Source organism: Haloferax mucosum ATCC BAA-1512 (genome assembly GCF_000337815.1).
Classification (GTDB): domain Archaea; phylum Halobacteriota; class Halobacteria; order Halobacteriales; family Haloferacaceae; genus Haloferax; species Haloferax mucosum.
Window position 1 is genome coordinate 1 of sequence record NZ_AOLN01000004.1, and the last position, 57,157, is coordinate 57,157.

Sequence of the window (57,157 nt, forward strand, 5' to 3'; positions counted from 1 at the left end):
GGTTGAAGCATAGATATGCCATGGATTAAGGCAGAGGTCGATGCAGAGTTACAGACGAACCCTAGTTGGGTTGAAGCAAGACGTACACGCCGCTATCGCCGTACACCGGCGCGGTTACAGACGAACCCTAGTTGGGTTGAAGCGCCTGCCGGGTGTCTCGATGCTCTCCACCGCCGTGTTACAGACGAACCCTAGTTGGGGTGAAACTCAAAAAGCACGTGAGATGCTGTTACACTACTCGTGAGCTATCGCTATCATCCGAGACCACAACAGCCGTTCAGTAAAAACAACACTCGAAGAACCAATACCGGTCACTCAAAAGTCGCCGAACCGACCGAAACTGACGGCTGAAACCGTCAGTTAGCCAGCGGCGCCTGTACTTCGCGTTCCGCGTCGTCCGTATCTACGGTTCCCTCGGCGAAGACGACACCGTGGACACCCTCGCGTTCCTTCGCGCTCGCCGCGACGCGGACGAACGTCGCGTTGTCGCGCGCGGCGGCGAGCGTGTGGCCGCCGCAGTAGCTAATCCCAGAGCGGACGCCGCCGAGGAACTCCTCGACGAGCGGTTCGACCGGACCTTTGTAGGGCGTGAGCGCTTCGATTCCCTCGCCGGTTGCGACGTCACTTTCCTTGTCGTCGCGGTCGTCGGCGGCCTCGGTCGAGGCCATGCCGCGCGAGCGCTTGTACTGCTCGCCATCGACCTCGACGACGCGGCCGGGTGACTCGTCCGTCCCGGCGAAGAAACTACCCATCATCACGGTGTCAGCGCCGGCCATGAGCGCCTTTGCGGCGTCGCCGGAGGTTCGAATCCCACCGTCGGCCATGACGTGGATGCCGAGTTCGTGCGCCCGGTCTGCACACTCCGAGACGGCCGTCAGTTGCGGGTAGCCCGCGCCTGCGACCTCACGAGTCGTGCAGTGCGAACCCGGGCCGACACCGACTTTCACACAGCCCGCGCCAACTTCCCAGAGGTCTTCGACCGCTTCGGGAGTAACGACGTTGCCAGCGACGATTTCGGGGTCGTATTCGTCGCGGATGCGGGCAACGGCGTCCAGACAGCGCTCCATGTGTCCGTGAGCGATATCCATCACAATCGCGTCGGCACCGGCTTCGAGGAGCGCCTCGGTCCGGTCGAGGTAGTTCTCGTTGATGCCGACAGCGCCCGAGACGGTGCCACCCGATTCGGCGACTCGTCGGACCTGTGCGGCCTGTTCGTCCACGTCGAGGAAGCGGTGAACGACGCCGAGTCCGCCGAGGTCTGAAAGCGTCGCCGCGAGGTCCGCCTCGGTCACGGTGTCCATCGCCGCGCTGACGAGCGGCGTGTCGAGAGAAAGTCCCGGTGTCACGTTAGTCGAGAGGTCCACGTCGCTCCGGCTATCGACCGGTGAACGCTGTGGAACCAGCAATACGTCTCCATACGAGAGTCCTGTGCGAATCTCCATCGTAACCCTCCACAGCCGATGGGACGGACGGTAATAATCCCACTGAAAACGGGTCGTATCGCCGTGGAACGAAAGTATTACCCGTTGGCGTTCGTCCGTCTAATAACACACGGCGCCGCGCTGACTGCGAATCTCCAACCAATCGTAACCCCAACACATTCGCGTTTCGCGGCCCGTGTGGTGCAAACGCTTCGAGAGCGACTGCACCGCGCGCACTGATTACTCGCGTATCGAACCGGACAGTCACTTCGTAAGCGTTTTGCTACGGAACACTGGACACTATTTTGCCTTACCGGCCGCGCTATCGCAAGTCGGTAACGGTAGGTGGACTCAGAGGCATTCCCCACAGCATCGTCGCCCAATTGGTCCCTAACCCCCGCTTCGCTGACAGAAGTACTTTCCTTCACGCAGACCGTCAGATGGGCATGCAGACAGTTATTCTCGCCGCGGGTCGCGGAACCCGGATGCGCCCGCTCACCGACCGTCGAGCCAAGCCGATGCTTCCCGTCGCGGAGAAACCACTCGTGGCACACACCGCCGATGCCGCCATCGAAGCGGGTGCGACGAGTCTCACGCTCGTCGTCGGGTACGAAGCAGACGACGTGCGTTCGTACTTCGGTGACGAGCGCGGTGGCGTTCCGGTCGAGTTCGCCGTCCAGACGGAACAACGCGGGACAGCCGACGCGGTTCGCGCCGCCGCCGCGACCCTCGACGACGACGCTCCGTTCGTCGTCCTCAACGGCGACGCACTCTACGACGTGCCATCGTTGGCGGCGCTCTACGGAGACGGTGGGACTCCCGCAGTCGGGTCGTACAGCGTCACTAACCCGAGTTCGTACGGCGTGCTCGAAACGAGCGACGACGGCTACGTGACCGGCGTCGTCGAAAAGCCCGAGAATCCACCGTCGAGCCTCGTCAACGCCGGCGCGTACGTCTTCCCTGTCGAGGCGCACGGTTGGCTCGACGTCGCCGAGAGCGACCGCGGCGAACTCGAACTGACGGACGTGTTGACGACGGTCTGTGAGCAGTGCGACGTGCGCGGCGTCGCGTTCGACCGCTGGTTGGACGTCGGCCGACCGTGGGAACTCCTCGAAGCCAACGAGTGGAAACTGGCGGAGCTCGACGCCCGATTTGACAGTATACGCCGAATCGACGGCGACGTCTCGGAGCACGCCGAACTCCACGGAACGGTCGTCGTCGAGGCGGGCGCGGAGATTCGTTCGGGTGTCGTCGTCGAAGGACCTGTGCTCGTCCGTCGTGGAGCCACAATCGGCCCGAACGCCTACGTCCGAGGTCACACCCTCATCGGCGAGGGTGCGAAGGTCGGTCACGCGGTGGAAGTCAAAAACAGCGTGCTCATGGCGGGCGCGACAGTCGGCCACCTCTCGTACGTCGGCGACAGCATCCTCGGCCGCGACGTCAACTTCGGCGCGGGAACGAAAGTCGCCAACCTCCGCCACGACGGCGAAGCAGTCAGGCAGATGCTCAAAGGCAAACTCGTCTCGTCGGGCCGTCGAAAGTACGGCGTCGTCCTCGGTGACGGCGCGAAAACCGGCATCAACTCGTCGTTGAACGCCGGCGTCCGCCTCCCGACTGACGGAACAGTCAGACCCGGTGAGACGGTGCTCTACGACCGCATCGGCGAGAGCGAAGAAAAATAACGAAAGAGCGGCTGGTGACGACGAAATCGAGGGTGTAACACGAGTATCGTAGGCGATCCATTGGTAGGCGGCTGAAGTGTTCTAGGAAGCCAGTGGCGACACAGATTGACACTATTTCGACGCCGTGGCTGTTCGAATGTCGTATCATCACCAATTATTCGTGCAGAAACGAACCCACAACCAGTTTCGGGAATAAAACCACGGACAGTCATAATTCGAGCCGGTGTTTCGAATTTTGAACCAGAGCAGGCGTCGAGACGTGAAATAGCGGCATTTCACCCGGGAAACAACGCCCAATTGCCTCACCGTGAAATCTAAAATGCCCGTAGCACCAATCAAGCTGTATGTCGAACAGCAGCCGATTCGTCGTCGCTACCCACGTGCTGACAAATTTGGCGGTGCGGAGCGGCGAGCGGCTGTCTTCCGACCGTCTCGCATGGAGCGTCAACACCAATCCGGTGGTCATCCGACAGCTCCTGTGTTCGCTCCGAGAAGCGAATCTCGTCGATTCCAAGCGCGGTCCGACGGGCGGATTCACGCTCGCGCGTGACCCGTCGGAAATCACGCTCCACGACATCTACGAGGCGGTGGAAGACGGTGAGCCGTTCTGTTTCCACGCGAACGAACCGAACGACGAATGCACGGTCGGCGAGTACATCCAACCGGTCCTCGGTGACCTGCTCGCACCCGCGATTCAAGCGATGCTCGACGAACTCGACTCGATTACCATCGCCGACGTTCACGAGACAATCTTCGAGACGGCCGACACCGAAACACTGGAAGTCTGCGACTGACTGAGACGGTCGAAGTCGATTCTACGAATACTGCGCTCGTTAGGCGGTCGGCTCGGCAGTTTCCGGTTCTGTGGTCTGCCCGTCGGGTTCGAGCCACTCGTCGGCCCACTGTTCGATTTCGTCGAACACCGGGCAGAGCGAGACACCCTTGTCAGTGAGCGAGTAGTACGTTGCGACCGGCGCGTCTTCTTCCATCCGGCGGTTGACAAACCCCGTCTCTTGGAGGTCGTCGAGGACGCGAGAGAGCGTTCGTGAACTGGCACCGGTCGAGCGCTTCAGTTCGTTGAATCGCTTCTCGTCGCTTCGGAGGTCGTGAAGGACGATAAGACGCCACTGCGACCCAATTTGCTCGATCGAGTTGATTATCGGACACGGTGCGTCGTCGTTCGTGTCGCTGGCCATATCGACCTGTGGAAGCCCAACGGCTTTAGCGGTTCGGTGGAGAACCTGGTTTCGAAATGTTACCGGAATTGTCGGAAGTAGTCTGCGAACAGTTTGTGGACTGCGACTGTCGGGGCGTTCAAGCGAGGAGTCTCGAAAGAAGGAGAAACACGCGTTTGAGGTTCTTCGAGAGGCTCGTTTGGTTCTCCGAGTAGAAGATGACCTCCTCGTCGAGACCGTGAACGACGATACAGCGGCCGCGGTCGGAGAGGTCTTTCATTTCGATAGCTCGGATGGATTCGAACGGAATGACGAGATACCGGTACTCTTCGTCCTGAATGTCGGCGTTACAGTGGTCGCCGTAGATGTGGATGCTCTGCGATGTAACACCGACTTCGTATCCGATGTAGGTCATCCCGGAAATCTCGGCCCCGGCGCGGCCGCCCTTTACTTTCCCTTTGAGTTGTGAGGGTTCGAGGAGGATTCCGTCTACCATATAAACTCGTCTCGTCCGACCGCTCCTAAGTATTCTCGCTCAGTTATCTAAATTGATTTTCTCAGACAGCGTTGGGATGAGAGACGGCGAGTGTTACTGATCAACGCTGAGAGTGAAGTATCAACCGCAACATCGGGAGATAGCGTGTCAGTGCTGTCGGTCCAGTGACCTCGGCTCTCAGTCACCGCGACGGACGCACCCGGAGCCATCAGACTCGATAACGGAGTACGTGCTGGCGAGATAGTTGCGGATGTAATCGACCGTAGATGGGTCGTAGGTCCAAAAGCCGGAGAAGCCAGCACCGGGTTCGGGTTCCTCGGCGACGAGCGCGCACTTGTAGTCGGCGACACCGCTTCCGTCGTAGACGACGAACCACGAATTTCGAATCTCGTCGGACCGAGAGAGATGCAGTTGGAACTGGTCGGCGGCCGGAATGTCGCCTTCAGGGTAGATGTAGGCGTGGACCGACAGTTGGTCTCGACCGCCGAGGCGTCGGTACGTTTCGAGTTGTGGTTCGAGATTGTCCCCCAGTTGAAAGCCGGCGTGGAGTTCGCCAGCGCCGACGCGCCACGCTCTGTCTTCTATCTCCCGCGTCGCGCTGAGCATCTTTTCGCGGCCGTAGGAAGTAAACAATGTCTCGTCGAGGTGGTCGAGTATCGGTGCGTAGGAGTCGCGTTCGAATCCGGGGTGGACATCTTCGGGCTGTTTGAGGATATCATCGACCGAGACTGCTGTATGGAACGTATCGCCCGACCCGAGTACCGCGAAATTCGAAGGCCCTTCGTCGGCGTACGCCGGCACGACAGAGAGGTTCCGGTCCGCGAAGTGCGCGGCGAGTTGCTCGACGGTGTCGTCGTCCGGGTTGAACACGGTGAGTGTCTTCTCAGAAGCGGCGACGCCAGCGATTAATTCGCTGAGAGACATTACCGGTGGAAAGCAGGCCAGATGAGGTTATTATTCTTTTCATACTTCTACTGTTCGTGATAATAGAAACGAAGGTTCAAATAGAGTTGTCTTGCGCCGGGTCGTGTAGTTTGTAACGTGGCGACTACCACGGCACGTGGATTCCTAACTATGGGCGTTCGGGTCGTACGAACGGTATGATTTCCGACTGCGACCGAACCCAGCCGGACGCAGAGACAGTCGATGAGACAGTCACGAACGGTGGAGTCGATGCGTGGTTCGCCCGCGAGACACCCGGTATCGTCGCCGGTCTCGAAGCGTCGCACTTCATCGGTCCCGTCACCGCCACGACGGCGCGAGACCTCATCGCCGGTGGCAACGCAGAGGCGGCACTAAGCCTCGTTCTCAGGGAGGTAGACGATTCGTGGCGCGAGTGACCGACGTGAACGGAGAGACGGCGACTACATCATCTGTGACCGCTTGTCTCTACCGATCCGCCCAACGATGGGCGACTGCGACACTGTCTGTGACTCCTCGAACTTCGATGCCTCGGAACTAGCGGGCGCTCACGGCTCGCGCGACGACGTATCTCTACTGTACAGTTCGACGAGCGCGTCGAGCAGACTCGGGGACAGTTCGAATCGAACGTCAACGCTGTTTTGTTCGCGGTCGTACGCGAGGTGCTGTACGTCTATCGCCGCGAGAAGCGTCCGCATCGCATCGACGACGTAGTCACTCGACTCCGCTTCGACCCGCAAACTCTCGCCGACGTGAATCGACAAGCCGTCGATAATGGTCTCGTAACACGTCTTGCTCGGCGAATCGACGCGCTGTGTTCGCTCGATGAGACCGAGCGAAGAGAGCGATTCTAACCGTCGGTAAATCGTCGATTCGGAGACGCCGCAGTTCTCCGCGAGTTCCTCGGCGGTCATCGGGGCGTGGTTGCACGCGACGATAACGTCCCGAGAAACGTCGTCTCCCATCGCGTTCAACAGGTCGTCGTCCGACGACTCCGGCGGTATCTCGGTCTCCGATTGGTGTACTGTCTCTTCGGCCTCGTCCGTCAACGGCCCGTCCGGCTCGTCGGACGAGGAGAGGACGTCGTCCACGAGGTCACGTCGAGTCATGCTATAGTATCACATGTAGCCCAGGGATATGTAATAGGTGCCTACAGTCCAGATAGTTATATCGTATATCGAGACTGTCGGCGCGAGAGCGGCCGAGTTTCCGCCTCGGAAAGTCGATCGACTGCGGGGGATTAACGAGTGCGAAGTGAGCGGAATCCGTGCGAGTGCAGAAAAACGGGTCTCGACTCGCCCGGACCTTACCGGTCGCCCGCGCGCGTTACTCGACGGTGACGCACTTTGCGAGGTTCCGCGGCTTGTCGATCGGTCGTTCGAGGAGTTTCGCGGAGTGGTACGCCACGAGTTGCAGTTGTACGTTGGCGAGCGCGCCCGCGATGTCAGGGTGGGTGTCCGGAATCGAGAGCACGTGGTCTGCGAACTCCGTCACCTCGCCGGAGCGGTCGCTCGTGACGGCGACGACGGGGGCACCCCGGGCCTGCACCTCCTTGACGTTGCTCAGCGTCGCGTCGTCCTCGTGGCCGGTGAAGATAGCGAACACCGGCGAGAGGGGCGTGACGAGCGCGAGCGGGCCGTGTTTGAGTTCCGAGGCGGCGAACCCCTCGGCGTGTTCGTAGGAGATTTCCTTGAACTTCAGCGCGCCCTCCAGTGCGACCGGGTGGGCGACCCCGCGGCCGATGAAGAAGAACGCGTCGCTCCCCTCGTACTCGATTGCGATGTCGCGGGCGGTCGAGGTATCGAGCACCTCCTGTACGTCGCCCGGAAGCCGCGAGAGCGCGTCCATCAGGTCGCGCGCTTCGCCGGACTTCGCACCCGACATATCTTCGACGAGACGTTCGGTGAGAAGCGTGAGCGCCGTCACTTGCGAGGAGAACGTCTTCGTCGCCGCGACGCCGATTTCCGGGCCGGCGCGGATGAGCAACTCGTCGTCGCACTCACGGGTTATCGACGAGCCGACGACGTTGGTGACCGCGAGAGTTCTCGCACCTGCGGCGCGCGCCCGGCGCACTGCGTCGAGCGTGTCGGCCGTCTCGCCGGACTGGCTGACGGCGACGACGAGCGTGTCTTCTGTCACCGGCGGTTTGATGACGGAGTATTCGCCCGACATGAACGCGTAGGCGGGAATCCCACGCGAGTTGAGGAGCGAGGCCGCATACATCCCGGCGTGGTGTGAGGTTCCCATGGCGATGAGGTGAACCTGCTCGACGTCGGCGAAGTAGTCCGGGGAGAACTCTTCAAGTTCGACGCCGCCGGTGTGGGTGTTCAGTCGCCCCTGCGTGGTGCGGCGGAGCGCGCCGGGTTGCTCGTTTATCTCCTTGTACATGTAGTGTTCGTAGCCGCCTTTCGTCGCGGTCTCCGGGTCCCACTCGATGTACTCGACCGGCCGGTCAACCGGTCTCCCAGCGGAGTCGGTGATGTCGTAGCCGTCAGGCGTTGTGACGACGAAGTCGCCGTCGTGGAGGTAGACGACACGGTCTGTGTGTTGGATGAACGCCGGCACGTCGCTTGCGAGGTAGTACTCGCCGTCGCCGACGCCGAGAACGAGCGGCGACCCCGAGCGGGTTGCGAAAATCGCCTGCTCGTCTTCGATGATGGCCGCAAGCGCGTAGCTTCCGGAGAGACTGCCGACCGCGGCGCGGAAGGCTTCTTCCGGCGTCGCACCGTCTCTGAGATTCTCCTCGATGAGGTGTGGGACGACCTCGGTGTCGGTCTCGCTGCTGAAACTGTGGCCGCGCGCCTGTAACTCGCTTCGGAGCGACTGGAAGTTCGAGATGATACCGTTGTGAACGACGGCGACGTGCTCGGATTCGTCGGTGTGTGGGTGTGCGTTGCCGTCAGTGACGCCGCCGTGGGTCGCCCAGCGAGTGTGGCCGATACCGTAATCGCCATAAATCGGGTCCTGCTCGACGGCCGCGACGAGTTCCGAGACCTCGCCGACGCGCTTCGTCAGCGAGATACCCCTCCCGTTTTTGACCGCGATACCGGCGGAGTCGTAGCCGCGGTATTCGAGCCGTCGAAGCCCATCGACGAGCGAATCGACGGAGTCGTTCGCGCCGATACAAGCGGTGATACCGCACATCAGTGCGTCACCTCCACGCGCTCGCGGACGTCGCCGTGTAACACCGTGCCAGCGCCGACGACGGCTTCAGCGCCGACGCGACTGCCCGGCGTGAGTGTGACGTTCGCGCCGACTTCCGCGCGGTCGCCGACGATGCTTCCCAGACAGCGGTCCGTGTAGAGTCGCCCTTCGAGGATGACGTCCGCTTGCCCGCCCGGTGAGATGACGCCATCGCCGACGTACGCGCCGGGGCCGACGACAGAGTCGCGGAGGACGACGCCAGCACCGATGCGCGCGTCGGTCGAGAGGATCGACCGCTCGACGACGCTGTTCGCGCCGACGGTGACGTTGTTCTGCAGACACGACCCCGCGCTGACGACCGCGCCCGGTCCGATATCGCAATCCTCGCCGACGACGACCGGTTCCTCGACGAGCGCACGGTCGTGAATCCGCGCGGAGTCGGCGACGGTCGATGCGTGTCGGCGCGCGAGAAGCGACTCCGTGACGGAAAGCAGACCCCACGGGTGGGAGGGGTCGAGCCAGTTCCCGTTGACGAGGACGGACGTGACGGGACTGTCGAGGTAGTGAACCACGTCCGGCAGTCGCATCTCGCCGTCGTGGGGCGGAATGCGGCGGAGAGCGTCAAAGACCGTCGTGTCGAAGACGTAGACCCCCGCGTTGATGAGGTAGCCGTCGCTGTCGAGCGCGTGCTCGTCGATATCCGAGATTCGGCCGTCGTTTTCGACGACGACACCGTACTCTTCGGGCGTATCGGACTGCGCGACGGCGATGGTCGCAACCGAGTCGGTCAGCGAAAAGCGTTCGAGCACTTTCGAGACGATATCGGCGTCAACGACGTTGTCGCCGTTGCAGGCGACGAATGGACCGTGAACGTGGCCGGCGGCTTGTAAGAGGGCGTGTCCGCTCCCGAGACGGGAGTCCTGCTGGACGAAGTCGATATCCGCGTCGGGATACGTCGCAGAGAGGTGCGTCTGGATACGGTCGGCGCGGTGGCCGACGACGACGACCACACGCTCGATGCCGCACTCGAAAAGCGAGTCGAGGACGTACTCGACGACCGGGCGATTCGCAACCGGGAGCATGGGCTTCGGCTGGAACGTGGTCAGGGGCCGGAGTCGTCGGCCTTCACCGGCCGCGAGGACGACGGCCTCGGTGATGCGGTCGTTCATCGCCGTCCCCCCGAGGACCGGACGTGTTCGAAACGCGAACGTGAACGCGGGTGAGTCATAGGAGAGACAGGGGGAGCGATGGGGATTGTTATACGGCACGTTCCGGAATCCATGACCGAGTTAGGGAGACCAATGGTACCGACCCGCAATGTCTGAGGGGAGAGAAATCGGGAGTGGGGGCGGTTCGGCCGTACCTAATTGGTAGGAAGGAAGGCGAATCAGGCCTAAAGACGCTGGGTTACGACGTAATCAGAGTTTTGACGGTCAAGATATCGAGACAGACGAGCAAGCGGACAGACGGACAGGTGGGCAAGCTGACAGACGAGCAAGTTAGTAATCTGATAGACGGACAGACAAGCGATAGACAGGCAGACGAACGAACAAACAGGTGAACAAAAGGGAAGCCGAAAGAGCGACGGGAAGAAAAAAGACGGAAAAGAGGACGGAGAAGGGTTACAGCGACGAATAACGAAAATCCCGGGACTGGGAAGGAGAAACCAGAGCCGAGACTGGAACTCGTGGCGACGGCGGAAAAAACGAGCGCGGCGGTGGTTCGTTCGGCCGGACCGCGAGGCGGTTCAAGACCGAGTGAACGGAGATGCGACTTCGGCGGTATAAATTGAGGTTCGCTTCAGGGACGGGCGTGAGTCACACGTGGAGTTTGTCTTTGTACGACTCCATCGCGGTGATAGCCATGAGCGTCGCGGTGCTCAGGACGGCCCACCCCGCAGTGGGAACCTGTTCGAGACCCGGGATACCCAGAAGTCCGGCCGAGACAGTCGCGGCGACGCCAGCGGCGATAGCCAGATTCCGTTTCGGCGACGAAACGAAGTTCACCGACTCGTCGGCTTGCTCTTGTAGGGTCACGACGTCACCGTCTAGGTACTGGTCGAGTTGTTTTGCCGTGTCGAGAAGCGTGATGTCGCCGCGGTTCTTGTCGAAGTCAACGATACCGGATGAGTCCATCTTCGGAAGATGGCACTGGTACAGCCCGATATACACGCGCTTTCGTTGACTCGACGAGAGGGCTTTAATCTCGATGTCGTTTTCCTTGGCGGCGATGAACTCGGCCATGTCGCCGAGTTTCGCCTCGCCGTCGTTGGTCTTCAGGAATCTGAGCGCGTCGCGGCGTCGCTGGTTTTTCAAAATCTCGAAGACGACGTCCTTCGAGAGCGCCTCGGTTTCTGGTTGTTCGGAGGCTTCCTGTGCGCCACCGGTTAGTTCTGCGAGCTGTTCTTGCGGCGTTTGATCGACGGCTTCAGTGTCTGTCTGCAGTGAATCGGTAACCATTGTTCCTTCCTCCCCCCACATGTGGTCGCGGGTTTGCGACCTATCTGTGGCCGACCGAGGGATGACCACAGTGCGTCCGGTACAGACCACAATGTTGGATGCGCCCCACCAGGCGCGACCCAAGTCTAGAGGGTCAGCGAGATAATAGGTTAAACAGGGATATATACTTGTTTGACAATCCCACACACTGATTCGTCCGAGCGGTAGGTTGCAAATTCTGCGAGTAAATAGCCCGTAACAATCAACCCAAAAGATGAAATTCAATTCTTCCCGACAGAATTGTTGGGAGCTATAGTACGCCTCTAAAACCTGATTTCTCGCTTATTACCACACATTCAGAATGAAGTTATCAACAGAATTATTGTTTTGCTGCTAAACGAGTTGATATTTGAACATCATTATATGAGAATGTCTGTTGGAGATTCCCTCCGCCACTATACTGGTTCTGTAAGTGTCACTCAACAAGAGATTCGAACGCATCCGACGGGGCTCCGTTGCGTTCTTCGGAGAGGTACTGCGCGAGAACCAAAAGTAACAGCGCAGTGGAGACGAAGACCGCGACGAGACTCCACGAGAGAAGCGCAAATCCAGGAATACCGGCCCACACACCGAGAATTAATATCCAGCCAACGACCCCGAGGGCGGCGTAGTATCGACTCCACGGCTGGCCGGTCTCCGCTTGCATCCAGAAGAACCCGCGTTTGGCGACGTCGCCGACGAGTTCGACGGTCCGTTCTTCCTCGTCGTAGTTGACCAAGTCGGCCCCTTCGAGTTTCGGGAGGTGTGTCTGGTACAACGATATGTAGACGCGCTGTCTCTCTTCGTCTGTCACGTCCTCGACCGCGGTTTCGTTTTCTCTTGCGGCGACCATCGCGGCGAGTTCCTTCAACGAGAGTGCTTCGCCCGCACGGTGGAGGAAATAGAGGATTTGCCTCCGCCGGGAGTTGCTGAGGATGCGGAATAACTCGTCTTTTGATAGTGTTGTCATCGTGGTGTGCGGACGGCCACGCGCACGTCACGCGAGTAGACCTGCTCCGGTTACGGCGTAGTACACCACAGATGACCTTTGTTATCGTGACGTTTCCGAGAGGCTTCGGACCAATTTCTTACGGACATTAAGCTCACGTTCATCGGATATTCGAGACACCGCGGACGGTCAGCGGCCCGAATGAATCTCGATACTGATGAGGATTACCCGTCAGCACGGCGTAGGAAACGTCTCAAATGAAAACTGCGAAAAAAAGCAAAAATCGGCAGTAAGGAAGCCAAATAACCAGTATAGAGGTGGCTAACAATACCGGATGGCGGCGATACTTAGATTCGAGACTACATGTTCGAATTGACTGGCTTCCAGCGCGACCTGCTGTACGTGATCGCCGGTGCCGAACGGCCATCCGGACAAGAGGTAAAAGAGATGATCAGCGCAGACGTCGGAGAGGTGAATCACGGCCGATTGTACCCGAATCTCGACGCGCTCGTCGAACAAGGATACGTCAATAAAGGTCAACACGACCGCCGAACGAACTTCTACGAGATGTCCGAGAAGGGTCGAGAGTCCATTATCGAACGCCGAGAGTGGGAGAATCAACACGTCGATTTCCTCGGCTGAACCGAACGTAGCGGTTTCGCGCGGGAAGGAGAGAAACGTCTATTCGAGCAGACGGAGGGAGCGGGAGTGGCACGCCTGTCACGCAGTCCGAAAACAGGCGCGGACGCAAACAGTACGGCACGCACGAGACGGACGCGAACAATAGGACACAGGCGAGAGGACGAACAGCCGCGGCACACCGCAGTCTCATTACGTCGCGGACTGACTCAGCAGAATCACGTACACGGTACGCCGAACTCGAACCACCGCAAGATACGCACACGAGAGCAACGGCGGACGAACCGAGAGACGTCGAGACAGACGAGAAACACGAGTCGAGAGACCGAGAACGGCCGCGCGAGTAATCTGTCAGAGGAATCTCGCGTGCGACCCGGCGTGAGAACAGGATGATGCTCGACGAACCGTGGGAACGTTTCGCTTCGAGGAACCGGACATCGCCTCGGGTGGGCCGCACATCGACAGCCCGGACGGGAACCACGCGCTGGAGGCCGGTCCAAATCGACCCCAGACCGACCAGATATATCATATTTAAGTACAATCTGAACTACGAGAATATATCAGATATAATACCTTCTTCAGAGCCGTAGCTTAGTCGCGTTAATGCGGTCATAAGAATTTGCTTAATTCGACAATAATACGGCGAAGTACGCCGGTTTTAGCGTTTAATTCGACCCGCCAAAATGTATCAGAGAATCGGACGATAAGGGACCGATTAGTATCACGGATAGATATTCACAGATTCCTACTAATGTAATTACCGCAACATTTATGGAGTTAATCTGCAACCCCTGCAATATGGTAAGTGAACGGTCCACCGAGCAGGACCCCGAAAGCACGACTGACGACGCCGTCAACAGACGCAAATATCTCACTCTCTGTGGGTCAGTTGCGGGTGCAGGCGCGCTCACGAGTGTTGCCGGAGTCGGCTCGGCGACAGCACAGTCCAATGAACCAACTGCCGACGACGAGATGCACACGCTGGTCGTCGCAGGAACCGGTTCGGTCTCTTCGTTCGAGGTGACTGTGAGCGGAGAGATTTCACCACTCCATTCGAACGGCGCACTCAGTACGACCGGAGCGGTCGGTCCGGCCGCCGAGGGAACCGTCAACGACGGCTCCCGAAGCTACAACTTCGCCGGCGACATCACGAACTTCCAATCGACCGATTCCGTGTCGGTCTACGTTGACGGCGTCAGAGTCCCCGACGACTCGTTCTGAAACGATAGTTCAGCGACTCATTTTCTCGCAGATACGCCGGAAGCGACGGTGTCGAGGATGCGGTCCGAATCGAAGACGAGACTCGTAAGTAGCGTATCGAGGCGAGCGGCGAGAGGTGAGAGATACGCAGGAGGAGAGGGTAGAGAGAAGAGTGGAGACGAGCGGTCTTGTCAGCGACCTACGAGCGCATGTATCCGCTCAGCCACGAACTGGTAACATCGTCGAAAACGACGGTGGAACCGCCGTGCTCCTCGGCGAAGTCATCCGCATCGGAGCTTGACGAGAACGGTATCAGGTCTTTCCCCATGCCGCCGAGCACCTCGCTATCGACGACGTACGTCATCTCCGTGGCGTCGCCGAAGGTGTCCGCGTCGGTGTGCGTCGAAATGAAGGTATCTCCGTCTTCGGTCGTGAGTTCGTACTCGACCACCGAGTAGTCGGTGACGTAGATGGCTTCTGTCTCCCAGCCCATCTGTTCGTGTTCGAAGTAGTACGGGAAGAGACCCATGCTCAGCGTGTGAAACCACGCCGGATTGTCGTGGTCGTCCGGCGACTCGTCGCGGTAGAATATCTGGCCGTTGGGTCCGGCGTGAAGCCCGATTACCATCCCTCCTTGGTCGTCTTCCTTGCCGCCGGAGAGGTCGATAGGGTCGGGCTTGGACTCCGATTCGGAAGTCGTTCCGATGCATCCCGCGAGGGCGGCGAGCGCGCCGACCGAGAGTGCTTTCGTTGCTGTGCGGCGCGTGAGCAAATCGGTAGACTCGTCGCCGGAACGGGTATCGTCGTACATCGGTTCGTTCGTGCGACTGTCGGTTGCTACCGACTTAAACCGTGAGAAGCGCCTACCGCATGCGACAACCACACTAACAACGGTTTGAGAAGAACGGTGGAGTGGCGTTCAAGCGACGGCGCGCGCTCCCTCAACGAGCGAGCGAACGTCCTCGAAGAGTCGGTCGGCGTCGGCCGAGTCGCGCGCTTCGGCTGTGATACGGACGAGCGGTTCGGTGCCGCTCGCCCGGACGAGGAACCACCCGTCGTCGGTATCGACGCGGATACCGTCGATGGTGTCCACCTCGTCGTAGGTGGCGTGAATGTCGCGGGCGATACGGTCCATGGCCTGGTGTTTGTGCTCGAACGAGATGCTCGTTCGCCGAGTGGTGTACTCCGACTGACCGAGCGAGGCGACCTGCTCGGAGAGCGGGCCGTCACGTGCGACGAGTGCGGCGAGTTTGAGCGCCGCGTAATGCCCGTCGGGGGCGAGCGTCTCGTCGGGCCAAATCCACGCACCCGAGGGTTCGCCGCCGAAGACGTACCCGCGTTCGGCGACGGTCTCCGCGACATACACGTCGCCGACGGGCGTGTAGGTGACGCGCCCGCCGATGCGCTCGACGACATCCTGGACGAGAAGGCTCGTGTCGATGGGGACGGCAATCGCGTCACCGGATGAGACGACATCGCGCGCGAAGAGCGCGAGGAGAGCGTCACCCGAGACGTATGCGCCGGTCTCGTCAACGGCGACGAGTCTGTCGGCGTCGCCGTCGTGTGCGAGACCGACGTCCGCATCGAGCGCGGGGACGGTTCGTCTGAGTGCTGTGAGCGTTTCGGCGGTCGGCTCACTCTTCCGGGCAGGGAATCGGCCGTCCGGTTGGCCGTCAATCGTGTTGACCGTCGCCCCGAGTTCATAAAGCGCATCGACGGAGACGCGACCCGCTCCGTTTCCGAGGTCGAACGCGACGGAGACGTCGTCGAGAGAGTCAAACGACGAGGCGAGACAGTCGATATGACGCGCTGGCGCGTCGGGCCAGAGTCGTTCTTCGCCGAGGGTGTCCCAGTCGGCGAGCGGGATTTCGCCCCGGTTGAGTCGGTGAACGATATCGCGGGTCTGTGACCTGTCGAAGGCGCGGCCGCTCGGCGTCCAGAGCTTCAACCCGTTGTCCGAAGCGGGGTTGTGCGAGGCGGTGATTCCGATTCCGGCGTCTGCGCCCATCCATCCAACTGCGCGGGCGACAGTCGGTGTCGAGGTGACACCGAGGCGGACGACATCTGCACCGCACTCGCGGACGCCAGCACTGACTGCATCTGCGAGCACGTCGCCGCTGAGCCGGGCATCTTGGCCCACGACGACGGTTCGGGCGTCACACCCGACCGCGCGGCCGATTCGGAGGGCAAGTTCGGCGGTCACGGTTCGGCCAACCGGACCCCGGATTCCACTCGTTCCGAACATACCATGTGAAAGGCTAACAGAACGTTTTGGTATACATCGCCTACTGGTGGGAGAATTACGTCAGGCAGTTCCTACTGGATGACGGCGGTGGGGTCGGTCGATACCGCGCAGGCGGCGCTCACGGGTCAGTTCGGCATCGATGGATGAGTGTCGGCGCTACAGCACTCGCGTTACTGGAGGGGCTGAGCGGTGCCGACGGGGACTACTTCGAGCGAGCCGAGTGCATCAAGTGTAACCCGGTACCCGGCGTAAGAAAAAGAGAGAATTGCATCGTTCGAACAACCAAACACGGAATCGAGCGCGTCTGGATCTATCGTGTTGGCGAGCGGTGGGAGTTGCGTCGGTTGAACGTCCTCGATTGCCGCGATGCTGAGAACCACGTTAGTACTGAGTGGTTCTCGCGTGTCTCGGTCAATTCGATATGCCCCGGTCGCATCGTCGTACGTTACGCGTGAATTCTTCCAGCGTTTCGTCTGTGCCATCATGGTGCCTGACATCCTTCGTTCCGAGACGGTAGTTCTTAAATCCATGCTATTTGTGAACAGTTCGAGTTCGTGAATGTCACGGATTGCGACGGATTAGAAGTGTAGCACAAACTATACACAATCAACAATCATGAAAGACATAAGAAAGTGACATTGACTCACCGAGCGCGTAATTTACGGACCGTTTCGTGGGCCTCTATGGTCGAAGTTTCACGTTTATACAACGCGGAGCCGGGTTCCAGTAGTTCGCCACCGGGGACGAGACCGCCAACATCGACCGGGCCGAAACCGATGTCGCGTATCAGGTCTGCAACCGTCGTTTTCGCCTTCGGGTCGTCTCCGGCGAGGAAGATAGCGTACCGTTCTGACTCCGGGAGTTCGGGGTGGCCAAAGTCACGCAACGTCTCCCAGTGTATCGTGTTGAATGCCTTGACGACGCTCGCCTCGGGCAGTTGCGCCGCGACGAGTTCCGACGAGGTGTCCTCGTCGAGGTCGATGACGTGGAAGTTCTCCGTGTACGGATTCATCGCATCGACGACGATTTTCTCGGCGAAACGGTCGGCGTCGGGAAGCGACTCTCGTTTCCGGAAGGGAAGCGCGAGGAAAACGAGAGAGCCGAACTGCACCGCCTGCTCCTGTGTCTTCGGCGTGAGTCGCGGCCCGAGCGTCTCAGCGAGGTCTTGCATCGACTCGGGACCACGCGCATTCGCAATTGCGACTTCGTGGCCCGCCTCGACGAACAGTTGTGCCAGCGTCCCCCCGAGCCGACCAGAACCGAGTATCCCAATTTCCATAGACAAAGATGGATTTTTGACAAGTTGAATCTTTGCGTGCGTTCCACGGGTCGTACACGCTCTCGTACGCTGTTAGTTTTCTTCTGCCAGAATGGTATGTTTATGGTACCTTCTTCCGTCCGGTTAGGATAGTTGTTGGATATTAGACCGGAATGCGAATCGCCAAGAGTCGCCTACAACTCACTCGCCCAACCCATAACAAGTGCGACAAATATCGTAATGAACAGCATAACCACTCCAGACGCTCACGATATCGGAATCTTCAGCTTTTCAGCACAATCATAATTTAGTATACATATGGAGATACGACAGTCATGGACAGACGCAAGTTCCTCGGCGGCGTTGGGACGGGTATCGTGCTCGTCTCCGGCTGTCTGGGCATCGGCGGCGGAAGCACGCAACCGGACGACGCACAAAGCGATGGGAGCGAACGGGACGACGAGGATTCAGGTCGTGAAACCGCCGAACAGACGCCCGAAACGGCGACGCCGGAGCCGACCGCGGAGCCAACCGAGTCGGAACCGACCGCAACCCCCGAACCGACACCGGTGTCGCCCGAAGAACGAATCGACTTCGAGCGCGACGATGACGACCCCGAAGTTGTCGGCACGCTCCTGCTGAAAGGTGATATTCCGGGTGTCATCGTCTCGTCGGACTTCCAGAACGCCAAGTCGTGGCAGAACTACGCGACAGCCGATAGTGAAGCCGGAACCTACCGGATTGGAATGGCAGTCAAGACCCCCTACAGCATCGGCCGGATGCGCGTCGAAGCGCGGATGTACGACGAAGAAGACGACATCGTTGCCGAAGCAAACGACATCAGCAGTAACCTCGAAGCGGAGGACAACGCGCTTCTCCACCTCCAGTTCGAAGGCGACCTCGAACAGATGTACTACTACGAAGTCGATCTGATACGGCCGAAGAGCTAACTTCCGAAGTTTGCGCCGCAGGCGCGAGGGTCGTCAGGCTCCACCCGCGTACGCCTCGAACTCTTTTCCGCGAAGCGCGAAGTAGCCGAGACCGACGATGCCGACGAGTGACGCGACGGAGAACGCTATCGTCGGGTCCCTCGCGTAGAGCCACCCGCCGAGTGCCGCGCTTGGAATGACGATGGTGTTGCGAACGAGGTAGTACGCCCCGGTGACGCGCCCGCCGGCGTTTCGCTCCGCCGGGCCGACGATGAGCGCTTTGTGGGCCGGAAGGCCGGCGAACCGAAGCCCCGAGAAGGCAAAGAGCGCCACGAACAGCCACTGGTTCGGCGGGGCCAAGATGAGAAGCGCCGGAAAGAGCGCGTACACCGAAAAGCCGAGGCCGACGACGGGTTTGAGACCGGTCCGCTCAGCGAGTTTCGAGACGGGGAGTTTCGTCAAGAGGGCGATAACCATCTCGACGCCGAGTAAGATGCCGAAGAAGGCGTCGGGGCGGAGCGAGATACCGAACGCGGAGAACCCGAGGGTTCGGAAGTCGGTGACGACGAGGACGAAAAAGACGTACACCATGCCGTTTGCGAACCGGATGAGCGTGTCGGCGACGAGGAGCGGGCGGAGCGTCTCGGGAAGCGACCGGAGGTCCTCGCGGAGTTGTGCAAGCCCTTCGAACGACTTGCCAATCGAGTCCTCTTTGGCGTCGTAAAGGACGTGTTGTGCGACCGTGGCGACGATGCCGAACGCCGCCGCAATGACGAGCACGTACTGAAAGCCGGTGATGAAATTCGCCGTGGCCGCCAGTAGTGCGGCCGCGATGAGCGGCCCGAGAAGAAAGCCGATGCGTCGGAATATCTCCGTGCTTGCGAAACCCATCGCCAGCCGTTCGGGCGGAACACTCTGTTTGACGATTGCGAACGTTGCGCCCAGTCCGAACGACTTCCACGCCTGCGTGAGAAACAGTCCGACGAATATCCAAATCCATGGGTCGAGCGAGACGCCGGCAAGCGTCACCGCGCCGACCTCGGGTGCGACGAACCACAGGAGAAATCCAGCAGACGAAAGCGTTCCGAACAGCGTCAACGAGAGACGCGACCCGAGTCTATCGGATATGGACCCACCCGGGTAGGGATAGAGCGCGCCGATGAGGTTTCCCACACTGCCGTACAGGCCGACGACAGTCGCACCGGTCCCGAGCGCGCGGAGATACTCCGGGACGTACCGTCCAGTCATCTGAAAGGACAGACTGAACGCGAACATCGCCAAAGAGAGAACGAGTACGTCGCGTTCGAGACCGATGAACTGCCGGAACGAATCGAAAGTATCGACGGCGTCTCGACGGGTTTCCATCGAGTATTCGGTCTGCGTGTGTGATTAAGAAGGTATAGGCCCGTCGCAGGCGAGGCGAGTCAGTCGGTCGTCGGTGGGTCAACCCAAACGACGAGTCCGTCGTCGCTTCGGACGATACCGCGCGTTCGGTCGTCGCCAAAGGGAGCGTCATCGACGGTGTCGGGGTCAACGTCGGTCACGCGGTCTACTTCGTCAACCAGCCAACCGTAGACGGTCGCCTCCTCGTCCGCGGCGTCGAAAACGATGACCCGCGGCGCGTCGGGGTTCGAACCGACGCCGAGCAAGCGAGCGGTATCGACGAGCGTCGTCGTCACGCCGCGGTAGTCCATCGCGCCGACGACGTGCGGCGGCACGTCCGGGAGCGAACGGACCGGTTGCCGGTCGATGATTTCCGTGACAGAATCGAGGACGACGCAGTAGCGCTCGTCGCCGATTTCGAACTCCAGCACCTGCGTCGGTTCGTCGGAAATCGACTGGGCGTCGGCGTCGGCATCAGCCTCGGCGTTGTCTCCGAGCGACATTTACAGTCCTCGCGTGTTGGACACGCCGCGTTCGTCGAGGTGGTCTAAGAGAACCGCAACCTCCGAGATTTTGGTCGTCTGTTCTTCGGCCGCGGCCGCGATTTGGTTGATTTCGTCGGCGACTTCCTCCGCGCCGCGGGCCGTCTCGTCAACGAGACTCGCAACCTCCTCGGTGCTGGCCGCTTGCTGGTCTGTCGCGCGAGCGACTTCCTCCGCACCGGCGGCCGCCTCGCCGACCGCGGAGTCGATGCTCCGAAGCGCAGTGACGGCCGAAGAGACTTCCGAGATACCGTCGTTGACCTCGTCGTTGGCGGCTTCAATGTTCTTGACGGTCGTCGCGGTGGACTGCTGAATATCGACGACGACATCTTCGATTTCCGAGACGCTCTCTCGGGACTGCTCGGCGAGGCTCTTTACCTCGTCGGCGACGACGGCGAAACCAGCGCCCGCCTCGCCCGCTCTGGCCGCCTCGATGGAGGCGTTGAGCGCGAGGAGATTCGTCTGGTCGGCGATTTCGTTTATCACTTCGACCACGCTGTCGATTTGATCTACTTTGCGTCGGAGTTCGACGATTTCGTCGTACACGTCGGTCGTCACGTCGTCAACGGTCTCCATCGCGTCCGCCGCGTTGTCGGCCGAGTCACGGCCCTCAGCCGCGAGTTCGCGGGCCTGGTCGCTCATCGCTTTCGTCTGGTCGGCGCTGGAGGCGATTTCCTCGACGCTGGCGCTCAGATTCGACACCTCGCCTGCGACCTCGTGCATGTTCGACGATTGCGTAGTCGCAAGGTCGCTAATGTCCTGTGAGCTGATAGCGACGCTCTCGGACGCTTCGGCAAGTTCGGTAATCGCCGTGTCGATTTCCTCGGTTAGGTCGTCCGCGTCGTCTACGTCGTCGAGAACATCGTCTGCACCCGCCGCACCGCCAGCGCGGCCGCCAAAGTTGTCTCCCCGGTTTGATGGCATAGGTGTTCAAGAACTACAACGGGTATAAGGGTTTATTTTCAAAATCAAACTTGATAATAGGATGCTGGAAAAAGAAGATAAAATATCCGGGGTACGACAGTAACAAGAAGGAATTGCCGTGTGATTTCGGATACTGAGACCGCACCAACTGGCTGGTCGCGGCGAACGCGCGTCAGCGAGCGCGGAGACCGAGTTGGACGGCGACGAACCCGCCGATGGCGACGAGGACAATCGACCCGCCGGCGGCGAGTCCGTACAGGTACGCGAGCGTGACCCCGGCGATACCGGCGATTTCGCCTGCGAAGATGCCGAGCCAGAGCGAGTGTTTGTAGCTTCGGCCCGCTCTGGAGACGGTCACGACGGGGATGACGAGGAGCGCCGCGACGAGGATGACGCCCATGATTCGCATCGCGCTGACGACGACGAATGCGGTCAGAATCGACAGGAGCGTGTTGACCGCCCGGACGTGGACGCGTGACGCGCGGGCGGCGGTCTCGTCGAACGTCACGAACAGGAGCGGCCGGTACGCGACCGAGACGCCGACGACGACGACGAGACCCATCGAGACGAGCAGGCCCACGTCGGCCCGCGAGACGGTCGCAAGCGACCCAAAGAGATACTGATTGATGCCGACCGAGATGCCGCCGCCGGTCAGCGAGATGAGGACGCTCCCGAGCGCGAATCCGCCTGTCAGGACCATTGCGAGCGCGGCATCGCTTCGAGCGTCCGTGTACTCCACGAGCACCTGAACGACGAGCGCCGCGAGGACGGCGACGACGAGCGCGCCAACCAGCGGCGGAACCGTAAGCGCCAGCGTCGCATCGAGAAAGAGGGCGACGGCGACGCCTGCGAACGCCGTGTGCGCGAGCGTGTCGCCGACCATCGAGAGGTCGCGGTAGACGAGAAACGACCCGACGAGCGGGCCGACGATGCCGATACAGAACACCGACAGATAGGCCCGTTGCATGTAGGGGTACGACAAGAACTGTAGGCCTGTCACAGCGGCGACCCACGAGAAGACGCCGTCAACGACGACCCGCAGGAACCAATCGAACAGCCCCGAAATCGTGTTGACGACGAACAGCGGCGCGAACAGGTCGGAAAACGGGAGCGCGGCGAGTGCCGTGAGCGCGTCGAATCCAGTCACTGCTGTTCCTCCGAGGTGTTGGCGCTAGTCGCGTTGGAATCGTTGGTCGGCTCGTGACCGTGTGCTCCGTGGGCGTGGTGGTCGTGTGCGTCAGTGTGGTCGTGAGCGAGCACGCGCTGATTCGCGCCGTAGGCCGCCGCGAGCGCGTCGCTGTCGGCAAACTCGTCGGCGCGGCCGTGGAAGTAGAGTTGTTTGTTCAGACACGCGATTCGGGATGCGCGGGTCGTCACGACGCCGATATCGTGTTCGACGAGGACGATAGTCATTCCCGCTTCGTTCAGGTCGCCGAGAAGGTCGTAGAACGACTCGCGGGACGCCGCATCGAGAGCGACGGTCGGTTCGTCGAGGGCGAGCAAGTCGGCCTCGGCGGCGAGCGCTCGGGCGACGAACACGCGTTGGCGCTGACCGCCCGAGAGAGACCCGACGCGGCGGTCCGCGAGGTCCGCGATAGCCACGCGGTCGAGCGCGGTTTCGACCGCCTCGTGGTCGGCGTCGGAAAAGCGGCCGAACAGACTTCGCGGATAGCGACCCATCCGGACGACCTCTCGGACCGTGATGGGCATGTCTCGGGCCGTCTTCGTCACGTCCTGTGCGACGTAGGCGATTCGCTCTCCGTCGGAGAACTGGTGTGCCGACTCGCCGAACAGTTGTACCTCGCCGTGGTCGGGACGCTGAAGTCCGAGCATCAACGACAGGAGCGTGCTCTTTCCAGACCCGTTCGGGCCGACGAGTCCGAGAAACTCGCCCTGCGCGACGTCAAGCGAGATACCGTCGATGACCGGAATGTCGCCGTACGAGAAGGCGACGTCGTCGAGTGAAACGGCGGTCATCGCGCGTCGAGAGCAGTCCGAAGCGACGGAAGGTTCACGTTTCGCATGATATCGATGTATCCCCAGTTCTCGTCGGCCCACTCCTGTGTGAGGCCGGGAATCGGCGTGAACGGAAGCACATCTTCGGCGTCGGTTTCGGCGACGAGTTGGTTCGCCGCCCGGTCGGACGTGAGCGGGTCGGAAAGAACGTGTCGAATCCCGTGTTCTGCGATGGCTTCCTGTGCGCGTTCGATGTCTCGGGGAGACGGTTCTTCGTCGGGCGACAGGCCGGTGAGCGCGACGATGTCGAACCCGTAGCGGTCCGATAGATAGCCGAACGCGTTGTGTCCGGCGACGAGAATTACGTCGCGTTCGCGGGTTTCGAGACCGGACTCGTACGCCGCGTGGAGGTCAGAAAGCGATTTTCGGTACGACTCAGCGTTTTCGGCGTACGCGTCGGCGTTCGCGTCATCGACGGACTGGAACGCGTCTCGGAGCGTCTCGGTCGCGGTTTCGACTCGGTGAGGGTCCATCCAGAAGTGCGGGTCAACCGGTCCGTGATTGTGACTATGGTCGTCGTGGTGGGCGTCGCCCTCGTCGTGGTCGTCGTGATGCGTGTCGTTCTCGTTGTGGTGGACATCGCTATCGTTGTGGTGTGTGTCGTTCTCGTTGTGGCGAGCGTCTGCCTCGTGGTCGCTGTGGCTGTCGTGGTCGTGTTCGTCGTCGTCGAACTCGTGGAGGTCCACGTTGGCGGCGATATCGACGGTCGTGACCGCCGAGTCGTCGGCATCGAGCGCGGTGAGAATATCGTCGGCCCACGGCTGGAAGGTCGTCGGGCCGTGGACGAACAGGTCGGATTCGAGAACGCGACCCTGAATGTCCGGGTCGGGTTCCCACCCGTGGCCGTGTTGCCCCGTCGGAACGAGCGTTTCGGCGCTGGCGGCGTCGCCTGCGACGTGCCGCGCGACGTCGCCGAAGACGAAAAACGACGCCGTCGCGGTTGCCGTCGTGGAATCCTGTGCGGTCGTTCCGGACCCGAGACAACCAGCCAACCCAGCGGCGGTGATTCCGGAGACTGATGCGAGGAACGCGCGTCGAGTCTGTGATTGCATGTTAATAGAAAACTCATAGTAGATAATAAGTGCTATTATCTTGGTTTGTATTTTTATTATCTCTGGAAGTACCGTCCAGAGCGTGGTTCGGCCGCTGTCCATCGGGGTCAAAATCGGTGTCGGAGAGTAGTAGCGGGGAGCGGTCGGGGTGAGGTGAGGTGAGGTGAGGTGAGGTGAGGTGAGGTGAGGTGAGGTGAGGTGATAGAGAGAAACAGCGTGTGTCAGTTTGGTGCAGGCCCAGAACCGGCCGACTGAAGCTTGTACTTGCGAATCGTGACGTAGATGAGCGGCGTGCCGACGACAGTCGGCCACAGCCACGCCGCGACGGTCGGGAGAAAGTCAAAGTTAACTGACGAAAACGCGGTCACCGTGGCGATGTATCCAGCACCCATCCGGCCGATATGTTCGTAGAACCACTCGCGGGACTCCGACTCCGCTCGGCGGAAGGCTTGGATATCACGAACGCCGAAACCGGTTCCGGCGGAACCGAAGGCTAACATCACCGTGGCGAAGCTATCTCCCGCGAGGAGCCGAAACACTCCCATGACGAGCAGGCCGAGACCGGAGAGCGTCAGGAGTCCGACGGCAACCCAATCGAGCGATTCCGGCCGGTCAGTCGGACGTTTTCGCGCGAGAATGCGATCACCGGAGAAGACGAAGTAGTAGCTGAAGACGGCGACGAGCGCGAGGAAGGTCCGGCCTCGACTCGGATTAATGACGAACAACACGAGCGAAGTGACGGCGACGACAGCCATCCCAGCGACGAAGATACGGCCAGCACGCCGGTGACGCCGACCGCCTTTCTTCGTGACGATTGCCCCGAGTCCTGCGAACAGCGCCGCGAATCCCGCGAGAATGTGGATGCCGAGCGTCGCGTCCTCGACGAGACCCATCAGTCGAGACCCTCCGAAGTTGGGAGATGTGGCGGAATCGACGCTACTGTGATCGGAATCGAGCGGTCTGCACTCGACGCTTCGAACGTGGCCGCGACTGAACGGGGTGAATCGCTCCCTCGGTGCCGTCGCACGGCGTGACGACTGATTGGTTGTGACATGCTTCTGTGTCGTTCGACAAGCGATATAAATCTACTGAGTAAGTACTTACTTAGCTTCAAATCGTGTCCGCACATACAGAGTCCACAAAACGGTGAATCCGAGAATCAGTGCGTTCGGAGCCTAAAACCAGCTATTCCGCGAGAATTGAGTCGATGTACACGTCGAGGGCGTCGCGGAGGCGGTCGCCGATGCCATCCATCCCGAGTGCGAGCGCGAATCCGGTGTAACCGTCCGTGGCCGAGAGGACGAACGCCGCCGTTCCTTCGGGGTCAACGTCACGGAAGACGTCCTGTTCGACGCCGTCGCGGACGATATCTGCGATGACGTCCAGCGTGTGACGTTCCATCCTGAGAAGTGGTTCCCGGAGCGTCTCGTTGTGCGGGGCGTGCGAGAGGAGTTCCATGACGGCGATGTTGACGCCAGCGGCCGCGTCGTCGGTCTCGTCAACGAGAAGGATATCGCAGACTGCGCGGAGTCGCGCTTCGGGACCGTCCGCGTCGATTTCGTCGAGACGGCGCGCGAGGTAATCAACGGACGTGTCGAGAAAGGCGACGATCATCTCGTCTTTCGAATCGTAGTAGTAGTAGAGACCGGCCTCGCTTTTTTCGCTCTCTGCGGCCACTTTCTTCGTCGTCAGTCGGGCGTAGCCGTGTTTGGCGAGCGCCTTGCGGACGGCGTGTGCAATCTGTGCTTTTTGTTCTGGAGGCACTGAATCAGCGGGCATCGAACTGAGTAAGTGTTCGCTCGCACGGGTACTTGTGTGCGTTGCTCCCCTTCGATGGAAGTACAGAACATCACGAGACCGAGAACGAGAGCGACGGATATCAGCGAACGCGGCCGCAGTGTCGCCGCCGCGTCGTCGCTATCGTCCGACAGAGGAGACTAACTCGCCGAGCGCCCGGCGTTTGATGAGCGCGAACCCGGCGAAGATAGAGACGAATCCGAGCGCGGTAAGCGGGTCGATGAGTTTCTCCAAGAACAGCCAACTCAGGAGCGTCGCGGAGACGGGTTCGAGATAGCCGATGAGGTTGATTTGCGTCGGGCCGAAGCGCGAGAGCAGTTCGAAGTAGATGAGGAACGCCGCCGCACCGCTGATGACCGCGAGGTAGACAAGCGAGCCAATCGCGGTTCCGGTCCACCGGATAGCCGCGAACGACTCGTTCGTCAGCATGCCAGTCAGGTGGAGCAACCCGGCGCCCAAGAGCATCGCCCACGCCTGCAACGTGCGGGCTGGGATGTCCGAGGAAAACGGTCGCGTCAGAACCGCTCCGAGTGCGAAACACGCGGAGGCGACGAAGATGATGCCGACACCGACCACGTCGCTGGAAAAGAGCGCGTTCGGGTCCGGTTGGGCGACGAGTCCGACTCCGACAAAGCCGAGTGCGAAGCCGACGAGACCGAGTTTCGAGATGTGGTCGCCGAAGAGTCCGGTTGCGAACAGGGCGGTGAGAACCGGGCCGAGACTGATGACGATGGATGCGACAGCACCCGGAACGTGTTCCTGTCCGAGATAGAGAAAGGCGTGGTGGCCGCCGATAAGGAGCGACCCCGCGATACCGACGAGCGCGAGGTCGGTTCGGGTTCGCGGCCGCCAGTAATCGGTCGAGACGACGGCGTATCCGAGGACGATAAGACCTGCCAAATAGTACCGAAGCGCGGCGAAGTGAAGCGGCGGGAAGTACGGGAGTCCAACCTCGATAGCGACGAACGAACTCCCCCAGAGCGTCCCGAGAAGCAGAAACAAGCCGCCGGCGACGCGGTTGTTCATCGACACCGCTCTGAGGGGCGGAGCCCGCACCGTTCACGTTTCGCCCGCGGTTCTCCGTGTTCCAGCCTCGTTGTAGTTTCGTCCAGCACGTGAGCATATCGTTACCATACAGTCGATAATAGTCGTTTTGTTCGGAGTACTCTGACCAAACGGATGTGTAATCGAAACCGACTTACATCGACCCACGGAGAACCTTCGCCGCGGTCAATACCGGGTCCCAGACGGGGCTGAACGGCGGGGCGTATCCAAGGTCGAGTCGCTCGACTTCTGCGACGGTTAATTCGGCGGCCAGCGCCGTTGCAACAGTGTCTATTCTGACGGCGGCGCGGTCGCTTCCGACGATGCTTCCGCCGAGCACTCGTTCGGTATCTCTGTCGGCGACGAGCGTCACCGTGGTCTCTGCGGAACCGGGATAGTACCCGGAACGAGAGCCAGCAGTGATTGTCTTCGAGACGGGGTCGAACCCGGCGTCTCGCGCCGCTTCGAGGTCGGTTAGACCGGTCCGTCCGCATTCGAGGTCGAACGCCTTCACGACTGACGTTTCGGCGACAGTTCCAACCGGTTCGGGGTCTCCGGCAACGGTCTGTCCGATGGCTCGTCCTGCCCGATTGGCGGGTAATCCGAGGGTATTCCACGTCGGAGCGCCGGTGACGGTGTGTTCGATTTCGGCGCAGTCGCCCGCCGCGTAGACGTGGTCGGCGCTGGTCTGGCCGTAGTCGTCGATTGCAATTGCGCCGGTCTCGCCGACATCGACTTGTTCGGAGACGAGTTCGACGTTCGGGCGGAGTCCGATACCGACCATAGCCGCATCGACTTCGAGTTCGTGTTCCGGACAGACGACAGCCTCGACGCGCCCCGCGTCGTCGCCTTGGAGTCGTTCGACTGGTTCGCCGAGGTGAAGCGTGACGCCCCGTTCTCGAAGATGCGTTTCGACCTTCTCGCCGACCGTTTCGCCGAAAGACTGGAGCACGTGGCCCGAGCGCTGAAACAGGTGTACGTCGAGATCGTAGGCCGAAAACGCCTCGGCCATCTCGACGCCGACGAAGCCGCCGCCGACGATTGCGACCGACGACGGCGACTCCATCGCGGCGAAGTGAGCCGCACGCGTCGCATCGACGAATTCGCCACCGCCGAGCGCCTCGACCGATGCGTCCGCCGGGTCGATGAGATACGCCCGGAGCGCCGCCGCGTCGTCGAGACCGTGGAGCGTGAACGCGCCGTCGAGTTCGACACCCTCGATGGGGTCCGACACCGCACGCGCACCCGTCGCAACCAGCAGGTCGCCGTACGGCTGTTCGAACTGTCCATCTGTCCCATCGACCGTGACGACTCGGTCGTCGGTATCGACCGCGACGACTTCGTGTTCGCGTCGGAGGTCGATACCGCGTTCTGTGGCCTGCTCGGGCGACAGCGAGAGGAGGTCGGTCAACTGCTCGACCTCGCCTTTCACGAAGTAGGGCGTTCCGCAGTGGGCGTACGAAACCCACCGACCTCTCTCGAAGACGATGACATCGCGGTCCGGGGCGGCGCGCGAAAACTTACTCGCGGCGGAGAGACCGGCGGCATCGCCGCCGACGACGACGAATGGTTCGGCAGACATTATAGACAGATGATACGGTCGCCGATACGTAATTTCCTCGGTGGGGTAGCGGCCGCGCACGGACGCACCACTGGTTGAATTGAAAACGCGGAGAATCGGGAGAGACTCGGTGACTCAGGAGTCGGATTCGCCGCGAGCCGCTTCGACTGCACCGACGAGCCACGCACTCACGTCCGGGGATTCACGGGCGACGTACGCGGCGAATCGGTACTGGCCCATCGCGTCGTTCGCCAGATACCTCGGGTCGTCGTCGAGCGCCCGTTCGAACGAATTGTCGCCGTCGGAGACGGGGTAGTCGATAGTCGAGAGCACCCGTCTCGTCAGTGATGGATGTACGTCAGCGGACCGCGCGGATTCGATGGCTTCGAGCGCGTCGAGTTTCGCGTCGCGGACCTCGGCCGCTGATTCGACCGCACCGAGGCGTCCGTCCTGAACGGCCGCGGTCGCCGCTTCGAAAGCGCGGTAGTTTCGTTCGGTCTCGTGGACGGCGAGCAACGCGGACGCAGGGCGGCCGTTTCGGAGTTCCTCGGACGCATCGTCGATAGGAGCGAAGATACCGCCGAACGTCTCCGAGAAAAGAGACTCGGCCGGCGTCCGTTCGAGGTCGCGGTCGAACTCGTCAAGAATCGCCGCTACACTGGTCGGAACGCCGTCTCCCTGGTCCGTGACGAACGAGACGAGCGACGACGCGGTCTGCTCGAATACGTCCGTGAAATCGGTCGGATCGGATAGCATCGACCAGTAGCTGTCGGTGATGTGTCGGGCGTTTTCGAGCGCGACGCGCGCGGATTCGAGGTCGCCAGCCAACTCCCCAACGGCCGGCGCGCCCGACTCGAAGCGTCTGGTTTCGTCCATGCTGTCGAGTCTGTTCGCACTCTTGGCGACGAAGTTCTCGACGCTGGCGTGAACGACGAGCGTCTGACTGGGGTCGTCACCGAAGTAGCGGTGTCCGAGCCAAAACGAGTGGAGAGCGTCACTGGTGGGCTTGCGTTCGGAAAGCACGTCGTCCGCCGTTCTGGTTCCGACCGCGGCCTCGTACGTTGCGAGCGCCGCCGCCGCATCCTGACAGGCACCCGTGAGCGACCGCATCGTTTCAAACGGCGTCTCGGCTTCCGCGGCCCATTCGAGACTTCGGAGAGCATCTGCTCGCCGTTCGGTGTAGGTGTTCCGAACCGCCTCGTTCGGAATCTCCACAGTGGACGCCGACTCGGGGGCTGAGTCGAGAAGCTCGCGGACGCGCGCCTCCAACTCGTCGAGGAACGCCTGCGAAATCCGTGCCGGGACGCGCTTGTTCACTGTCGGAGTTCCGAGAGCGACGGTCTCGCGGACTGTCGATGCGTCGAGGTCGAACGAGTCGTCACTCTCACCGCTCTCGTTGGGGCCGAGTACACCGGAACACCCGGCGAGACCCGCGAGACAGACAGTGCCGAGACCGGCGAGCGCGTCACGTCGCGTTCGGCGCATCGTTACGTCTCCTCCTCGTCGGCCGCCTCATCCTCGTCAGCGGTGCTCTCTTCGTCGGCCGTCCCAGTCGCGTCAGCCGCCTCCACTTCATCCTCGTCAGCCACACCCACCTCATCTTCATCGGCAGTCTCGGTCTGAAGCGACGGTGGGAGTCGGCAACTCGACCCGCGACTGTAGCCCCAACTAGTCTCGTCGGAGTCCGAGTTGGGAACCCGGATAATGGACGCGACGACGTGCATCGCATCGGTCGAGCACTCGACGGAAGCGTCCCGGATTACCGTACAGAATCGAAACCTGGCGAACTCGTCCGGCGGCGAAGCAACGTACAGCAACTTGATTTTGCGGCACGCGTCCACTCGGTGTTGGACGATAGCCAGACCCTCGTCTTGGAAGTTCGTCTCGTCGATGAACGCGCGAGCGTCGTCGATGCCCGCCGGTGTCGCCACGATATCGAGGTTCTTGCGGTCCTCGTTCGTCGTGAGCACGAACTCGTCGATGTCGTCGTCGTCAGCGTTGGCGTCGGCAGACCGGAAGATGGCTTCGTCTGCCTCGTGACGAATCGTGTGGCGGTCGTAGTCGGTGACGAGCGTGTCGGGGTCGGGTCCGTGTGGGGACGTTTCCCCGGAGTTGGATTCGGAACCGAAGCTTGCGCTCCCGTTCGCGCCGGAACAGCCGGCGAGTCCGGTGAGGAGGGCCGCCCCACTGGCGTGGAGAAGCTGTCTGCGAGTCGGCAGGGACATGTGTAGATTATTCAACTCGACTGCGATACAATGTTCCTTGTGATGTTCGCGGCCGACGGCGGTCGAATCGCGGGACATTTCCCCGGCGGCCGTGACGTTTCGACCGACAGATGCGAGAGGACGAGTTGGCGACCCGTGTGGTCGAACACTTCCGGGCGGCCTTCGACGACGTGGAGATACACCTCGAAGAGCCGTACAACCACTACGGAAACCGCGGCGTCGCCGACGTGTACGTCCGTGTGAGAGACCCCGAACCGGTCGATTACCTCATCGAACTCAAATCCGACGCGGCGGTCCGCCACGCCACCGGTGCGAACGAGATTCTCCGGCAGTACCGCCGTATGGAACGCTACTTCTACAAGGACGACGAGCATCGTATTCGGCCGAAGCTCGCCCGCGACGGTCCCGGCGTCCACGTACTGCTCTTGTTTGCACCCACCGAGCGGTGTGTTCAGCACGTGCGTGAACACGATTCGCTTTACGAATCTATCGACCCAGAAGCCGTCGTCGAAGACGTCGCGGCCGTTCGGAAAATCGCCTTTCTGACGAACCTCGATGGAGCGGCACTGGGAGAACTCAGTTTTATCTCGGTGAACGGCGGCGTCGAGTTCGGGTCAGCGGCGTTTTTAGAGTCTGTACCGAGCGGTTCACGGCTTTCGTCGGTGCTCGAAGACGCGTTCGAGGCGTCGTCCGGCTAGCGGACACGCTCATACACCCCCCGTTCGTAAGGGCATCCATGGGAAGGATACGGAAGTCGATTCGAATCCCGTTGGGCGACCTTCGCCAGCAGGTCGCAGACTCCATCGGTGTCGCCGCGTCGCTGGTCGATATCCACGGGATTCGACTCGCGGACGGGGCGCTCGAAGTCGAGGCGAGTTACCCCGACGGCGAAGACGTGCCGGCCGTCGAACTGTTCGTCACCGACCCCGAGGGGAACACGGAGTCCTACGTCACGGAGTTAGACGGGGCGAAGAACCTCCTCATCGCCGGCGAAGACGTGCTGGTCGAACTCGTGGACTACGACGCCGACCGCGGAGAGGTGTTCGTCTCGGTGAAACACCGGCAGGACGGCGAGATGGTGACTGTCCTCGGATGCGGCGAGCAGTGGGTCATCCCGGTCGAACACGACGGGGAAGAACAGTCCGTCCACTGTCGGATTCAAAGCGCAATCGAGCCGAAAGGCGACGAGGACTAGCGGTCGGTCACCATCGCGGAGTAGTGGCGACTCAAGCCGGGTTCGGACCGTGCGTTGCGTTATCCCTCGTACGCGACGTACGAGACGCAGTACCCCTCAGGTGCGACTTTCCCTTCCACAATCGCACAGGCACCGAGACCGTCGTCGTTCTTGTCCTCGATGTAGTATTGGCAGTTCGAACACTGCTGGCCCTCCTTCGGTTCGTCCTGGTAGGAGACGGCCTCTTGCGACGAGAGTCGTTCGGGGTTTCGCTCGTTGCCTCCGATTGCGGTCGCTGTCGCGTACGCTTCGGGGACGCCACCGGTCGAATCGGACGACTCGGTCGTCGTTGTCGCCGTGGTCGTCGTGGTCGCCTCGGTGTCCTGTCCGCCACCACCGGCACAACCGGCGAGACCGGCCATCGCCGCAGTTCCAGTGAGCCACATGAACCGTCGTCGTGTACGCTGGTCGTCTGCCATGGTCCGGTCTCAGGATGGAATAAACAAATCGAACATGATGGTTCTCAGTAGATAAGAATCGGACGGTGATTGACAAGCCCGTCACCCGGCGCAGTGAGTCGAATCAGACAAGGGTGACAGACGGTGCGAACCCGAAGAGAGAAGCGTTGAAAAACAGCGTGCAGGTGCTATTTCGACTCGTCCGGGCGAATCCGAGCGAGGCGCATCGCGTTGCCCGTCACGCCGAGGGTCATCCCGGCGTCGCCAGCGAGAACCGCGAGCGCGACCGTGACGTAGTTGAAGGGCACTCCGACCGCGAGGATGGCCTTGACCGCGAGCGACGCCCAGATGTTCTGCCGAATGACGTTGTTGCCGCGGTGGGAGAGTTCGTAGAGATACGGTAGTTTCGAGAGGTCGTCGGCCATGAGCGCGACGTCGGCTGTTTCGAGCGCCGTGTCGGTTCCGGCGGCACCCATGGCGACTCCGACCGTCGCGGTGGCGAGCGCCGGCGCGTCGTTGATACCGTCACCGACCATCGCAACCGACTCGTACTCGTCGAGGAGTCCTTCGACGGCGGTGACCTTGTCTTCGGGCAGGAGTCCCGCACGGAAGTCATCGACGCCGACCTGTTTGGCGATGGCGCGGGCCGTTCCCTCGTTGTCGCCGGTGAGCATGATGACAGAGAGACCGAACTCGTGGAGGCGTTCGACGGTCGCTTTGGCGTCCGGACGAACCTCGTCGGCGACGGCGACGATGCCTTCGAGTTCGTCTTTGGTGCCGACGAGGATGACGGTCTTGCCCTGTGCTTGCAGGCGCGGAATCGTGTCTTCGACGAGGTTGAGACAGCCCTGTCTGTCGCAGAGCGTGCGGACTTCTTCCGAGAGCGGGTTGGAGGCGTCTGTGACGTGGACGTGCCCGAGGTCGAATCCGAGTTCTTCGAAGAAGCCGGGCTTGCCGGCGAAGTGCGGGACGCCGTCGAGGTCGGCGCGGACGCCTTTACCGGTGATGCTCTCGAAGTCGTCGATGTCTCGGCTGGCGACGCCGTTCCCCTCGGCGTGGGAGACGATTGCCTCGCCGATGGGGTGTTCGCTTCGGGATTCGAGACCGCGAGCACAGCGGAGCACGTCGTCTTCTGTGTTGCCGTTGAACGGGACGGTGTCGGTGACGGTCAGTTCGCCCTTGGTCAGCGTGCCGGTCTTATCGACGGCGATGGCTTCGACGGCCCCCATCGCTTCGAGGTGTGTCCCGCCTTTGATGAGGACGCCGTTCCGGGCCGCCGAGGTGATGCCGGAGACGACGGAGACAGGCGTCGAGATGACGAACGCACAGGGGCACGCGAGGACGAGCATCGTGATGCCGTTGACGAACCACGTCACCCAGTCGAGACCGAACGCGAGTGGTGGAACGGCGGCAACACCGATTGCGACGACGACCATGAACGGTGTGTAGTACGACGAGAATCGCTCGACGAACTGTTCGCGTTCGGTCTTGTTCGCTTGTGCGTCTTCGACCATCGAGACGATGCGCGAGAGCGTGTCGTCGCCCGCGACGGACTCGACGCGGACTTCGAGATAGCCCGCCTCGTTGACGGTCCCGGCGTACACCTCGTCTCCCGGTTCCTTGTCAACGGGGACCGACTCGCCGGTAATCGGTGCCTGATTGACGGCGCTGTCGCCGGTGAGAACCGTCCCATCGACCGGGATTTTCTCGCCGGGTTTGACGACGACCACGTCGTCGAGTTCGAGTTCTTCGACCGGGACGACGGTTTCCGTGCCGTCGCGGCGGACCGTCGCCTCGTCGGGCGAGAGGTCCATCAACTCGCGGAGCGAGTTACGCGTTCGGTCCATCGAGTAGCGTTCGAGGAGTTCGGAGACGCTAAAGAGGAACGCGAGTGTCGCCGCCTCGAAGTAGAGGCTCGTCGGTCCCGAAATGAGACTCGCGGTGACGGCGCTGAGAATCGCAACCGACATGAGGAAGTCGATGTCGAGACTCCGGTTGCGCGCCGAGTAGTAACCGTTTCTGAGGATGGCGTGGCCGCCGATGGCGGCACCGACGATGTAGAGCACTTCGGCGAGCGTGAACGAGACGCCGACGACGGACGCGACGACGAGTTCCAGGCGCAGAAGATACTCCGCGGTGATACCTGCCGCGAGAACGCCGCCGCTAATCCACGTTTTTATCGCGCGCGTGCTTCGCCAGATGCTCGTCGGGTCGCTGTCGGCACGTCCACCCTCAGTTTCGGTCCCGCCGAGTTCGTCGGCATCGGTCCCGGTGACGTCGTAACCGGCGTTTTCGATAGCCGAGACGACGGTCGCCGGCCGAGTGTCGGCCGAGACGGTGACCACGGCTTTGCCCGTCGTCGGGCGCGTGTCGTAGTCGAGGACGCCTGCCGTGTCTGCAAGCGCGTTTTCGACTTTTCCCGCACAGGACGGACAGTCCATATCAGGGATAGAAAACGTGATTTTGCGGGTTTCGGGTTCGTCTTCGACGGCGTAGCCGGCACTCTCGATGCTCTCTTTGATGTCGCCGACGGTGGTCCGGTCTGGGTCGTACTCGACGACGAGGCGGCCGGTCGTCACCCGCGGGTCGATGTCGCCGACACCGTCGAGGCGGCGGACGCTCGATTCGACTTTTCCCGCACAGGACGGGCAGTCCATGTCCGGAACGCCGAACTCGGCGTGGGTCGCACCGCCGTCGACAGCAGTGCCAGAACCGCTGGTGGCGTCGGTCGATTCCGACCCGTCAGCGGCGTCGCACGCGCCGTCGCAACACTCATCTGGTGGTGTATCCGACTCCGCGCCGGCGTCGGAGTCGTACCCATCGTGTTCGCTCATATTCGACACTAGCAAGCGCCCAGTTAATAATCCACCTGTTACAAAACGGGTGTTTACTAATTCAAATTCACAACTCAAATCAACTTCGTTAATAACAAATTAGATGAACGGCGGCGTCGCGGTCGGGAGCGAAATGAGCCACAGGCTGATAATCGTGTAGAGAATCATGGCGGCGACGAACGGGAACTGGCTCCAAACCGCCTGCATCCGACTCGGGAACGTTCGGTACGCTTGGGAGTGTGCGACCCAGACGGCAAAGAGGTGCCCAAAGAGGATGAACACGATGTTTAGCGCGCCGAACCACGCCGGGAGGGTGAGAACGAGCGGGTTCGCGGGCGAAGAAAGCGGCGACATCAGCGCCTCGGCGAGCATCGGCGACAGCGAGATGAAAAAGCCGAAGTAGTGTGCGAGGTGGTAGCCCGCGGCGATGACGAGCAACGGAGGGGCGAACCGAACAGCGAGCGAGAGCGGCGTCTCGAACGTGTCGATTCGGCGGGCCGTCACCCGAGCCGCGAGGACGTAGAGACCGAAGAACACCCCGAATCCACCGAGGTAGAGCAGTCCGTAGACGACGAGGGGTGGCACGCCGACATCGACGGCGGCCCGGATAGCCGCGGCCCCCTGTTCGGTCGTGACGAAGCCGCTGAACGTCAGTTCCCAGACGAGAACGACCGTGACCGCGATGTCCGCGAGGTCAGTCATGTCGTCGTCGGTGACGAGTCGCATTCCCGGGAGGCGAACGGAGAGTCCGTCGTCGTCGAGTCGAATCGGCGCAACGCGGCCGTAGAAGTGCAGAAAGACCGAAACGGGGTCGATTCGGTCGAACCACGTGTCCGCGCCGACGAGAATCGCGCCGACGAGCGTGACGGCGGAGTAGCCGACGAGCGCGGTTGCGAGGGTCTTGGGGCGACTCGTGACGTTCGTCGCCGTTTCGACCCAGACGAGCGCGAGAATACCGAAGACGGCCGGCCATCGACCGAGTCTGTCGGGATACGAGACGAAGCCGTTGGGGACTACGGTGGCGACGGTCCGCCACGGGTTGAGCGCGCGCCACGTGTCCGCGACGAGGTACGTGAACATCGTGTATCCCGCGCGGAGACCGGCGAAGACGAGGATGATAGCAAAACTGACAGTCGGCACCTGCGGTCCGGTGTAGCCGAGATAGACGACGAGCGCGAGCAGTACGAGGCCGAGTAGACTGCCGGTGGCGCGAAACACGCTCACGAGGCTGTCGGAGAATCCAGTCGTGGTCCGCCACAGGTGGACGCGCTCGATGAATCGTCGGTCGGTGACGAAACTTGCGAGGAGTGCGGACGCGCCGACCGTCGCGCCGCCGGTGGCGAGATAGAGCCACCGCGGAACCGAGAGGTTATCTTGCGACGCGCCCGCGAGACCGACCGCGGCGTTGCTCGCGGCGACCGGGTCGGAAACGAGAGCGAGCACGCTGGTGAGAACTACGCCGAGACCGAATCGTCTGAGTGTCGTCGAGCGAATCATGATGCGTACATGATAAAGAGCATGAGGAAGCCGAAGTACAGCAAGACGAGCACGCCGAGCGCGCGAATTCGAAACGACTTCAGTTCGCGTTCCTCTTCGTAGTAGGCTTCGCGGTAGGCCTCAATCTCGGTCGCGTCGAGCGCATCGGGGTGTCGCGCGCCGCGGTGGAGAACCAAGAGGCGCGCTGTCGGGTAGGCCTCAGTGCACGTCTCGCAGAGGTGTCGGTCGCGTGGTGCGTCGGTATCTGTGGTCATCCGGGGTGGGTAAACGTTCGGTAGGTGCTGGTTCTGAACGGTGCTGTCGTATTCGGGGTCCGTGGTTAGCGTTCGAACTGCATCGTCTCGAACGACATGAACGCGGTCTCGTACCCGTCGTGGCGCGCCACCTGCGGGGGAACGTCAACGTCAAGCGAGACGGTGTCACCGAATTCGATGGCGTCTACGGCGATGCCGTAATGATATCCGAGTTCGGGGTCGAGCGTCCCACGGAGTCGTTTTCCGTCGATGACGGTCGTTCCATCTCGCTCGACAGTCGCGCGAACGCTCATCATCGGGAGGATGAACTCGTTGTACGGCGTCCGCGCGGAGACGCATAGGTATGAGCCGTCACCGTCGAGCCGCGAGCCATCTTCGACGACGAACGCGTCGAAGACGGCGTCACTGCTCGTCTGCCGGCCGAGATGCGTTCCTCCGAGGGACTCGACCGCGTTCGCCTTCCCGGTCGGGACGCCCATCATCTCCATCGCGGGAACGGCCCCGCGGGTGCCGGCCTCGTCACCGAGACGCTTGAGTTCGACATCGTAGAGCGTGTCGGTGTCGAACGAGAACTCGAAGGTCGCCGTCTCGGCGGACGCGAAGCGGTCGGCGAACGCTCCCGTCTTGTGGATGGAGGGACTGCCAATGTGGACGCGGGCCTCGTAGTCGCCCTCGCCGTCGAGCCTGTAGTTCGAACCGTAGTGCATTCCCATCTGCTGAGAGAGCATCGGGTAGGCGACGTCTTCGGCTACCAAGTCGCCGTCGCGGCGTACTTCGATTGTCAGGCCCGAGTCAATCGGTAGAACGGTCCCGGTCTCGTTGTCCCACAGCGACGCCATGAGGTGAAGCGAATCGTCGGATTCGACGACAGTTTTCTGCAGTTCAGACCCAGCGACGGTCCAAAACCGATGCGGATACGAGTACGTGAGTGCGACGCCGTATGGGCCGGCGGTCGTCTTGCCGTACATCTTCATCCCCTCGGTGATTGCGGGGAGATACACCGCGTCCGGCCTGTCCTCGACGAGTGGGGGGTCACGCCACGCAGACTGTCGTTCGAATCCACCGAGACACCCTGCGGTCGCGGTGAGTGCGCCAATTCCGAGCGTCTTGATGGCGTCGCGTCGTCTCATGTGAAGTACCCAACCTCGCGTCCGTGTCGAGGCGTTGTTGTGCTCGCTAACGGTCGAGTGGCAATGTCGGTTGCGTTTCCATATCGGCATTCGAGGCGTGGATTGCCGGCTTCTCAGCGCGCGGCTCTGCCACGTTACGTTTAACCGTCCACTTCGAAACGTCGCAATATGAACGACTCACCGCTCGATAGCCTCGACGCGAGAGCGATTGCATTCGCGTATCTCGTCTTTGGGGTCTGCGGGATATTCGGCGGTGAGGCACTCCTCTGGCTCGGTTTCGGAATTCCGGTGTCGCCGACGCTCGCGCTCGTGAAGGGACTCGCGTTGGTGGTCATTTCGAGCGCGTTCGTGGGGGGTCTTGTGGCGTGGAAAAACAAGCGAATCAACCGCCAACAGAGATCAGTTCGGTCGTCGTTGAATCAACTGCGGAGCGTCCTCGACGCGTCACCGGTTGCAATACTCGCAGTGACGCCGGATGGTCGGGTGACGCGCTGGAACGAAGCCGCCTCCGAGACGTTCGGCTGGGACCAACAGGAAGTCATCGGCGAGTTCCTCCCGACTATCGCCGACGACCGACGGTTCGAAGTCATCTCGCTCATCGAGCGGTCGATTACAGCGGACGGACTGTCCAACTACCCGGTCGAGCGTCAGCGCAAAGACGGTGAAATTCGGGAGTTTCGTCTCTCGACAGCGGTGGTCAGGGATGCCGATGGCGAGGCGTCGGAGGTCATCGGCGCCTTCGTCGATGTGACGGAACAAAAACAGCGGGAGCGTCGGCTTCGGGAGTTCGAGATGGCCGTCGAGCAGGCTGGACACGCGATTTATCTCACCAAGTCGGACGGAGAGATTACGTACGTAAACCCGGCGTTCGAGGCCATAACTGGCTACGAACGAGACGAGGCGGTCGGCAAAACGCCGGCAATACTCAACTCGGGCGAGATGGACGAAGCGTACTACGAGGAACTGTGGGAAACCATCGAGACCGGTTCGACGTGGCAAGAACAGATTACCGACCAGCGGAAGAGCGGCGAGTTGTACACGGCTATTCAAACTATCGCGTCGATAACGGAAGGCGACGAAGTGCTCGGCTACGTCGCAATCCAATCAGACATCACCGAGTCAGTGCTCACCCGACAGCGACTCGGCGTATTGAATCGAATGTTACGCCACAACCTCCGAAATAGGGTGAACGTCATCGAGGGGTACGCCGCAGTCATTCGGTCCGATGCGACCGATGAATCACTCATTGCCGCGGCGGACAACATTCTCAGCGCGTCGGCAGAGTTGGCCATAGTCGCCGACAAAGCACAGACGGTTGCAGACCTTCTCGAATCGGAGGGGACGGCTCGAAGAGTCACAGACATGGTCGCGGTCAGCGTAGACCACGCCGAATCCCAGTATCCCGATGCGACGGTGAGTTCGACCGTCGAGTCGGAGTGTTCGAGAGTCGTCGATAACCGTCTCCGCGTCGCCATCGACGAACTAGTCTCGAACGCGCTCGAACACGGCGGCGGGACGGTCCATATCGACGTCTTCCCGAGTTCGACCGACAGCACCAAACTCGTCGTTCGAGTGAGCGACGACGGTCCCGGACTCCCCCAGACAGAGTGGGAGGTTATCGAGCGCGGCGAAGAAACGCCGCTCGAACACGGAACCGGCATGGGCCTGTGGCTCGTAAACTGGGTCGTCACCAAGGTAGGCGGGAGTATGGCTCTCGAATCGTCGCATCTCGGCGGGGCGACCGTCGTCCTCGAAGTCCCTATTGTTGGTCCGGAAACGTTTGGTTCGCCGAAGAGTTCGGACGATTCTGGCGATTCAGGCGGGTCGAACGAGACAGACGATTCTGAGAGTTCAGACAGTACAGACGTGTCAAACGGTTCGGAACCCTCGGAATCGCCGTCTGGCAGGTGACTCACCCGGCACCGCGGTGTTTGCGCCGCGGTCAGGCGTCGAGGAGTTCGACGAGGTTCCCTTCGGGGTCGCGGACGAACACGATTCGCGTCCCGCTCGCCGTCGTCCGTGGCTCGCTGAGTGTCTCGACGCCCGGCGGGAACTCGTCGATGACGGCGTCCACATCGGGAACCGAGAGTCCGAGATGCGTCGCACCGGGTTGGTTGAGCGTCGAGTCCGGTCGGTCGTCGCCGACAGGGTTGTATTCGACGAGTTCGACGCGAACGTCGCCAGCGTCGAGGTGGGCGAAGCGACCCGTCGCGTCTGCAACATCGACGGCCGCGGCGAACGCCTCGCCGCCCACCTCGAATCGGTCGATGACCGAAAAGCCGAGGACGTCGCGGTAGAACTCGACCATCGGTTCGAGGTTTCGGACGGTGATACCGACGTGATGTGCGCTGAGCGAAGTCACGGTTTCTCTGCGTGTGCACGTGGTGAAAACCGCTTCGTTCGGGGTGACTCGGGAAGCACATTCGAGATGATGAATCGGACCGAGCAGTGACACGCTCCTCGGTATCGACGGGTTCGACGCGACGAGACCGTACCTCATAAGCCGTCTCGCGCGACGATATAGGATACGATGGAATCGACAGGAGCGCGATGCGAGGAGACACACACATGAGCGAGAAACTCGTCGAATCGCTTCCGGGGAGCGCCGTTCCCAAATCGTTCGTCGCCAAACTCGAATCCAACGAGGCCGTCCAACAGGCGATTGCCGTTCGGGGCTACAACATCGAACGAGACGGCGAGACGATTCAGCAGGCGTACCAACTGGCCGTGAACATCCGCGGGAAGTATATCCTCGGGCTACACCTCACGAACGGCGAGTGGCGCGTCGTCTTCGACACCCGCGAGCATCCCGAACTCGCACAGGAAGGTGCGCGAGCGGCCTACAAAGCGGTCCACGACGCGCTGTACGAGCGCGCGCCCTCGGACGCGAAAATCGACTTCGAATCGACGCCGCGATTCTGGCACGCACCGCAGTAGCGGTCTTCACCCGACTTTCGAGACATTCGTCGAAGCGTTAGTCAGCCGTCGCACTCGCGCGAATCTGATTAGAGCAACGAGGCCGGCCGAGTGAGTCGAGTCGGTTGGTACCGAAGACACCACCATGTCCGCAGATAAAATGGCTCGTTGAAGTCCGCAGTCATTGAGAGTTTGTCGAGGCGTGGTGCATACAGCGCGCGAATCGGTTAGTGGAACCTGCGAGCAAGTTCGTAGGCGACAGTAGCAGGCAGTGTGGTGACGAGAACGACGAAGACGATATCAGCAACAGTTGGGCCTGACTGTGTGTGCGAACTGTAGAACACTACCGCGATCACTGAAAGAACGCTAACAGCCGTCGCCGCATACTTCGGATTCGTTCATCTAATCAGCTCGCTGTTGGAGGACATATAATACTCTATTCATATTACGCATCTAATCTTTGTGGTCAACTGCTCTGTCCTACAGACGCTCAGTGATGCATACGTCCTCTGTCTGTGTCACACGGCTCCTATCAGGTGTTAAGGAATCAACAGAGCCGATGAAATTCGGACGGCTCGCAGACGGCGCGATTCGAGCCACGCTGGTATGGAGATGATAGAATTTTGGTATGGATAGCTGAAATCCTGAATGGTGGCGTTATATGGGTCCTAACCCTTCCGAATAGACCAGTAAGCCGACGCGAAATTAAATATATCCAGAACATATGGAGAACCAACAGGAACCGACACAGACGACCACTCCGCGTTCCGAATGGGTAGGGCGCGACGCGGGTCTCACCGTCGGTCCTGGATAGAACAATGGACATCAAGAAATTCCTCACAGACTCACGCGCAGTCTCACCAGTCATCGGCGTCATCCTGATGGTTGCAATCACCGTCATTCTCGCCGCCGTCATCGGCACGTTCGTCCTCGGTCTCGGCGACCAAATCGGCAACGCGGCACCACAGGCGAGTTTCAGTTTCGACTACGACGACTCCGCGAGCAAACTCACGATTACGCACGAAAGCGGGGACGCAATCGACGACGAACTCGTGAGCGTCAGCGGCGCCCTGAGCGACAGTTGGAACGAAGGCGACGACAAAATCCAAGCAGGTGACAGTGTCACTATCTCTGGTTCGCTCAGCGACGGCGACACTGTGCGTGTCGTCTGGACCTCCGAATCCGGCTCCAACTCTGCAACCCTGCAGAAGTACACGTACAACGCCTGAGGCCGCACGGCGGGACGCGCGAACAAGACCTTACTTTTCCGTATACGACGACAACTGAGCAACAGCATCGCTCAAGGGTGTCACAGCGCCGCGGTCCGTGACGAGTGAAATCCAATGTCAGCTGTAATTTATATCGTTGGAGAACGTTCTATGAATCAGAAGGTTCCGAGCGTCAGACACCAAAGCGTCGCTTCACATTTTTCGAACGACCGTCTGTCGCCCGACGTACCTCGGAGAAACCATGAACATTAAGAGAATCCTCACAGACTCACGCGCAGTCTCACCAGTCATCGGTGTCATCCTGATGGTTGCAATCACCGTCATCCTCGCCGCCGTCATCGGCACGTTCGTCCTCGGTCTCGGCGACCAAGTCGGCAACACCGCACCGCAGGCGAGTTTCAGTTTCGACTACGACGGAGCAAACACGGTGACGATTACCCACGAAAGCGGCGACGCGATCGACACAGACCTCGTTTCGGTTACCGGCAATGGTGTCGGTTCAGTTGGTTCGTGGACGGACGACACCATTAACGCCGGCGACAGCGTGGACGTCACCACTTCCAGTAACCCGCTGACCGGTGGGGAGACCATCCGGGTCGTCTGGACTTCCGAATCCGGTTCCAACTCTGCAACCCTGCAGAAGTGGACGTACAACGCCTAAGTTCGCACTCGGTGCGACAACCACCGAGTAGCGAACTCGGTTCAGGCGCTCGGTTTTATCGGTCTCACAGCCTCGGAGTGCCAACAGTACGCGGCACCGCAGGAATCGACGTCAGCCAACCTCAGCTCTCGGTAACGTTCTTATCAGAAGCCACAAAACCCGTGGGTATGCATCCCACGGCCCGACAGTTCGCCACGCAAGTACAGGAGGTTCACGGATTCGAGCCATCTATCGAGGAGTTCCCGGAAGGAACGAAGACGGCAGACGATGCGGCGGCGGCAATCGGATGCGACGTTGCCCAAATCGTCAAGAGCATCGTGATGCGCGTCGGCGACGAGACGGTTCTCGTCCTCACGAGCGGGGCCAACCGCGTGGACGAAACCGCGTTAGGTGCCGAATTCGGCGTCGAAGCCGACGCGGTTCGGAGCGCGACCGCTTCCGAAGTGAAAGACGCGACCGGCTGGAGCATCGGCGGAGTGCCGCCGACCTGTCACGCGACCGCCTGTCCGGTCCTCGCCGATCCGACGTTCGACGCCTCCGACGAGATATGGGCCGCCGCCGGAACTCCCGAAGCGGTGTTTCGACTCACACCCGAGACGTTGCGGACACTGGCCGACCCGCGGTTTGTAGACGTGTTCGAGTGACCGCAGTCGCCGGATTAGACACCACGATGTCCGCTGTTCGAGCGGTGGCCTTCACTCCGAATCGACCGTGACTATCCCCTTGATTACGTCGGGTTCTTGTGCCCGTTCGAATGCCGCGGTGAGGTCGTTCATCGGCATCTCGAAGTCGATGATGTCTTCCACCTCGACAGCACCCCGTTCGAGCAGTGAAATCGCGTCGGAGTACGTGTTTTTGAACCTGAACGACCCGCGCAGGTCGAGTTCCTTATCCACGAGTTCGTTCATCGAAATCGGGATGTCGTCGTCCTGTGTGAGTCCGATACAGACGATTGTTCCGCCGCGCCGAACCACGTCGGTCGTCGAGGTGATAGCCGCGGCCGCTCCCGATGCCTCGACGACGATATCGACACCGTTGTCGTCGGTCGCGGCGGCGACGGCATCGGATAGGTCCTCTTCGGCGACGTTCACTGTCGTCGTCGCACCCGCTTTTTCGGCGCGGGCGAGTTTCGACGGAACGACGTCGGAGACGATGATGTCACCAGCGCCGGCCGCACGGGCGGCTTTGAGCACCATCATTCCGATTGGTCCCGCGCCGGTGACGAGGACGCTATCTCCGAGACCGATTTCGCCTCGCCGAGTCGCGTGAATACCGACACTGAGCGGTTCGCAAAGCGCACCCGCGCGCGTCGAGACGGACGCCGGAAGTCGATACGCGAAGTCGGCGTCCCACGCCACAAACTCCGCGAACGCACCGTCGTCCGGCGGCGTAGCCATGAAGACGACCTCAGGACAGAGATTGTACGACCCCGTGCGGCACCGGACACATTCGCCGCACGGAACACCAGGTTCGAGGGCGACGCGGTCGCCGACGCTGAGATGCTCGACGTCACGTCCGACAGCGACCACCTCGCCGGCGCTCTCGTGGCCTAAAATGAGTGGGGACTCGACGACGTACTCGCCGATACGACCGTGTTGGAAGTAGTGGATGTCGGACCCGCAGATGCCGACGTGGTTCATTCGAACGAGAACCTCCTCCGCACCGGGACTGGGCCGTGGTCGTTGGCTATGCTCGAAGTTCGTGGGTTCGGTCAGTTCGACGATGTACATGGGACTGTCGAGTGTGCTCCGCACGCCTCGTCTACCATGTTCGACCGCGACGAGTAAGTAACGAGCGGCGCGAGAGACCGAGATTCGGGTCAAATAGAGACGCCACTACAGACTGGTCGTCGTCTCGAACGGGTCGGATAAACTCTCCTCTCGGAGAAATCAGTTACTGGATGTGGCCTTCGCGTCGGAGCTGGTCCGCGTCTTCGCCGGTGTATCGCCATTCGATGTTGGCTTTCTCATCCTGCCAGTCCCACGGTTCGACGAGCACGACGTCGCCCTCGTTGATCCACGTTCGGTACTTCATCCGACCGGGGATGCGCCCCATTCGGTTCTTTCCGTCCTCACAGCGGATTCGAACGTGGTTCCCACCGTTGTGCTCGGTGACGACTGCAAACAACTCGTTGTCGTTGGGCATTCGAAGGTTTCGACGCCCTTGATCTTCACTCACGTTCTTGCTCAGAGGCGAAGACGGATAACTTATCGGATACTCGTGATAGCATAACACATAAAATGGGAGGTGACGAGTTGCGTCGAACACCACTTTGTCCGCAGTACTGACGCGTCAATGTTGGAGGGGGAACGAGAGAACAAGCGAGAGATGAATTGTATTCAGCGATATATTCTGCGCTAATCTTCCGGGTTCTGAGGTTGTGATGCTGTTGTCTCGACAACTGTCTCACTGAAACAGCTGTGGGTGGGTGTGTATCTATCGTGCGTCGCTCAAACGAGCGACGCCATACCCGATAAGGACTCCTACTGAGATAACAATCAAATCAGAATTGACAGTCACCACACCAAACAGGCTCAAATAGTTGATAAGGAGGAAGAGTACGAATCCGAGTATAAGAGCGCTGAAGAGCGACACGACATCTTCTGTCTGAATCGTAGACATTATCTCAGGGATAACCGACTATCGTAAATACCTTTATATAACTACTGTTCAGAGTACCACACGTCTGTTTCAGGCGAGCGTTCGCCCTCTCCGATTCTGTTGACTGGCGAGGTCAGCGTCCAATCGAATGTTCCGCTTCGTGAAGCGACGAAATCTCTCGTAGATAACCTCTCGAATCACTCGAACCACCCGACCGTACCCCACTTTGACACCACCTTGTCCGCTGTTTTCGGAGTCTCGCTACGCGCGTACGACCAGCGGATGACGACGCTGGAGAGATTACGACGATACCACGAGATATGCTCGTCGAAGGTAGCTGAGGACGAGTTGCCGCCACCGGGGAGATGAGCCTTCGATGATAGTGTGGAACTTTCTTTCGAGTGGATATCCTCGCTGTAGTCCGGGGTTGGACTCCACGGCAACACCACTTTGTCCGCTGTTCTTGGTCTATTCGAAAGGGAGAATCGAACGCACCAAAGCAAAACTGAGAATACAGATACACGTGGAATTACAGCGGACATCGTGGTGTCCGACGCGAGGGGTAACGTACCGTTGGGAACACCATAGTGTCCGCGGTAATCTATCTATACGTTGCCTCACTCGTCGTACGAGAGTGAATCGTAAGTGCATTAGACGAAGTCGTCGAGCGTGCTCGTTTTCTCTCCGTCGAGGAACGGTTCGACCGTCTCGTGGACGCCGACGAGTTCGATTGTATCGCGCATCGCCGAGATGATGAGACTCACGTCCATATCAAGTGCGTATTCGCGGTACGTACCACCGCGGCGGCCCTCGTTGCGTTCCGTGACCGAGACGATACCGAGCATCGCAAGTTCGCTCAAGTGGTCTCGCATCCGACGCGGGACGAGCGGGTCGCGGTTGGCGAGTTCGGTAAACCTCGTGTATCGCGGTCGGACGTCGCGCGACCGAATTGGGGTCTCGTCTTCTAATTCGAGCGTTAGTAGCGAATAGAGTACCAAGTGTCCGTGCTCTGTTAACCCATTGATACCCTCTTTGATTCGACCGCGTTCGAGCGCGCGGCGACCGCGTTTGACGTGCGCTTCTTGGATACAGTCAGTGTCGTCGTCGCGGGCCAAATCGCCGGCTTTCATCAGCAGGTCGATAGACTGTCGGGCGTCACCAGCGTCTTTCGCGCCGTAAGCGGCACACAGCGGAATTACCTCGTCGGCGAGGACACCGTCCCGGAATGCAACGGTGGCCCGTTGTTCCAGAATCGCGCGAAGGTTCTTGGCATTGTACGCCGGGAAGTGAATTTCCTGTTCACACAGCGAACTTTTGACTTTCGGCGAGAGGTCGTCGCGGAACGAGAAGTCGTTCGAGATACCGATGAGACCGACTTTGGCGACGTCTAAGTTTCCATTCGCGCGTGCGCGTGGGAGTTGATAAAGAATGCTGTCGTCGTTGACGTGGTCGATTTCGTCGAGCACGATAATGATGGTTCCACCACAGTCGTCGAGTTCCTGCCACAGCATCTCGTAAACGGATCCGAGCGGGTACCCTGTCGTGCTGATTTGGTTCGATTCGGACCGGAATTCGTTGACGAGACGAGTAGCAATCTGATACGAACTCGTGAGTCCATCACAGTTCAAAAAGACGACCGTGAGGTGAATGTCGTCGTAGTGACTCGCATCCTCACGAAGGTGGCCGAGCAAGTACCGTGACGCCGCGGTTTTCCCGACACCAGTCTTACCGTAGAGGAAGATATTGTTCGGCTGTTCTCCATTGATAACCGGTTGGAGTGCTGCCTGAAACGTACGGAGTTCCTCGTCGCGCCCCACGAGTTCCTCGGGTTGGTAGTCTTCACGAAGAGCGTCTCGATCCCGATAGATTTCGGTATCGCGCTCGAATAGGGGCATACCCACACGATTTGGTCACATCGTTCATAAAACCACCGCGTCCGGAGTGTCCGCTGTTCTCGGATTTTAAATAGTAGGTGGGAGACACACCCCCTCCACTTTGTCCGCTGTTCTCGTCCTCGAAGGTAGACGGAGAAATAAGAACGAGTGAATAATTAGCAAAGATTTATATTACATACTGTAAAACCATATCCGTACTGGAGTAATAGAAATATGTCAGCGGTAGTGGTTTGTCGGTTTCCCACCGATGACTGGCAAACAACCGACACTAACTCCGACGTTTTTGAGGGGGGATACCGTTCCGACTCAAGAACAGCGGACAAAGTGGTGTGAGTGTTCCCGGTTCGAGTACCCGTTCCGAGGTAGTTTCGTCCCAATTACACCCTCGTCAATCACACCCTCGTGTTCCTACACGACCACACAGTCTTGGTCTGAGTACCAACGGTTCCGACTACGCTCGCTCGTTGCCTCGTTTTGTCTCTTAGCTATCGACTTCTCACACAGAACAGCGGACACCGTGGTGTCTGTGTCGTCACGTTTCGACGTCTCTTACCACCAACACCCCGGAATAACTACGGACACCGTGGTGTTCACGCCGAGAACAATAATTCTCCTCCTATTCGATTTGTTCGAACGACAGAATCCCTCTTTTTGGTCGTGTCTCCGCTCGATTACTGCGGACAAAGTGGTGTACTATCTCTCGTCGCGTGTCGATTCTCCGCTTCCTCTACTGACGTTTCTCGGTGAACCTCGATTAGTTGGTACACCGTCGTCGCACAATATTCGCTAGACACCACGATGTCCGCTGTTCTGTAAGGGCTGAAGCTTGGAGCGTCGAGTTACTGTTCGTCTCGGCTTTCGAGAATCGTCTCGACGATCTCGCTTGGATACGTCGAGGCAACGCGGACGAGCGCATCGTGAAATTCACGACCGGTCAAGTCACGGATATCGTGTTCCCGCCGGAGTAGTGATTCGACTTCGAACTCGGCGTCATCCATCTGGTCGAGCGTCGCATCCCGGACATAGACGCTCTTCGCGGTGGTCTCTTCGAACTCGAAGGCAGGTCCGCCTTCTAGTTTTGATTCTGGCTCTGGCTCTGGTTCTGGCTCTGGTTCTGGCTCTGATTCTGGTTCTGGTGTACCTTTTGGAGCCGCTTCGGTATCGTCCTCTGCGTCTGCGTCGCTCGTCGAATCTCTTTTTTGGGACTGCGAGTTGCTATCGGCGTTGCTACCTTCCGCGGACCCGATTTCGTCGTTCGGTTCGGACGTTTCGGCCTGTCCTGTACTGTCGGGTTCGGACGAGTTGCTATCCGATTCGGATTCGACTTCCGGTTCGGTGTCGTTCGGCGTCTCGGTATCACTGGATTCGCCGTCGGCAGTCACCTCGTCGGTTTCTTCAGTCCGCTTGACTTCTTCGATTTCTTCAGTCTCTTCGGTTTCTTGATCTGACTCTGTCCCGTCTTCGGACTCCATCACCTCACCGAGTCCGGCGAATCGGTTCTCCTTAGGCATCGTCTCGGCCTCCGCGTTCGACAATTTCTGCGAGTTCGTCTAACCGATCGAGCATATCGTTCTCAGGGTCGTACTCTCGAAGTGTCTTCCCGTCACGCCACGCGCGGCTGAAGGCGATTCGGTGTCTAATTCCAGGCCCTTTCGATTCGGGGTCTTCGAATAGGTCCGACTGCGCGAATCGTGGAATGAACTTCTGGAATGGCGACGATTCGAGGTCGCGGATGATTCGACGTTCTTCGTTATTTCCGGTGAGGTCGTTAGGGACGATTGCGAGAATGTCGAGATCGACCTCGCGTCGAATGGGTCCGATTTGTTGTTCGAACATCCGTTCGAAGCCGCTCACGCTGGGTTCGCTCATCAGCAGTGGAACGACGACGTTTCCGGTTCCGATGAGTGCCGCGTCGGAAAGCGGCCCGAGACTCGGCGGCGAGTCGATAACGATGTAGTCGTACGTCCCGTCGTCGAGTAGCGGATCAACGATGCGGCGGCGTACCCACAACACCCCGAACGTCGAGTTCCGAACGCGGTCTTCGATATCATCTAAATCGACGTGTGCGGGTAGGACGTCGAACCGCTCGCGGTCGTGGATGACCTCTCGCACGTCGATTGGGTCGTCGTCGGTCAACACGTCGCCGATGTTCGGGCTTGCCGACTCGTAGGCGTCTTTCAGTCCGACACCCTCAGTCGCGTTTCCCTGCTGGTCGAGGTCAACGAGGAGAACGTCGTTTTCTCGCGCCGCGAGTGCGTCCGCGAGATTGATCGCAATCGTGGTCTTCCCGACGCCACCTTTCTGGAGCGAGACGCTCACTGCTCGTGACATCTATCGGTCCTCCCATTGGGTGAAACTTCCACAATTTCTGCAATGTGTAGAGTGTGTCAACTGTCTATCTGGCGCAAACCGTGTCTGTATTGCGGACTGCGTAGGCATTTGGAGGTTCGAAATCACCTTCTTCGCGTTGGTACATAATTGTATCCACGACTTTTGAACAGTTGGAGATGTTAGGACTGTTAGAGATGTCTACAAATTCTAAAATTTGCATAATTCTCAAAATTCGGACCAGTCCCACAACTATTTTGTCTCAATACGGGTGCTTGTCTGTGTTCCAACTGTGGACTCTGTCTCCTGTGCGCACTGCCTTCCATGTTTACAACCTCTGGAGTGTTCACACACCTTCTACAGTCTAAAAATTTCACAATTTCTGAACGTTCTACACAGTCAAGTTCCCGTCTGGCACCCCACATTCCACGATTCCCACATAGATCAAAAATTGTAGAATTTTTCGCTGTCGGACCTTCGCTCGACCGCACGCACGGTAGAAAATTCTAAAATTTCTACAAATCCCGAAATCTGTGAATTGCTTACAACTCTTGAACATCTCTAAACCTCCGAAAATTTCTCACACTGCTAGCTTTCTGCGACTTTCACACACTACACGCTCTTCACACGTTTTGGACACTCTCAGAAGTGTTGCCATCGCTGTATTCGCCAATCCCGAAACCCCGACGTTCACGGGTTATAACAAAAAGATACTGCGGACAGAGTGGTGTTGTTGGGTCACCCCGTTCCGCCCTTCAATCAGTTGGCGAGCTTGTCCGCAAACTTCTCGCGGACTTTCTCGATTTTCGGACTCGCGTGGAACTGGCAGTACGCGTCGTTCGGGTTCTTCTCGAAGTAGTCTTGATGATACGGTTCGGCTTCGTAGAACGTCTCTAGCGGAGATAGCTCGGTTACGACATCGTCGTCGTACGCTTCGTCGAGCGCTTCGATGTAGGCGGCCGCCTGCCGTTTTTGGTCCGCATCGTGATGGAACACGACCGACCGATACTGCGTCCCGACGTCCGGCCCTTGACGGTTGAGTTGCGTCGGGTCGTGAACGGCGAAGAACACCTCCAATAACTCGTCGTACTCGACGACATCGGGGTCGTATTCGATTTGCACGACTTCGGCGTGGCCGGTCGTTCCAGAGCAAACCTGCTCGTAGGTCGGGTTTTCGACTTCCCCGCCAGCGTATCCTGACGTAACTTCGCCGATGCCGTCGAGTTCTTTGAACGCGGCTTCGACACACCAGAAACAGCCACCGCCGAACGTCGCCATTTGTGTACGTCCCATACTGCTGGTTACGCCGCGGACAAATTAAGCCCCGCGGCGGGGGCAGTCGAATCCGGTGTCGTCGTACAGGCGACCCACGTCTGAACCAACCCAAAAGCATCGGTACCTGTCTGTCCGTCGAGAAACCCACCGTGAATGTACGGGACACCAACATTTATCATCAATGTCTGTTAGCAACTACCATGGAAGATGTGTTTGTTGCGAGGCTCATGTCCACGAGTCTCCACACTGTGCGTCCCGACACGCTGGTTGAAGACGCGGCACAGTTGATGTTGGACAACAACATTAGCTCTGTCATCGTCGTTGACGAATCGAATCATCTCGAAGGAATTCTGACGACGACGGACTTCGTTCGTATCGTCGCAAAGAGCCAACCGAAAGCGCAGACGACCGTCTCTCGGTACATGACGACGGATGTTGTCACCGCTGCTGCACAGGACTCTATCGTCGCGGTCGCGGACTCGCTGACGAAACACGGGTTCCACCACATGCCCGTAGTTGACGAATCCGAAGGCGTCATCGGCATCGTCACGACCTCGGACCTCGCCGCCTACCTTTCACAGCCGGAACAGTTTGCCGTCTCGTAAACCACCTGTTACTTGACGCGGAGCGCCTGTACTGGTTGTTCGTTCGCGGCCCGCCACGCCGGATAGAGACCGCTCGACAGGCTGACGACGACGCCGAAAAAGACGGCGAATCCGAGGTAGCCCGCGGTTCGAACGTTCAGCACAACCGGGAGTGTTACCTCGGGAACGACGAGGAACAAGCCGAGCGCGACGAGTCCGCTCACGACCGCGCCGACGACGCCACCAACCAATCCGAGGAGTCCGGCCTCGACGAGAACCGTCCAGAGGACTTGCTCCCGTTGGATGCCCACCGCCCGGAGCACGCCGATTTCACCGCGACGCTCCGAGACGCTCATCAGCATCACGTTCAGGATGCTCACACCCGCGACGACGAGCGAGACGGCACCGATTGCGATGAGAAACGCGTTCAACAATCCGAAAAACTGGTCGATTCGCGCGACGATTTGTGAGAGTTCGAGAATGCTAACACGCTCTGTCCGAGCGTTCAACGCGCTTCGAACCGCGTCCGCGGCGGCGGCCGCCTCGCTTCCCGATTCCGCGCGAACGATGACTTGCGTGTACGATTCGTCAGCGAACGCGCTTCGCGGAATCAATACGGCACCGTCCGGTTGGAGGAGATTGAGTCCGTCCGACTCGGCGAGAACGGCGATAACGCGGTATTCGCGCCCTTCGATCGTGATCGTCCTGCCGACGTCCACGCCGAGGTCGGCCGCGACGTCGCTTCCGACGATTGCTCCGTGCCGATGGCGCTCTGGTAACTCGCCCGCGCCGGCAACGAAGATGTCACTCGGTCGTTCGACGGCGTACAGCGCCGCGAAGACCCTGGCCTCGCCTCGTTCGACCAACGACCCGCCGGTCACGACTGGAGTGACCGTCGCGTCGCTTCCGACTGCTCGGGTAATCGTTGCGACGTCGCGGTCGGTCAGTCGCTCGATACCGGCGTCGGCATTCGGCGAGATAATAACCTGGTCGCCGAGACCGCCGAGGGCGTCCGCGGCGGTGAGTTGAATGACGCTTCCGAGGATGCCGAGCGTTGCGATGGCGAACACGCCGATGATGATGCCGAGAATGGCGAGTGTCGAGCGAAGCCCGTTTCGCGCGAGGTTTCGGCGGGCGAGGTACGAGGCGGCGTGCACGCTCTCGGCCGTCGTTCCGACGCGCCCGAGATGTCTGTCGAGACGGCTCATCTCGATTCGACCGGCTCCGACGACGCCTCGCGTCTCCGGAGTTGCACCGCCGCGGCCACCGGTAAGACGAGAGCTGTCACGAGAACGATGGCGAGGACGCTCTTCGCCGTCACACTGCGTTCGAACCCGGCTTTGGTTCCGGCGTCACCGTCGGTCCCGGGACCACCGAGTCCGGTCGCTTTAGACTCGGAACTGGACTCCTCATCGAGTTTTTCAGCGCTTCCGACCGCACCGACGGCCCCCGCGGAACCGACGTTTCCGCCGACTAGACCGCCGACAGCGAAGCCGCCGGACTGGTCACCGCTCGGGAGGTCTAACACGGTTTCGCGGACGACGACGACCCCATCGACGGTGTACCGAACGACGACGGTCACGTTGGTCGCTTCGCCTCCGACGGACCCGGTAAGCTCGAACGGTGCAAAATCGCTCGGCGCGACTCGTCCGACGAAGTAATCACGCTGTGGGTAGGTCGCTTGGACCGTCTCGCTGTCGGCGAGTTTCACGACGACGCCCACCGCGTCGCCACGGCCCTGATTAGCGACGTTTCCGAGAACCCGCAGTTCGCCGTCATCGACACGCACGTCGAGGTCGGTCACGACGAGGTCGGCGACAGCGGGCCGGTACTCGATGGTCTTCGTCGCGCCGCCCAGTTGGGTTCCCACTCGGTACGATGCCGTCAGCGTGAGCGCTCCAGACTGCCGAACCTCGGAGAGGTCGAGCGTTGCGGTCGCGGACTCACCGGGCGCTATCGGTCCCGGAATCGACAGGCGCGGCAGTGACTCGGCCGCGCTCGTCGGTTCGATGACGACGTCCGAAACTGGTGCCGACCCGAAATTGGTCACGACGACTTCGAACAAACCGGTCGGCGCCGTCGAATCGTCACCCGCCCCGTCGGTCACGCCGCCGCCGAGCGCGCCCGCACCGCCTGCACCGCCGGCGAGCAGTGACGTGATGTCGGGTGCGGCCGCCGCGTCGTCATCCTCTCGAATCGGTCTGAGCGTCAGTTGCACGTCGTCGTCGAATTCGGCCACCTGAAGCGGGACCGAGACGAGCCGAGTCCGCTCCGTTCCAGCGGCGGTCGTGTAGTTGACCCGGAGTTCGGCCGTCGTCTCACCCGTCGCCGCCGGGACGACAGTCAGATTCCGAATCTCGGTCGCTCCCGCGGGCAAGGTTGCAACTGACGCGCGTTCGACGGCGGCGCTTCCCTCGACGGACGCGACGGAGACGACGATGTTTCGCATATCGGCCGTCGTCGGATTCGAAAGCGAGACCGCGACCGGCGTTTCGGCGTCCACGACGGCGTCACCGACTTGCACGTCTATGAGCGGCGGTGCGTCTTCGACGGCAATCGGGACGGGTCGTTCGACGCGAACCCTGTCGCCGTCTTGGTCAGTTCCCGTGACGGTGAGCGTCAGCGTTCGCGGCCCTGCCGTTTCGAACGTCATCGCAAGCGGGACGGTCACGCTATCGCCCGGCGAGAGACCGCCCAATCTCTGCGCTCGTGTCGTTCGGTCTTCGACGGGGTCCGTCAGTTCGAGTTCGTCAATTCGCGCCGCATCGGGACTGCCGACCGAGTTGGCAACCGAGACGGAGACCGTGACCTGCTCTCCGACGACCGGCGTGGCTGGTACGACTGTCACGTCGCTCACGGTGAGTCGCGCGTCGGGGACGGCGGCGACTGCTCCGACAGCCGAAACGAGGAGCATCACGGCGACGAGAAGTGTGATTCGGGTGTGACCGCGGCGTCTCATTGGGTTGTGTTAGCATTCCAAACGGTTAGCCGTGCCGCCGGTTTGAAACGAACGCCAACTTTCTCGACGAACTATTCGACGGATATTTGACGAACTGTTCGATGAGTCACTCGACAAACTGTCTGACTGGTTGTCAGACAAACACTCGACAAATTCCGGACCAAACGCCCGACTGACTTACTCGACTGTTTCGGACAGGCTTTCGACGACGCTTGCGAGTTTCGGGTCGTCGGCGTGTCCGTGATGGACTGCCAGCGGTGAGACGCTCACTTCACCGTCAACCATCGAGCGACGGTCACTGCCGACGGGGTAGCGTTTGCTGTGTTCGTCTTCGAGCGGGAACGGGTTCTCGAACCCAACGGCGTTCGGCCACGAAACGTCCTGAAGACGGACGTACACTTCGTCGTCGCCGATGTCGTGTTCGCAGTCGCCGTCCGGAAGAACCTCCGAATCGGGTCGGTGTTCGACTTGCTGGTCGTAATCGGCGTGGGGCCGCGTCACCCGCATTCGTGGGTTCGGAACGTCGATGGGTGCGTTCACGTTCAGGAGGTCAACGTCCTCGAAAATCCCGGTTCCGTAGACGCGTTCTGTCACGGCGCGGGCGATTCTGGCGGGTCGAGAGAAGTCGTACTCCTCGGGTGGATGACAGAAGAAGTCCCGGGCGTGGTAGCTTGAGACGGCGATAGCCGGGGTGCCGAGGAAGGCGGATTCGATGCCTGCACCCACCGTTCCCGAGCGCCCGACGACGTAGTTGCCCGCGTTCGGTCCGTCGTTGATACCGGAGACGACGATGTCGAAATCGGTGTCAAGGCCGCGGAGTCCGTACGCCGCGCAGTCGGCGGGCGTCCCTTCGAGAGCGTAGCCCCACGGGTGGTCTCGGCGGACGGCGAGCTCGTTGCGGGCGCGACCGACGCCGCTTTGGTTTTCGGCGGGCGCGACGACAGTCACCTCACCGATGGCGGTGAGTTCTTCGCGCATCGCCGCGATGCCGGGAGCGTCGATACCGTCGTCGTTAGTGAGGAGGATACGAAGCGGGGTCGCGGTGTCACTCATCTATCGACCTGTTTCCAGTCGGCCGCCGTAGCTATTCCGAATTCGGCTCTTACCGTGTGTGGCATCGTCATCCGTGACACGTCGAGTGATATCGTGAGAAGCCGAAATGCCGTCACGTGACGCGAGTACGTGACAGAATCTGTCGCCGCGTTTATTCTCTTAACCCTGACTCTCACGAAACTGTGAATATAATTCAAACGGTGACTTTATGTAATTAAGTTCGTACTAACGAATGAATGCGCTCCGAACCAGTACGACCGGCAGTCCGGGCACCCGCGGAGACCGGGGTTAATATCCCATTAATCAACCGGATTTCGGCTTCGCTGTCCGCGTCGTCTCAAACTGGGTTCGCGCTCGGTTTTCTTTGTCGTCGTCTCCGGTGGTCCCTTCGACGGCGCTCCGATGCGATTCGACGCTCCCGGTTGGCCGCCTTCCAAACTTCGTTCCGAACCGACCGTACAACCCTCCGACGAACCTCTCTATGCCTTCACGAACTCCCGCTTCGAACTCCGCCCTCACGTCTACTGCCTCACGAACACCCCTTCACAGCCGAGGTGAAAGACGCGTGAGTTCCGTCAGCGGCACCACAGACGACGTCCCGTGGGACGACATCGGATTCGTCATCAGTTCCCGATACCGAGTCTCCGTCCTTGACCGACTTGCTGACGGTCCCGCGACACCGACGCAAATCGCCTCCGACTCCGAAAGCGCTGTTTCGCACGTCTCACGGGCACTACAGGAGCTTCGAGACCGCTCGCTCGTCGAATTATTGGTTCCCGAACAGCGGCGAAAAGGTCGTGTGTACGGCATCACCGACGACGCCGAGAGTCTCTGGCGGATTATCGAGGCACAACAGATGGCTTGAAAGCGGCCTCGAATCCGGTCGTTCGGCACGAGCCTCCAATTTACGAGGTTTCGATGCTTCCAAACTCTCTCAAAATCTCACAATGTCTAGAATTTCTACAAATTCTAAATTTCTTGGACTTTTCACTATCTCCAAGATTCTGCCAATGCGGCGTCCTTCTTCTTGCGGACGCGGTCGTTATTTTGGCGCGATTCGTTCGCTACTCTTGCTCAGGAACTGGTACGTCCGCTTTGCGAGACTCATTCCGACGCCGGTCGATTCGACGATGTAGTACGGCACCAATTCGCCGCCGAACTTCGATTTGTAGGTACACAGTCGCTCCGTGTTCGCGCCGACGAGGTCGTACTTGGTGACCGATTCGAGC

At 60.3% G+C, this 57,157-nt stretch carries 56 protein-coding genes (1 of these 56 cut by a window edge); 15 read left to right on the plus strand and 41 right to left on the minus strand.

The window, feature by feature from the left end:
• Positions 1-356 precede the first annotated feature (356 nt).
• Positions 357-1,442 (minus strand): guanosine monophosphate reductase, encoded by a 1,086-nt coding sequence (locus C440_RS01740; protein ID WP_083893971.1) that lies wholly within the window; start codon positions 1,440-1,442, stop codon positions 357-359.
• Between the two features lie 425 nt (positions 1,443-1,867).
• Here C440_RS01740 and glmU point away from each other — a divergent pair, with 425 nt between their 5' ends.
• Both glmU and C440_RS01750 read left to right on the plus strand, forming a co-directional pair.
• Positions 1,868-3,103, plus strand: coding sequence for a bifunctional sugar-1-phosphate nucleotidylyltransferase/acetyltransferase (glmU, locus tag C440_RS01745; protein WP_008317699.1), 1,236 nt, complete (start codon positions 1,868-1,870; stop codon positions 3,101-3,103).
• Positions 3,104-3,447: 344 nt separating this feature from the next.
• Positions 3,448-3,897, plus strand: a complete 450-nt coding sequence (locus C440_RS01750) for an Rrf2 family transcriptional regulator (protein ID WP_008317701.1) — start codon at positions 3,448-3,450, stop codon at positions 3,895-3,897.
• 39 nt (positions 3,898-3,936) lie between these two features.
• Here the strand turns inward: C440_RS01750 and C440_RS01755 are convergent, their stop codons facing one another.
• The 3 genes from C440_RS01755 to C440_RS01765 all read right to left on the minus strand — a co-directional run bounded on the left by C440_RS01755 (position 3,937) and on the right by C440_RS01765 (position 5,698).
• Complete coding sequence (locus C440_RS01755) at positions 3,937-4,299, minus strand: winged helix-turn-helix transcriptional regulator (protein ID WP_008317703.1); 363 nt, start codon at positions 4,297-4,299, stop codon at positions 3,937-3,939.
• 118 nt (positions 4,300-4,417) lie between these two features.
• The gene (locus C440_RS01760) at positions 4,418-4,774 is read right to left on the minus strand and encodes a hypothetical protein (RefSeq protein ID WP_008317705.1); all 357 of its coding nucleotides are present in this window, start codon (positions 4,772-4,774) and stop codon (positions 4,418-4,420) included.
• Positions 4,775-4,951: 177 nt separating this feature from the next.
• Positions 4,952-5,698: a DICT sensory domain-containing protein gene (locus C440_RS01765; RefSeq protein WP_008317707.1), complete on the minus strand. Its 747-nt coding sequence runs from the start codon at positions 5,696-5,698 to the stop codon at positions 4,952-4,954.
• Positions 5,699-5,874: 176 nt separating this feature from the next.
• On the opposite strand from C440_RS01765, the gene C440_RS01770 reads away from it, so the two are divergent.
• A complete protein-coding gene (locus C440_RS01770) occupies positions 5,875-6,114 on the plus strand; it encodes a hypothetical protein (protein ID WP_008317709.1) in 240 nt (79 codons plus the stop codon).
• Positions 6,115-6,243: 129 nt separating this feature from the next.
• Here C440_RS01770 and C440_RS01775 read toward each other — a convergent pair whose 3' ends face one another.
• The 5 genes from C440_RS01775 to C440_RS01795 form a co-directional block, all read right to left on the minus strand.
• On the minus strand, positions 6,244-6,804 hold the full coding sequence (locus C440_RS01775; protein ID WP_049915147.1) for an ArsR/SmtB family transcription factor: 561 nt from the start codon (positions 6,802-6,804) through the stop codon (positions 6,244-6,246).
• Positions 6,805-7,021: 217 nt separating this feature from the next.
• Complete coding sequence (gene glmS, locus C440_RS01780; RefSeq protein WP_008317713.1) at positions 7,022-8,839, minus strand: glutamine--fructose-6-phosphate transaminase (isomerizing); 1,818 nt, start codon at positions 8,837-8,839, stop codon at positions 7,022-7,024.
• Positions 8,839-10,008, minus strand: a complete 1,170-nt coding sequence (locus tag C440_RS01785) for a sugar phosphate nucleotidyltransferase (protein ID WP_008317715.1) — start codon at positions 10,006-10,008, stop codon at positions 8,839-8,841. Before C440_RS01785 ends, glmS begins: the two co-directional genes overlap by 1 nt.
• 648 nt (positions 10,009-10,656) lie before the next feature.
• Positions 10,657-11,298: a DUF7344 domain-containing protein gene (locus C440_RS01790; RefSeq protein ID WP_008317717.1), complete on the minus strand. Its 642-nt coding sequence runs from the start codon at positions 11,296-11,298 to the stop codon at positions 10,657-10,659.
• Between the two features lie 454 nt (positions 11,299-11,752).
• Complete coding sequence (locus C440_RS01795) at positions 11,753-12,286, minus strand: DUF7344 domain-containing protein (protein ID WP_008317718.1); 534 nt, start codon at positions 12,284-12,286, stop codon at positions 11,753-11,755.
• Between the two features lie 342 nt (positions 12,287-12,628).
• Between C440_RS01795 and C440_RS01800 the strand changes: the two genes are divergently transcribed.
• Both C440_RS01800 and C440_RS01805 read left to right on the plus strand, forming a co-directional pair.
• Complete coding sequence (locus C440_RS01800; RefSeq protein ID WP_008317719.1) at positions 12,629-12,907, plus strand: PadR family transcriptional regulator; 279 nt, start codon at positions 12,629-12,631, stop codon at positions 12,905-12,907.
• A 795-nt stretch (positions 12,908-13,702) separates the two neighbouring features.
• Positions 13,703-14,125, plus strand: coding sequence for a hypothetical protein (locus C440_RS01805; protein WP_008317720.1), 423 nt, complete (start codon positions 13,703-13,705; stop codon positions 14,123-14,125).
• Positions 14,126-14,303: 178 nt separating this feature from the next.
• On the opposite strand, the gene C440_RS01810 is transcribed toward C440_RS01805, so the two are convergent.
• The 4 genes from C440_RS01810 to C440_RS01825 form a co-directional block, all read right to left on the minus strand.
• Positions 14,304-14,915 carry a nitrous oxide reductase accessory protein NosL gene (locus C440_RS01810; protein WP_008317721.1) on the minus strand — a complete coding sequence of 204 codons (612 nt, stop codon included), beginning with the start codon at positions 14,913-14,915 and terminating at the stop codon, positions 14,304-14,306.
• A 108-nt stretch (positions 14,916-15,023) separates the two neighbouring features.
• Entirely contained in the window at positions 15,024-16,349 is a 1,326-nt protein-coding gene (gene glmM / locus C440_RS01815; protein WP_008317722.1) for a phosphoglucosamine mutase, read from the minus strand.
• Between the two features lie 170 nt (positions 16,350-16,519).
• Positions 16,520-16,834 (minus strand): HalOD1 output domain-containing protein, encoded by a 315-nt coding sequence (locus tag C440_RS01820; RefSeq protein WP_049915215.1) that lies wholly within the window; start codon positions 16,832-16,834, stop codon positions 16,520-16,522.
• A gap of 158 nt (positions 16,835-16,992) precedes the next feature.
• On the minus strand, positions 16,993-17,628 hold the full coding sequence (locus C440_RS01825) for an NADPH-dependent F420 reductase (protein ID WP_008317724.1): 636 nt from the start codon (positions 17,626-17,628) through the stop codon (positions 16,993-16,995).
• 314 nt (positions 17,629-17,942) lie between these two features.
• Between C440_RS01825 and C440_RS01830 the strand changes: the two genes are divergently transcribed.
• On the plus strand, positions 17,943-18,557 hold the full coding sequence (locus tag C440_RS01830) for a hypothetical protein (protein ID WP_008317725.1): 615 nt from the start codon (positions 17,943-17,945) through the stop codon (positions 18,555-18,557).
• A gap of 33 nt (positions 18,558-18,590) precedes the next feature.
• Here the strand turns inward: C440_RS01830 and C440_RS01835 are convergent, their stop codons facing one another.
• The 12 genes from C440_RS01835 to C440_RS01890 form a co-directional block, all read right to left on the minus strand.
• Positions 18,591-19,901: an MFS transporter gene (locus C440_RS01835; protein ID WP_008317726.1), complete on the minus strand. Its 1,311-nt coding sequence runs from the start codon at positions 19,899-19,901 to the stop codon at positions 18,591-18,593.
• Positions 19,902-19,960: 59 nt separating this feature from the next.
• The gene (locus C440_RS01840) at positions 19,961-20,422 is read right to left on the minus strand and encodes a chemotaxis protein CheW (protein ID WP_008317727.1); all 462 of its coding nucleotides are present in this window, start codon (positions 20,420-20,422) and stop codon (positions 19,961-19,963) included.
• Positions 20,423-21,385 (minus strand): methyl-accepting chemotaxis protein, encoded by a 963-nt coding sequence (locus C440_RS01845; protein WP_008317728.1) that lies wholly within the window; start codon positions 21,383-21,385, stop codon positions 20,423-20,425. It lies immediately after the preceding gene.
• A 172-nt stretch (positions 21,386-21,557) separates the two neighbouring features.
• A complete protein-coding gene (locus tag C440_RS01850; protein WP_008317730.1) occupies positions 21,558-22,532 on the minus strand; it encodes a metal ABC transporter permease in 975 nt (324 codons plus the stop codon).
• Positions 22,529-23,362, minus strand: a complete 834-nt coding sequence (locus C440_RS01855) for a metal ABC transporter ATP-binding protein (RefSeq protein WP_008317732.1) — start codon at positions 23,360-23,362, stop codon at positions 22,529-22,531. Before C440_RS01855 ends, C440_RS01850 begins: the two co-directional genes overlap by 4 nt.
• A complete protein-coding gene (locus tag C440_RS01860; protein ID WP_049915150.1) occupies positions 23,359-24,453 on the minus strand; it encodes a metal ABC transporter substrate-binding protein in 1,095 nt (364 codons plus the stop codon). Before C440_RS01860 ends, C440_RS01855 begins: the two co-directional genes overlap by 4 nt.
• A gap of 221 nt (positions 24,454-24,674) precedes the next feature.
• Positions 24,675-25,346: a hypothetical protein gene (locus tag C440_RS01865; RefSeq protein WP_008317736.1), complete on the minus strand. Its 672-nt coding sequence runs from the start codon at positions 25,344-25,346 to the stop codon at positions 24,675-24,677.
• 292 nt (positions 25,347-25,638) lie between these two features.
• Positions 25,639-26,232: a TetR/AcrR family transcriptional regulator gene (locus C440_RS01870; RefSeq protein ID WP_008317738.1), complete on the minus strand. Its 594-nt coding sequence runs from the start codon at positions 26,230-26,232 to the stop codon at positions 25,639-25,641.
• A 138-nt stretch (positions 26,233-26,370) separates the two neighbouring features.
• Positions 26,371-27,276, minus strand: a complete 906-nt coding sequence (locus C440_RS01875; protein ID WP_008317739.1) for a DMT family transporter — start codon at positions 27,274-27,276, stop codon at positions 26,371-26,373.
• 172 nt (positions 27,277-27,448) lie between these two features.
• Entirely contained in the window at positions 27,449-28,876 is a 1,428-nt protein-coding gene (locus C440_RS01880; protein WP_008317741.1) for an FAD-dependent oxidoreductase, read from the minus strand.
• Between the two features lie 114 nt (positions 28,877-28,990).
• Positions 28,991-30,340, minus strand: coding sequence for a hypothetical protein (locus C440_RS01885; RefSeq protein ID WP_008317743.1), 1,350 nt, complete (start codon positions 30,338-30,340; stop codon positions 28,991-28,993).
• Between the two features lie 2 nt (positions 30,341-30,342).
• Complete coding sequence (locus C440_RS01890; protein WP_241431974.1) at positions 30,343-31,080, minus strand: hypothetical protein; 738 nt, start codon at positions 31,078-31,080, stop codon at positions 30,343-30,345.
• A 110-nt stretch (positions 31,081-31,190) separates the two neighbouring features.
• Here C440_RS01890 and C440_RS01895 point away from each other — a divergent pair, with 110 nt between their 5' ends.
• Both C440_RS01895 and C440_RS01900 read left to right on the plus strand, forming a co-directional pair.
• Complete coding sequence (locus C440_RS01895) at positions 31,191-31,778, plus strand: hypothetical protein (protein ID WP_008317746.1); 588 nt, start codon at positions 31,191-31,193, stop codon at positions 31,776-31,778.
• Between the two features lie 38 nt (positions 31,779-31,816).
• Positions 31,817-32,275: a hypothetical protein gene (locus C440_RS01900; protein ID WP_049915152.1), complete on the plus strand. Its 459-nt coding sequence runs from the start codon at positions 31,817-31,819 to the stop codon at positions 32,273-32,275.
• A gap of 59 nt (positions 32,276-32,334) precedes the next feature.
• Here the strand turns inward: C440_RS01900 and C440_RS01905 are convergent, their stop codons facing one another.
• From C440_RS01905 to C440_RS01925, 5 genes are all read right to left on the minus strand, one after another.
• Complete coding sequence (locus C440_RS01905) at positions 32,335-32,733, minus strand: high-potential iron-sulfur protein (RefSeq protein ID WP_049915154.1); 399 nt, start codon at positions 32,731-32,733, stop codon at positions 32,335-32,337.
• Positions 32,734-32,900: 167 nt separating this feature from the next.
• Complete coding sequence (locus C440_RS01910; protein WP_008317752.1) at positions 32,901-35,546, minus strand: heavy metal translocating P-type ATPase; 2,646 nt, start codon at positions 35,544-35,546, stop codon at positions 32,901-32,903.
• A 99-nt stretch (positions 35,547-35,645) separates the two neighbouring features.
• The gene (locus tag C440_RS01915; RefSeq protein WP_008317753.1) at positions 35,646-37,043 is read right to left on the minus strand and encodes a hypothetical protein; all 1,398 of its coding nucleotides are present in this window, start codon (positions 37,041-37,043) and stop codon (positions 35,646-35,648) included.
• Positions 37,040-37,297 (minus strand): hypothetical protein, encoded by a 258-nt coding sequence (locus tag C440_RS01920; RefSeq protein WP_008317755.1) that lies wholly within the window; start codon positions 37,295-37,297, stop codon positions 37,040-37,042. The genes C440_RS01915 and C440_RS01920 overlap by 4 nt, the downstream gene beginning before the upstream one ends.
• Positions 37,298-37,362: 65 nt before the next feature.
• Positions 37,363-38,427 carry an iron transporter gene (locus C440_RS01925; RefSeq protein WP_008317756.1) on the minus strand — a complete coding sequence of 355 codons (1,065 nt, stop codon included), beginning with the start codon at positions 38,425-38,427 and terminating at the stop codon, positions 37,363-37,365.
• Positions 38,428-38,595: 168 nt separating this feature from the next.
• On the opposite strand from C440_RS01925, the gene C440_RS01930 reads away from it, so the two are divergent.
• The gene (locus C440_RS01930) at positions 38,596-40,338 is read left to right on the plus strand and encodes a PAS domain S-box protein (protein ID WP_008317758.1); all 1,743 of its coding nucleotides are present in this window, start codon (positions 38,596-38,598) and stop codon (positions 40,336-40,338) included.
• A 31-nt stretch (positions 40,339-40,369) separates the two neighbouring features.
• Here the strand turns inward: C440_RS01930 and C440_RS01935 are convergent, their stop codons facing one another.
• The gene (locus C440_RS01935; RefSeq protein ID WP_049915155.1) at positions 40,370-40,789 is read right to left on the minus strand and encodes a VOC family protein; all 420 of its coding nucleotides are present in this window, start codon (positions 40,787-40,789) and stop codon (positions 40,370-40,372) included.
• A gap of 206 nt (positions 40,790-40,995) precedes the next feature.
• Here C440_RS01935 and C440_RS01940 point away from each other — a divergent pair, with 206 nt between their 5' ends.
• The 4 genes from C440_RS01940 (at position 40,996) to C440_RS01955 (ending at position 43,877) form a co-directional block, all read left to right on the plus strand.
• Positions 40,996-41,364: a hypothetical protein gene (locus tag C440_RS01940; RefSeq protein ID WP_049915216.1), complete on the plus strand. Its 369-nt coding sequence runs from the start codon at positions 40,996-40,998 to the stop codon at positions 41,362-41,364.
• Positions 41,365-42,161: 797 nt separating this feature from the next.
• Positions 42,162-42,572: a type IV pilin gene (locus C440_RS01945; RefSeq protein WP_008317765.1), complete on the plus strand. Its 411-nt coding sequence runs from the start codon at positions 42,162-42,164 to the stop codon at positions 42,570-42,572.
• A gap of 241 nt (positions 42,573-42,813) precedes the next feature.
• Positions 42,814-43,233: a type IV pilin gene (locus C440_RS01950; protein ID WP_008317767.1), complete on the plus strand. Its 420-nt coding sequence runs from the start codon at positions 42,814-42,816 to the stop codon at positions 43,231-43,233.
• A 167-nt stretch (positions 43,234-43,400) separates the two neighbouring features.
• Positions 43,401-43,877, plus strand: coding sequence for a YbaK/EbsC family protein (locus C440_RS01955; RefSeq protein WP_008317768.1), 477 nt, complete (start codon positions 43,401-43,403; stop codon positions 43,875-43,877).
• 51 nt (positions 43,878-43,928) lie between these two features.
• Here C440_RS01955 and C440_RS01960 read toward each other — a convergent pair whose 3' ends face one another.
• From C440_RS01960 to msrA, 6 genes are all read right to left on the minus strand, one after another.
• Positions 43,929-44,963: an NAD(P)-dependent alcohol dehydrogenase gene (locus C440_RS01960; protein WP_008317770.1), complete on the minus strand. Its 1,035-nt coding sequence runs from the start codon at positions 44,961-44,963 to the stop codon at positions 43,929-43,931.
• Between the two features lie 163 nt (positions 44,964-45,126).
• Positions 45,127-45,411 (minus strand): translation initiation factor eIF-1A, encoded by a 285-nt coding sequence (gene eif1A / locus C440_RS01965; RefSeq protein WP_083893972.1) that lies wholly within the window; start codon positions 45,409-45,411, stop codon positions 45,127-45,129.
• Positions 45,412-46,484: 1,073 nt separating this feature from the next.
• Positions 46,485-47,729, minus strand: coding sequence for an orc1/cdc6 family replication initiation protein (locus C440_RS01975; protein WP_008317774.1), 1,245 nt, complete (start codon positions 47,727-47,729; stop codon positions 46,485-46,487).
• Positions 47,730-48,568: 839 nt separating this feature from the next.
• Positions 48,569-49,240, minus strand: a complete 672-nt coding sequence (locus tag C440_RS01980) for a hypothetical protein (protein WP_049915157.1) — start codon at positions 49,238-49,240, stop codon at positions 48,569-48,571.
• Complete coding sequence (locus C440_RS01985; protein WP_049915158.1) at positions 49,233-50,060, minus strand: ParA family protein; 828 nt, start codon at positions 50,058-50,060, stop codon at positions 49,233-49,235. The genes C440_RS01980 and C440_RS01985 overlap by 8 nt, the downstream gene beginning before the upstream one ends.
• Positions 50,061-50,816: 756 nt before the next feature.
• Positions 50,817-51,350 (minus strand): peptide-methionine (S)-S-oxide reductase MsrA, encoded by a 534-nt coding sequence (gene msrA / locus C440_RS01990; RefSeq protein WP_049915160.1) that lies wholly within the window; start codon positions 51,348-51,350, stop codon positions 50,817-50,819.
• 182 nt (positions 51,351-51,532) lie between these two features.
• On the opposite strand from msrA, the gene C440_RS01995 reads away from it, so the two are divergent.
• A complete protein-coding gene (locus C440_RS01995; protein WP_049915162.1) occupies positions 51,533-51,937 on the plus strand; it encodes a CBS domain-containing protein in 405 nt (134 codons plus the stop codon).
• An 8-nt stretch (positions 51,938-51,945) separates the two neighbouring features.
• Here the strand turns inward: C440_RS01995 and C440_RS02000 are convergent, their stop codons facing one another.
• The 3 genes from C440_RS02000 to surE all read right to left on the minus strand — a co-directional run bounded on the left by C440_RS02000 (position 51,946) and on the right by surE (position 55,928).
• Entirely contained in the window at positions 51,946-53,124 is a 1,179-nt protein-coding gene (locus C440_RS02000; protein WP_008317782.1) for an ABC transporter permease, read from the minus strand.
• Complete coding sequence (locus C440_RS02005) at positions 53,121-54,875, minus strand: COG1361 family protein (RefSeq protein ID WP_008317784.1); 1,755 nt, start codon at positions 54,873-54,875, stop codon at positions 53,121-53,123. Before C440_RS02005 ends, C440_RS02000 begins: the two co-directional genes overlap by 4 nt.
• 177 nt (positions 54,876-55,052) lie before the next feature.
• Complete coding sequence (surE, locus tag C440_RS02010; protein ID WP_008317785.1) at positions 55,053-55,928, minus strand: 5'/3'-nucleotidase SurE; 876 nt, start codon at positions 55,926-55,928, stop codon at positions 55,053-55,055.
• Positions 55,929-56,493: 565 nt separating this feature from the next.
• On the opposite strand from surE, the gene C440_RS02015 reads away from it, so the two are divergent.
• Positions 56,494-56,793, plus strand: a complete 300-nt coding sequence (locus tag C440_RS02015) for a winged helix-turn-helix domain-containing protein (RefSeq protein WP_008317786.1) — start codon at positions 56,494-56,496, stop codon at positions 56,791-56,793.
• Positions 56,794-56,970: 177 nt separating this feature from the next.
• Here C440_RS02015 and C440_RS02020 read toward each other — a convergent pair whose 3' ends face one another.
• Positions 56,971-57,157: the 3' end of a GNAT family N-acetyltransferase gene (locus C440_RS02020; RefSeq protein ID WP_049915163.1), read on the minus strand. It continues 851 nt past the right edge of the window; the window shows 187 of its 1,038 coding nt (coding positions 852-1,038); the start codon falls outside the window, past its right edge; its stop codon occupies positions 56,971-56,973.

Coding starts and splice junctions, on each gene's coding strand:
- C440_RS01770 (WP_008317709.1), top strand. CDS start 5,875: ATGATTTCCGACTGCGACCGAACCCAGCCGGACGCAGAGACAGTCGAT.
- C440_RS01875 (WP_008317739.1), bottom strand. CDS start 27,276: ATGAACAACCGCGTCGCCGGCGGCTTGTTTCTGCTTCTCGGGACGCTC.
- C440_RS01810 (WP_008317721.1), bottom strand. CDS start 14,915: ATGTACGACGATACCCGTTCCGGCGACGAGTCTACCGATTTGCTCACG.
- C440_RS01915 (WP_008317753.1), bottom strand. CDS start 37,043: ATGATTCGCTCGACGACACTCAGACGATTCGGTCTCGGCGTAGTTCTC.
- C440_RS01885 (WP_008317743.1), bottom strand. CDS start 30,340: ATGCGCCGAACGCGACGTGACGCGCTCGCCGGTCTCGGCACTGTCTGT.
- C440_RS01975 (WP_008317774.1), bottom strand. CDS start 47,729: ATGCCCCTATTCGAGCGCGATACCGAAATCTATCGGGATCGAGACGCT.
- glmS (WP_008317713.1), bottom strand. CDS start 8,839: ATGTGCGGTATCACCGCTTGTATCGGCGCGAACGACTCCGTCGATTCG.
- C440_RS01795 (WP_008317718.1), bottom strand. CDS start 12,286: ATGACAACACTATCAAAAGACGAGTTATTCCGCATCCTCAGCAACTCC.
- C440_RS01900 (WP_049915152.1), top strand. CDS start 31,817: ATGGGAAGGATACGGAAGTCGATTCGAATCCCGTTGGGCGACCTTCGC.
- C440_RS02005 (WP_008317784.1), bottom strand. CDS start 54,875: ATGAGACGCCGCGGTCACACCCGAATCACACTTCTCGTCGCCGTGATG.
- C440_RS01910 (WP_008317752.1), bottom strand. CDS start 35,546: ATGAGCGAACACGATGGGTACGACTCCGACGCCGGCGCGGAGTCGGAT.
- glmM (WP_008317722.1), bottom strand. CDS start 16,349: ATGTTCGGAACGAGTGGAATCCGGGGTCCGGTTGGCCGAACCGTGACC.
- C440_RS01925 (WP_008317756.1), bottom strand. CDS start 38,427: ATGAGACGACGCGACGCCATCAAGACGCTCGGAATTGGCGCACTCACC.
- C440_RS01920 (WP_008317755.1), bottom strand. CDS start 37,297: ATGACCACAGATACCGACGCACCACGCGACCGACACCTCTGCGAGACG.
- C440_RS01950 (WP_008317767.1), top strand. CDS start 42,814: ATGAACATTAAGAGAATCCTCACAGACTCACGCGCAGTCTCACCAGTC.
- C440_RS01805 (WP_008317720.1), top strand. CDS start 13,703: ATGGTAAGTGAACGGTCCACCGAGCAGGACCCCGAAAGCACGACTGAC.
- surE (WP_008317785.1), bottom strand. CDS start 55,928: ATGAGTGACACCGCGACCCCGCTTCGTATCCTCCTCACTAACGACGAC.
- C440_RS01835 (WP_008317726.1), bottom strand. CDS start 19,901: ATGGAAACCCGTCGAGACGCCGTCGATACTTTCGATTCGTTCCGGCAG.
- C440_RS01955 (WP_008317768.1), top strand. CDS start 43,401: ATGCATCCCACGGCCCGACAGTTCGCCACGCAAGTACAGGAGGTTCAC.
- C440_RS01980 (WP_049915157.1), bottom strand. CDS start 49,240: ATGCCTAAGGAGAACCGATTCGCCGGACTCGGTGAGGTGATGGAGTCC.
- C440_RS01790 (WP_008317717.1), bottom strand. CDS start 11,298: ATGGTTACCGATTCACTGCAGACAGACACTGAAGCCGTCGATCAAACG.
- C440_RS01995 (WP_049915162.1), top strand. CDS start 51,533: ATGGAAGATGTGTTTGTTGCGAGGCTCATGTCCACGAGTCTCCACACT.
- C440_RS01775 (WP_049915147.1), bottom strand. CDS start 6,804: ATGACTCGACGTGACCTCGTGGACGACGTCCTCTCCTCGTCCGACGAG.
- glmU (WP_008317699.1), top strand. CDS start 1,868: ATGCAGACAGTTATTCTCGCCGCGGGTCGCGGAACCCGGATGCGCCCG.
- C440_RS01985 (WP_049915158.1), bottom strand. CDS start 50,060: ATGTCACGAGCAGTGAGCGTCTCGCTCCAGAAAGGTGGCGTCGGGAAG.
- C440_RS01855 (WP_008317732.1), bottom strand. CDS start 23,362: ATGACCGCCGTTTCACTCGACGACGTCGCCTTCTCGTACGGCGACATT.
- C440_RS01860 (WP_049915150.1), bottom strand. CDS start 24,453: ATGCAATCACAGACTCGACGCGCGTTCCTCGCATCAGTCTCCGGAATC.
- C440_RS01865 (WP_008317736.1), bottom strand. CDS start 25,346: ATGGGTCTCGTCGAGGACGCGACGCTCGGCATCCACATTCTCGCGGGA.
- C440_RS01840 (WP_008317727.1), bottom strand. CDS start 20,422: ATGTCGCTCGGAGACAACGCCGAGGCTGATGCCGACGCCGACGCCCAG.
- msrA (WP_049915160.1), bottom strand. CDS start 51,350: ATGGGACGTACACAAATGGCGACGTTCGGCGGTGGCTGTTTCTGGTGT.
- C440_RS01750 (WP_008317701.1), top strand. CDS start 3,448: ATGTCGAACAGCAGCCGATTCGTCGTCGCTACCCACGTGCTGACAAAT.
- C440_RS01800 (WP_008317719.1), top strand. CDS start 12,629: ATGTTCGAATTGACTGGCTTCCAGCGCGACCTGCTGTACGTGATCGCC.
- C440_RS01755 (WP_008317703.1), bottom strand. CDS start 4,299: ATGGCCAGCGACACGAACGACGACGCACCGTGTCCGATAATCAACTCG.
- C440_RS01765 (WP_008317707.1), bottom strand. CDS start 5,698: ATGTCTCTCAGCGAATTAATCGCTGGCGTCGCCGCTTCTGAGAAGACA.
- C440_RS01930 (WP_008317758.1), top strand. CDS start 38,596: ATGAACGACTCACCGCTCGATAGCCTCGACGCGAGAGCGATTGCATTC.
- C440_RS02000 (WP_008317782.1), bottom strand. CDS start 53,124: ATGAGCCGTCTCGACAGACATCTCGGGCGCGTCGGAACGACGGCCGAG.
- C440_RS01895 (WP_008317746.1), top strand. CDS start 31,191: ATGCGAGAGGACGAGTTGGCGACCCGTGTGGTCGAACACTTCCGGGCG.
- C440_RS01830 (WP_008317725.1), top strand. CDS start 17,943: ATGGACAGACGCAAGTTCCTCGGCGGCGTTGGGACGGGTATCGTGCTC.
- C440_RS01740 (WP_083893971.1), bottom strand. CDS start 1,442: ATGGAGATTCGCACAGGACTCTCGTATGGAGACGTATTGCTGGTTCCA.
- C440_RS01940 (WP_049915216.1), top strand. CDS start 40,996: ATGAGCGAGAAACTCGTCGAATCGCTTCCGGGGAGCGCCGTTCCCAAA.
- C440_RS01905 (WP_049915154.1), bottom strand. CDS start 32,733: ATGGCAGACGACCAGCGTACACGACGACGGTTCATGTGGCTCACTGGA.
- C440_RS01880 (WP_008317741.1), bottom strand. CDS start 28,876: ATGTCTGCCGAACCATTCGTCGTCGTCGGCGGCGATGCCGCCGGTCTC.
- C440_RS01785 (WP_008317715.1), bottom strand. CDS start 10,008: ATGAACGACCGCATCACCGAGGCCGTCGTCCTCGCGGCCGGTGAAGGC.
- C440_RS01845 (WP_008317728.1), bottom strand. CDS start 21,385: ATGCCATCAAACCGGGGAGACAACTTTGGCGGCCGCGCTGGCGGTGCG.
- C440_RS01820 (WP_049915215.1), bottom strand. CDS start 16,834: ATGATGGCACAGACGAAACGCTGGAAGAATTCACGCGTAACGTACGAC.
- C440_RS01945 (WP_008317765.1), top strand. CDS start 42,162: ATGGACATCAAGAAATTCCTCACAGACTCACGCGCAGTCTCACCAGTC.
- C440_RS01760 (WP_008317705.1), bottom strand. CDS start 4,774: ATGGTAGACGGAATCCTCCTCGAACCCTCACAACTCAAAGGGAAAGTA.
- C440_RS01825 (WP_008317724.1), bottom strand. CDS start 17,628: ATGGAAATTGGGATACTCGGTTCTGGTCGGCTCGGGGGGACGCTGGCA.
- C440_RS01870 (WP_008317738.1), bottom strand. CDS start 26,232: ATGCCCGCTGATTCAGTGCCTCCAGAACAAAAAGCACAGATTGCACAC.
- C440_RS01890 (WP_241431974.1), bottom strand. CDS start 31,080: ATGTCCCTGCCGACTCGCAGACAGCTTCTCCACGCCAGTGGGGCGGCC.
- C440_RS01960 (WP_008317770.1), bottom strand. CDS start 44,963: ATGTACATCGTCGAACTGACCGAACCCACGAACTTCGAGCATAGCCAA.